Here is a 57,671-nt window from a genome sequence, read left to right as displayed (position 1 = left end):
CGCCCAATTGATCCACATCATCGATCCAGGGGAACATTTCCCTTATGCCCATCATGGCGTTGGTGACGCTCCACATGACGCGCACGACGGTCGTGTAGAAGCCGATTACATCCATGCGGCCGCGCTGGGCGAAGGCATTGAATTCCCGATGTTCGGCGAAACCGAAGGCGACGGAGCCCGGAGCCTCATATTCATCGGCCATGCTGGCGAGCCGGGCATAGCAGCGGTCCGATACGACCTGAAAGACGCTCACGAAACCAGTGGTTAAAATTTTGGCCGGGGGAATCTCGAAACGGCGCAAGCCAAGGCTCGCCAGCGCTTCATTCAGCGCCTCTTCCTGATGGGACATGGGATTTCGTGCCTTTTGATCGTGCGCCACTTCTATCTTTGGTCGGGCCGCTTGGCATCCGAAAAAGTTCAGCCAGCTGCGCTTTCTATCCCAAGCAACTGCAGTTCCAACAGGACCTTTCGAGGCTTCCTTATAAGAATTCGAGCTTAGAGAATTCGAGATAGTGCGCGACAGAGGGTCGCGTAGCGGCATTATTTTTTATGAAAATCATTTCCATTTTTATTCAAAAAATGCCTAGATAGCGAAAACCAGAAGCCTTGCGGGCGCAAAATCCTGCCGTAAAGCCTATGGTAAACAGCTTTTCCTCCCTCATATTGGGGGGTAGAGTAGAGAAAGGTGGACCGAACTCTATGCGGTCCAAAAGGGAGAAGAGAGATATGGTCGATTCAATACCCAACAATCTCGCCGCCAATGCTCTCCTCTATCATCGACTGCCACGGCCCGGGAAACTTGAAATCCAGGCGACGAAGCCACTCGCCACGCAGCGCGATCTGGCGCTTGCCTATTCGCCGGGCGTTGCCGCCGCCTCTTTGGAAATCGCCGATAATCCCGCCGCCGCGACCGAATTGACCATTCGCCAGAATCTCGTCGGCGTCATCTCGAATGGCACGGCGGTTTTGGGCCTTGGCAATATCGGCCCCTTGGCCTCTAAGCCTGTCATGGAAGGCAAGGCGGTTCTGTTCAAGAAATTCGCCGGCATTGACGTGTTCGATATCGAGGTCGCGGAGACCGATGTCGATAAGCTCGTCGAGGTGATCGCCGCGCTGGAGCCGACCTTCGGCGGCATCAATCTTGAGGATATCAAGGCGCCCGAATGTTTCGAGGTGGAGCGCCGGCTGCGCGAGCGCATGAATATTCCGGTGTTCCATGATGATCAGCATGGCACGGCCATCATCGTCGCCGCGGCGATCCTCAATGGCATGGAAATGGGCGGGAAATCCCTCGCCAATGCCAAGATCGTGACCTCTGGGGCGGGCGCGGCGGCGCTCGCCTGTCTTGATCTTCTGGTCGATCTCGGCGCCAAGCGGGACAATATTTTCGTCACCGATATTGCCGGCGTGGTCTACAAGGGCCGTCAGGAATTGATGGACCCGCGCAAGGAAGTCTATGCGCGCGAGACCAATGCCCGCACGCTGAGTGATGTCATCGGCGGCGCCGATGTCTTCCTCGGCCTTTCGGCGGGCGGCGTCCTGAAGCCCGAAATGCTGAAGGAAATGGAAGCCAAGCCCTTGATCATGGCGCTGGCCAATCCCTATCCCGAAATCGACCCGGAAGCTGCCTATGCAGCGCGTTCCGATGCGATGATCTGCACCGGCCGGTCGGATTATCCGAACCAGGTCAATAATGTTCTCTGCTTCCCCTTCATCTTCCGGGGGGCGTTGGATGTCGCCGCGACGACCATCAACGAGGAAATGAAGATCGCGGCGGTCAATGCCATCGCCCAATTGGCGCATGAGCCGCCTTCCGATGTCGTCGCCCGCGCTTATGGCGGCGAGGCCCGGCAATATGGCAAGGACAGCCTCATTCCTTCCCCCTTCGATCCCCGGCTGATCCTGCGCATCGCGCCGGCCGTCGCCAAGGCGGCCATGGCGACGGGCGTTGCGCGCAAGCCCATCGAGGATTTCGTGGCCTATGAGGAAGTGCTGTCGCGCTTCGTCTTCCGCTCGGGCTTCATCATGAAGCCGGTGATCCAGGCCGCCAAAGCCAATCCCAAACGGGTCATTTATGCCGAGGGCGAGGATGAACGCGTCCTGCGCGCCGTGCAATCGGTGGTCGAGGAGGGCATTGCCTATCCGATCCTCATCGGTCGTCCCGATGTCATCAATTCCCGTGTCGAGCGCTTTGGCCTCTCGATCCGCCAGGATCGCGATTTCGAGCTCATCAACCCGAATGATGATCCGCGCTATAAGGATTATGTCGCGACCTATCTCGAGGCCGCCGGCCGTCACGGCATTACACCCGATGCCGCGCGCACGCTCGTGCGCACCAATTCGACGGTGATTGCCGCGCTTGCCGTCAAACGCGGCGATGCCGATGCCATGCTGTGCGGCTTGGAAGGCCGTTTCCATAGCCGCCTGCGGCATATCAAGGACATTATCGGTCTGGTGCCGAATGCCACGGATTTTTCGGCGATGAGCTTGATGGTGACGAATCACGGCGCCTTCTTCCTCACCGATACGCATGTGCGGCGCGATCCGGCCGCTTTCGAGATCGCGGAAATGGCATTGATGTGCGCGAGCCACGTCAGGCGTTTCGGCCTGACCCCCAAGATCGCGCTCGTCTCGCATTCGGATTTCGGCTCGGATGACGCGCCTTCCGCCTTGAAGATGCGCAATGCGCTGGAAATTCTCCACCGTCGCGCGCCTGATCTCGAGGTCGATGGCGAAATGCAGGCTGATACGGCTCTGTCCCAGGCGATCCGCGATCGCGTCATGCCGAATTCGCGCCTTAGGGGCGAGGCCAATGTCCTGGTCATGCCCAACCTCGATTCAGCCAATATTGCTTTTGCCATGACCAAAATGATGGCGGATGCGCTGCCGGTCGGCCCGATCCTGATCGGCGCGGCCAAACCGGCCCATGTGCTCACGCCTTCGGTCACCTCGCGCGGTATCGTCAATATGACGGCGGTCTCCGTGGCCGAGGCGCAAAGTGATACGGCGATCGAGAGAGAGGAAGTGCTTTCGCGCGTCGGTCTCGTCTGAGGTCTGAGAAAACACGAAACCCAATCTAGGAAAAGCGGTGGCGGCGCCAAAAGCGTTGCCCCGCTTTTTTCTTTTTCTTTTTTCTCGCCAGCGCTCGGTGCGCCCTGAAAGCGGTTTCTGGTTTTGTCGCAAGGGCGGATGCGATAAAAGAAACAGCCAAGGTGGTCTCAGCCACCGGCGTCAGCGTTTTTTGAAGCGCTATCGGATCGCCATAAATCAGAACTCGTTTTTGGACCGATGCGGAGACTCAATCGGTTCACCCTCCAACCTTCGCCATTCTCGTCAATCTTCGGCAAGGACCTCACAATGCTTCGGACATCGACCTTTCTGCCGCGCGCGCGGTCTTCTCAAAAAATGACGGCCTTAGCATTTTTGCTGGCGGGCCTGAGCTGCTCTTCGGCCGCTCTGGCAGAAGGCCCCTTCACGAATCTGGCCGGCTATTGGGGCGGTGAAGGCACGATCAAGATGAATGATGGAACGAGCGAACGCATTCGCTGCAAGGGGAGCTATGCGGTGGCGACCGGCGGCGGCGCGATCGAACAGAAGCTTCGTTGTGCGAGCGATAGCTACAAGCTCGAAATCAGCAGCAATGTCATTGCGTCGGGAACCGCGATTTCTGGCTCGTGGACGGAAGCGACTCGTAACGCGAGCGGCGCCATTACGGGTACCGCGACGCCAAATCTCATCCACGCCCGTGTCGATGGTGCGGGCTTTTCGGCCGGCCTTGCTATTTCGACCAGCGGCCGGAAACAATCGGTCACCATCACGCCGCAGGGTTCGACGGATATCGCCGGCGTATCCATTACCTTGCACCGTAGTTAAGACCGATTTTTTCCTCCGATCTCTCAACCCGGGCCCTTTTCAGGGCCCGTTCGTTTATTTAGACGATGCAAGCTTGCTTTGCGGCGCGCTGCGCAGCTTCCGCGCGATCATGCGCAGGACGGTCACAGTCGGACGCAGGATGAACAGATCGGCTGTCAGCGCGGCGATCATCGCAAAGGCCGAAAGCCAGCCAAACAGCCGCAGCGAGGGCAGATCCGAAAAGACTGTGACGGCGAGGCCACAAGCCAGCACGATGGAGGTCAGGATCAGAGCCGGACCGACTAGGATCGTCGCCTTTTCCACCGCCAGGGCGGGATCGGCTTCCGAGTCATCCTCCAGACGCAAGCGATTGAGGAAATGGATCGTCGCGCTGAGGCCCAGGCCGAACGAGACCGTCAAAGCGACGACGCTGGAAAATTGCAAGCCGTCGCCGGTCAGGCGGAGCAGGGCGCCCGAGGCAACGACCGGAAAAATGCCGGGCAGAATACTCGCCAACATGACGACGAAGGACCGGAAGGCGAGGCCGATAAAGGCGGCGACGAAGAAGAACTCAATGGTCAGACCGCGATTCAACTTGTCGATCATGGCCGCGCTGTTGCGCGCGGCAATGGCCGAAAGACCGGTCACGGAAATACTATAGCCTGGATGCGCGACGCGCACCGCATCGAGGGTTTTATCGAGCTGTTTGACGACCGGGAGCAATTGGCTGGCGTCGATATCGGGAATACGGCCGGAAACAACGACCGCATCTTGTCCCGCGTCGATGAAACGATGTGTCAGATGCTCGGGCAGCATGTCGACATATTGCTTCAAGGTGGCGACATCGTTCTTGCCGGCTTTTTCGGCGAGCCAGCGCCGTAGCGTTTCGAGCGACCAGACATTGCCGACACCGGCCTGGCGTTCCAGGATTTCATGGACCGTGGCGATCGTATCCAGGGTGTTTGGATCGTAGAGCGAGGCGCCCTTCGGGAATTCAATGAGAACATCGATTGGATTGGCGCCCGTCAGCTTGGTGTCGAGGCGACTGGCAGCCGCGACCGCCTGTTCCCGGTCGGGCACCTGATCGGCGAGCCTGTAGCGTGGTTCAAGGCTCCCATAGACGAAAGCGAGCGAAACGACCACGATAATGCCAAGCAAGCTATAAAGGGCGGGGTGGCTGACCATGCGCGCGGCGATCCAGCCGCAAAAAGCGCGTAACGCCTGGACGCCGTGATCGCGCTTGCGGGCTTTGGCCGTGAAGACATCGTCCTTGCGCAAGAGCAGCAGGCCCAGCAGAGGCACGAGGGTCAGAACGGCGACGAGGGCGATGAAGGTGGCGAGCAGCCCGGCCTCGCCAAAGGTGCGGATGAGGTCGGAACTGGAAAATTGCAGCGCGATGAAGGACAGCGCCGCCGTCGCATGGGTGAGGACACAGGCCGGCCCCACAATGAGCAGGGCATGGCGCAAAGCTGTGCGTTTGGACTGGCCGGCGATCAGACGATCGCGGATCGCGAAGGTCAATTGCATGCTGTCCGAAAAGCTGATCACCATGATGAGCGGCGTCATCACGTTAAGGAACATGTTCAGCCGAAAATCGAGCCAGCCGAGAAAACCAAGCGCCAGCAAAATCGCGGTGAGCGGTGGCGCCGCGGCGACGATCATGAAGGAAACGCGGCGGAAGAAGAGGATGGCGATGAGGCAGCCGGCGACGAAGCCGATGGCATTATAGGTGAGCCTGTCGCGCTCCACGGCATTGCGGATTTCAAGCTGCATGACCGGCACGCCGGACAGTTCGGCGTTCAACTTGGTGCCATCGAGATCGTCATTCATGAGCTGACGGATCTCGTTCACCGTTTCGTTCAGGCCCTTGCTCGCGGCGACCTCTGGATCGAGCGCCAGCACGATCATCGTCAATTGGCCGTCCTCGGAGAGAAGCTTGCCGCGGATGATCTCATTGGTGCGGATCTTTTCGACCAATTGGTCGTAGGCCTCGCCGGTCGGCAGGGTTTCTGGAAAGAGCGGGGCGGGGATGTGGCCGTTCTCGGGCGGCTGGCGCGAGGAGAAGATCGAGATAATGCCGCGCGTTCCCTCGACCAATTGCAGATCGGTGACGAGGTCACGCAATTTTTCGAGCGATTTGCGCTGTAGCAGGGTCTTGCCCTCGATCACCACGAGGACGTCATATTCCGTGGACGGGAAATGCTTGGTCACTTCCTCATATTGGTGAAATTCCGGCGTGTCCGAGCGAAATAATTGGCTCAAGGAATCGTCGACCTTGAGCCGGTTGAGGCCCAACCCGGCAAAAGCCACCAAGGCCGCGACGATCAGGCTGATGATCAGGGGGAATTTGAGCGAGATCAGGCCGAATTTCTCAATTCCGAGAGCCAGTGGGGGCAGCTTTTGCTGGTCGGCATATTCGATATCCTCTTCACCGTCGCCGAGACCTGGTTGCGAAAGAGTGCTCATCAAGCCGTATCTCCGAAAGACCTGCGTGCCGCTCGACAGCGTGGAGCTACCTCGCGAATGGGCTCATGCGTCCCAGGATCAAAGGGGGCCGCCGCCCCACCATTGCTTATCGATCGAGGTTCTCGTGTCCTTGTCGACGCGCGCTTTCTCCCTGCGGCACACGGCATAGGACTCACTGCCGGGGGCCAGCCCATAGGAGCGGCAAACGGCATCGTCATTGGGGAAATGACCGAGAGAGGCGTCGCCACGCCAGCAATCCTCACGCGCGATGCCGAGCTGGCAACGGCCAGGAAAATCCGCGCAAGAACCAAGCGCGAGGGGCAAGGCGACCGCGCAGGCGGAAAAAAGGAAGATTCGGCGCAGGGAAGGCGGCAATGAAGGAGCTCCCAACCGCAATAGTATCAAACCCAAAAGTGTCCACAGAGTGTCAGGCAGGGATTCTCAGGCCGTGGCTTCCTGCTTAGCTTGCGAAAGATCGGACGACAAGTGACGGTTTGGTTAGGTAGGCAAGCAGACGAAGGTGGCTTGCTTGTCCAAAAAATATATAATATCTATAAAATAGATAATTTAAGATAGCCTCTGGACTTTGGAGACGTCCCTTACAAAGACCTCTGGAGGCGCCGCGAGAGTCCTGCCATGCGAATCGCCCCTCCATCTGCGCTTCTTCAACGCCGTCTCTTCCTCAAGGGAGCGGGGGCTCTAGGCCTGATCGCACCATTTGGTGCGACGATAGGAGATGTCGCCGCTGGACCCGAACTGATGTCTCCCCTGGGTCTTGATTGGCCGATGTGCCGTACCGCCGCCGAAGAGCCGGCGCATAACGCTGGACCCTTGCGGAAAATCAATTTTGCCTGGAACGCCACAGCCGCCTGCCTGCCGACGATCACTGCGGCTCTGGATAAAGGCTTTTTCGCCAAGCACGGGCTCGATGTCTCACTCGTCAATTATTCTGGTTCGACCGATCAATTGCTGGAGACGCTTGCCACCGGCAAAGCCGATGCGGCGGTTGGCATGGCCTTGCGCTGGCTGAAGCCCCTGGAACAAGGATTTGATGTCAAGATCGTCTCGGGTCTTCATGGTGGCTGTATGCGATTGATCGCCCCTAAATCCTTGGGTGTGTCTGATCTGAAAGGTCTCAAGGGCAAGACGATCGCCGTGAGCGATATGAATTCCCCGGCCAAGAATTTCTTCGCGATCCAGTTTAAGAAAAGCCGGGATCGATCCCGAACGCGATATCGATTATCGAATCTATCCGCAGCCTTTGCTGCGGGCGGCGGTGGAAAAGGGTGAGGCGCAAGCCTGCGCCGATGGCGATCCTTTTGTGTATTCCTTTCTGAAGGATGGCACCTTTGTCGAATTGGCCTCGAATATCGAGGGTGACTATGCCCATCTGACCTGCTGCATCGTCGGCGTGGGGGGCAGGCTGGTGCGGGAGGACCGCAAGGCCGCCGCCGGTATCGTCAGGGCGCTTCAGGAGGCTTCGGAATTCACCGCCCAACATCCTGAGGAATCCGTGGCGACGCTTGCGCCTTATGTCACTTCGATCAGTGTCGCGGAATTGGCGGCGCTTGCTCGTTATCACACACATCACGCGCATCCTGTTGGCGAGGCTCTCAAGCGTGAATTGGCCTTCTACGCGCAGGACTTGAAACTCATCCAGGTGTTGAAACCTGGAACCGATCCGGCTCGCTATGCCGATCGGATCGTCGCTGATGTGTCAGCCTGAGGGAGAGGGCTCATGTCGGCTTTAACCTCCCCGCGCGAGACGGAATCAGGTGCGGGTATCGAGACTGGCACAATCCCACTGTCCGTTGCGGCGCAGGCGGGTACAGCGAAAGGGCTTAGACAAGCTTTGCTGGCCTTGGTTGCAGCCACGGCCTGGGGACTTGCGGCGTTTTTGACCTGGGCTCTGCCGGATGTTGGCGATTGGGGCCGCGCGACGGAATTTGCCCTCGGGAGTGGCGTCATCGGTGGGGCTCTTTTGTTGTTGGGCCTCCTCTTTATCTTTTCACCGCGCGTTGTTTCGGGCGCTGATCGGTTTCTGCCGTGGAGCCTTGTCCTCGGATTGTTTTTCGCGGCATGGGAATGGCTCACCGCCAAGAGTGGCGTTCTGCCCATGCCCTTTTTTCCGCCACCGCAAGCCCTGCTCGAGGTTTTTCTCGATGAGGGCGGCAAATTGCTGGAAAGCGTTCTGGCCTCGCTGGAATTGCTGAGCTTCGGCATTTTCTTTGGTGCTCTCACGGGTTTCGCACTCGGGGTCGGGCTCGGCTGCTGGAAAGCGGTCGGCTATTGGTTTCATCCCGTGCTGCGTCTCATCGGCCCTCTGCCGCCCGTCGCCTGGTTGCCCATCGCCTTCTACGTCTTTCCCTCAAGCCATTCGGCGAGCATTTTTCTCATCGCGCTCGCGGTCGGTTTTCCGGTGACAATCCTGACGTGGTCGGGAGTGCGCGGTGTCGATCCCACATATTATGATGTTGCCCGGACCATGGGGGCTAGCCGTTGGTTCCTGATCGTCAAGGTGGCGATTCCGGCGGCTTTGCCCCATGTTTTCATCGGTCTGTTCATGGGGCTTGGCGCTTCCTTCGTCGTGCTGGTGACCGCCGAAATGATGGGCGTCAAGGCGGGGCTCGGCTTTTATATGCAATGGGCGCAAGGCTGGGCCGCTTATGCCAATATGTATGCCTGTCTGCTCGTCATGGCTTTAATGTGTTCGAGCCTCGTGACCTTGCTGTTCAAATTGCGTGACCGTGTGCTGTCCTATCAGAAGAGCTCATTGCAATGGTAGACACTGTATTGGAAGATGCGACTATCATCGATGCAGTCGCTCGGCGCACCAATACGGCGCCTGTTGAATCTGTTGGACCCAAAGGGCTGGCGCTGACTGTGCGTGACGTCAGTCATGGTTTCACCTTGCGCGGTGAAAATCTCCGTGTGCTCGACCATGTGGACTTCACGGTCGAGGCGGGAGAATTCATCGCCTTGCTTGGGCCGAGCGGTTGCGGAAAATCGACGCTTCTGCGCCTCGTCGCCGGCTTGGAACAACCGCTCACGGGCAGCATCGAAACGGGAAAGGGACCGATCCTCGGTCCGGATCCCTCGCGCATTCTGGTCTTTCAGGACCCGACCCTGTTTCCCTGGCGCAAGGTCTATGACAATATCGCGCTCGGCCTCGAGGCGCGAGGCCTGTTGCGCCAGAACCGTGAGCGTGTGACGGATGTCTTGCGTCTGGTGGGCCTGCAAAATTTCGCCAATGCCTATCCACATCAATTATCCGGCGGCATGGCACAGCGCGTCTCGCTGGCCCGCGCGCTTGTCAATGATCCGAGCTTGCTGCTTCTCGATGAACCACTCGGTAAACTCGATGCCTTGACCAGACTCTCGATGCAGGGTGAGATCGTACGGCTTTGGCGGCAGGCCGGGTTTACGGCGCTCCTTGTCACGCATGATATCGAGGAAGCCCTGCTGATGGCGACGCGCGTGATCGTTTTCAGTGATCGTCCGGCCCGGATCAAGGCCGATATCAGAGTGGACAAACCCTATCCCCGTCATCGTGATGATCCGGAACTGGTTGCTCGCCGCCATGAGATCCTGGGACTTCTCGGGTATGAAGCCGATTGGTGATTAGCTTCATACCCATTCATGCGAAATGACTATATAATACATACATTTTCTCAAGATTTACTTTTTCATTTGTTTTTTGACTCTAAGGATTTCCTTAGCGCAGCCGACGGTCAGGCTATCGGAATTTTTCTTCAAACATTCCTTGATTCTGCCACCGCCTGGTTGGACGCCTTGACAGAGCTGACGGATTTCTGGACCGCAAACGGCGCGCAGTTTTTTGAGTTCCGCCATTTGTTCCTGAGCCAAGGCGGAACCGGAGATTGCCGATAAGGCGAACACGATAACAAGACGTGAAAACATTTTTTCCTCCCCTTATTATGACGCATACGCTTAATCTTTTGTGGAGCGGCCAGAGAATATTAGATCCATAATAGTCTCAAGCATAGAGCGTATACAGTTCATAACGCCCAAGGGGCGGATATCATATCAAATCGTGATGACAGCCATGGCATAAGCATGACTGTTTCAAGAGCCACGCTGCGGGTGTTTTCCGTAACCTGGCACTTGATAGCGCAAGTGACATTTTCCACTGACAGGCGAGGCAAAGCGGAGGAAAGGCAATAGCTGCGGCTCAAAAGGTCCTCCACTCGCCTTTCTCTTTCGTTCGAGGTCTTGCAGAGCCGCTTAACTCGCCGAAATCGGCAAGGCGGTTTCCGTTTTGATGCCTTCAAGAGCGATGCGCGACGTGACTTTCTTCAAGGAAACAAGCCCGATCAGGCGTTTGTAGAAAGCATCGAAGGCAGCGGTATCCGGCACGACGACGCGCAGAAGATAATCGATATCACCGGCCATGCGGTAGAAATCCATGACTTCTTCCATTTGCGCCACTTCTTCGGCGAAATGGTCAAGACCTTGTTCGGAATGATCACCGACCTCGATCGACACGAAGACCGTCATCTGCAATCCGAGCTTCACCGGATCGAGCAAAGCGATCCGCCGCTTGATGACACCCGATGATTCGAGCTTCTGGAGCCGCTTCCAGCAAGGTGTCTGCGACAAACCGACCTGTGTGGCGATCTCGCTGATTGAAAGCGAAGCATCCTTCTGGACCAAGCGCAAGATACGCTTGTCGATCGTATCCATAAGTCTCGGTTCGCTCATCTGAATGGTCCTGCCAGCGGGGGATGGCCTCGATCGTCCGGGGGGAGAAGCCGACACTTTCTCTCCCGGGAGCGCTCGACAAGCCGGGTTAAAGTAGATAATATCTATGAACTATATGGTTATAGTGGTCGAAAGAGCGGGAGCGCAAGTGTTCTTTGCGCGGATCTTTCAAGAGGGATGTCGGGCTCGAAAATGAACCCGGCAGGAGCCGCGGCAGAAACGACCGGAGCTGATCCATTCTTTGATCAGCGCGGCCGGGCTTCGGCTTTGCTGGCGTCTGGATTGCCAATTGTTGAAAGCAGGTGAGAATGACGATTCGATCAGCTGGGCCTGAAACAGTGCAGGACGCCTTTCCGGCACGGGCCAAGATTCCTGAGCCGGCTCATATCCTGCGTGATGATGCGGAAGCTATTGCCATCGCCCATGCCCTGGCTGAGGATTTCGCCAAGGGAGCGGCGGAGCGCGATCGCGAGCGGCGTCTGCCTTTCGCCGAGCTCGATCGATTCTCGCAAAGTGGTCTGTGGGGCATGACTGTGCCGCGTGCCTATGGCGGGGCGGCGGTCTCTTATGTCACCGTCGCCAAGGTGTTTGCCATACTGGCCGCCGCCGATGCCTCAATCGCGCAGATCGCGCAAAATCATGTCAGCCTGGTCGATATTTTGCGCTTCGATCCGGTCGAAGCCCGTAAGAGTCGTTACTATCAGGCAGCGCTCGAGGGTGTGCGCTTTGGCAATGCTCTTTCGGAAAAGAGCGGCAAAACGATTTTTGATATGAAGACGCGCCTGATCAGGAAGGGCGATCGCTTCATCGTCACGGGCCAGAAATTCTACTGCACCGGTGCCCTTTTCGCGCATATCGTCCCGGTCCTTGCCATTGATGAGGCTGGCAAAGGCCATATGGTCATGGTGCCGCGCGATGCGCCGGGCCTCAGTGTGATTGATGATTGGAACGGCGTGGGCCAACGCACGACCGCCAGCGGCACGGTCATTTTGGCGGATGTCGACGTGACAGAGAGCCAGATCGTGCCATCCCATCTCGCATTCGATCAGGTATCGGTACATGGAGCGGTGGCGCAAATCATTCAGGCCGCTATTGATGCCGGGATCGCTCGGCGCGCCTTCGAGGAAACAGTGACTTTCGTGCGGCAATCCGCAAGGCCCTGGGTCGATAGCGGGCAGGATCGCGCCAGCGATGATGTCTATTCCATTCAGGCGATCGCCGATCTCCAGATCCGTCTGCATGCGGCGGAGGCCGTGTTGGAGCGCGGTGGCGAGGTGATCGATGCCGGTCTGCTCGAGGAGACGGCGGAAACGGTCGCGGAAGCCTCGATCGCCATCGCCGAGGCCAAGGTGCTGACCACTGAAATCTCGCTTCTGGCCGGCGAGAAACTTTTCGAACTTGGTGGCAGCCGTTCGGTTCTCTCCACATACAATTTCGATCGCCTGTGGCGTGATGCGCGTACGCATACATTACATGATCCGGTGCGGTGGAAATTCCATGCTATCGGCAATTACTATCTCAACGGCATCAAGCCGCCACGCCATTCATGGTTGTAATGTCCTCATGATTGTTCAATCTCGTGAAGGATATCCGGCGAAAGGAATTCATGCATGAATGCGCCGCAGAAAATCCAAGCTTTGTCTGTGACACCCCCTAGAGTGTCCAGCGACGCGCAGGCAGTTGCTGCTGCCGCGAATCTTGCCGAAATCTTCAATCAGGCCGCCGTCGAGCGCGATCGCAATCGCCGTTTGCCTTATCCCGAGATCGAGCAATTCTCGCAAACGGGCCTTGGTGGCATGACTGTTCCCAAGGACTATGGTGGCGCCGATGTCTCGGCGCTGACGGTTGCGGAAGTGACGGCGATCCTGGCCTCCGCCGATGGGAGCCTTGGGCAGATTCCGCAAAATCATTTTTATCTCGTGGAGGCGGTTCGGCTCAACGGGACGGATGCGCAGCGGCGCTTCTATTTCGAACGTGCTCTTTTGGGGGATCGTTTCGCCAATGCTTTGGCGGAAGCGGGTGGAAAATATGCCACCGACCAGACGACGACTGTTCTGCCCGATGGTGATGATTATGTCTTGAATGGCAGGAAGTTCTATTGTTCTGGATCGCTGTTTGGTCATTGGATCGTCGCGGCGGCGCAGAATGATCAAAACAAGCGTGTTCTTGTTTTCGTACCCAGGGATACACAGGGCCTGACCGTGATCGACGATTGGTCGGGCATGGGCCAGCGCACCACCGGCAGCGGCACGGTGATTTTCGACAATGTCCGCGTCTCCGCTTTCGCCATAATCCCGCATTATCTGGCCTTCGAGCAGCCGACGCAGATGGGCGCCTTCGCGCAGATCATTCATGCCGCGATCGATCTTGGTATTGCGCGCGGCGCCTTTGCGGCGACGGTCGATTTCGTACGGACCAAGGCACGGCCCTGGGTCGATAGCGGCCAGGAGCACGCCTACGAAGATCCTTATACGATTGCCGCCATCGGCGATTTGCGTGTTCGTATCGCTGCGGCGGAAGCCTTGGTGCGTCGCGCCGGGAAAATCATTGACAAGGCTCGGGTTGAGCCGGAAACCTATTCCGAACCCGCTTCGATCGCTGTGGCGGAAGCCCGTGTTGCCACCAATGATGTCTCGCTCCTCGTGACCAGTAAATTGTTCGAGCTCGGCGGTTCGCGCAGCGCTTTGGCCTCCCTCGATCTTGATCGCTATTGGCGCGACGCCCGCACGCATACATTGCACGATCCGGTGCGCTGGAAATATTTCTCTCTTGGCAATTATTGGCTGAATGGGGTCAAGCCCCCGCGCCGTGGCAATTTCTGAGGGAGGCTGGAATGAGCAAGGAAATCCGCCTCAACGCTTTTTCGATGAATTGCGTGGTGCACCAATCGCCCGGTCTCTGGCGTCATCCGCGTGATCGTTCGACGGATTATACAAAGCTCGATTATTGGATTGAACTGGCGCGGACGCTTGAACGCGGGAAGTTCGATGGTCTGTTTCTCGCCGATGTGCTCGGTGTCTATGATGTCTATGGCCAAAGTCCCGATGCGGCGCTGTCCGGCGCCATTCAGGTCCCCGTGAATGATCCCATGCTCCTGGTCCCGGCCATGGCGCAGGCGACGCATCATCTGGGCTTTGGCGTTACCTCCAATATTTCGTTTGAGCCGCCTTATCCTTTCGCGCGGCGCATGACGACGCTCGACCATTTGACGAACGGCCGCGCCGGCTGGAACGTTGTGACAGGCTATCTCGACAGCGCGGCGCGAGCCGCGGGCAATGAGCGGCAGACGGCGCATGATTCCCGCTACGACAAAGCGGAAGATTACATGGAGCTTCTCTACAAGCTCTGGGAAGGAAGCTGGGAGGATGATGCGGTCCTGCGCGATCGCACACGAGGGATTTACGCCGACCCCTCCAAGGTCCATCGTATCACCCATCGCGGGCCGCATTATTCCCTTGATGCCATTCATCTGAGCGAGCCTTCGCCGCAGCGCACGCCAGTGCTCTATCAAGCGGGCACTTCGCCCAAGGGGCGCGAATTTGCCGCGCGTCATGCCGAATGTGTCTTTGTCTCCGGTCCTTCGGCGAAGGTGATCGCGCCACGTGTTGCCGATCTGCGCCGTCTCGCGACCGCCTATGGTCGTGGGCCTGATGCGTTGAAGATTTTTGCCTTGATGACGGTCGTGCTCGGTGAGACAGAGACTCTGGCGCGGGCGAAATATGAGGACTATCGCAGCTATGTCAGCCATGAGGGCGCGCTTACGCTCATGTCCGGCTGGACAGGCGTCGATTTCTCAACCCTCGGCCTCGACGAAAAAGTGCGCCATGTGACAAATGATGCCGGGCGCAGCGCCATGGACAATATCACGCGCGCCGATCCCGATCGTATCTGGACTGTGCGCGAGGTCGCCGAACATGTGGCGATCGGCGGCATTGGTCCCGTTCTCGTTGGATCACCGGCGCAAGTTGCCGACGGGCTCGAAGCCTTCGTCGCCGAAACCGATGTCGATGGATTCAATCTCGCTTTCGCGGTAACACCAGAAACCTTTGTCGATGTTGTCGATCTGCTCGTGCCCGAATTGCAGGCGCGCGGTCGTTACAAGCAGGATTATGCGCAAGGCACCCTGCGCGAGAAACTTTTCGGCGCGAACCGGGCGAGGCTTTCAACCCCGCATCCGGCCGCGCTGGTCCGCCCGACGGCTTTTGCTACAGCGGCTGCCGAATAAACACTTCCGAAGGATAAACCTATGAATGATATTGCCGCCGAATCCGCTAATGTCCTGTGGTTTCTGCCAACCCATGGCGATGGACGTTATCTTGGCACCTCTCTCGGTGCGCGCGATGTCACCTTGCGGTATCTGTCACAGATCGCCGAGGCGGCGGATGAGCTCGGCTATTTTGGCGTTCTGCTGCCAACGGGCCGCTCGTGCGAGGATTCGTGGATTGTCGCCTCGGCGCTCGCGCCGCGTACGCGCCGGCTGCGTTTTCTCGTCGCCGTGCGGCCAGGTCTCCAGAGCCCAGCAGTGGCCGCCCGCATGACCGCGACGCTCGATCGCCTGTCGGAAGGCCGGTTGCTCATCAATGTCGTTACGGGTGGTGATCCGCTCGAAAACAAGGGCGATGGGGTTTTTCTGAGCCACGATGAGCGCTACGCCGAAACCGACGAGTTTTTGCAGGTTTATTCGCGTTTACTCGCGGGCGAAGAAGTCGATTTCAACGGCAAATATATTCAGATCGAAAAGGGCAAGCTGTTGTATCCGCCGCATCAGCAGCCGGCACCGCCGCTCTATTTCGGTGGCTCCTCCGAAATCGGCCAGGATATTGCCGCGCGTACTGTCCAGAAATATCTGACCTGGGGTGAGCCTCCGGCGCAGGTCGCGAGCAAGATCGCTGGTATGCGGGAGCGCGCCAAGGCTTACGGCCGTAAAATCAGCTTCGGGATCAGATTGCATGTCATCGTCCGCGAGACAGCGTCGGAGGCCTGGGACGCCGCCAATGATCTCATCAAATATGTCGATGAGAAGACCATCGCCGAAGCGCAGAAGGCTTTCGCGCGGATGGATTCCGTTGGTCAGCAACGCATGACGGTTCTCCATGGCGGTGAGCGCAGCAAGCTGGAAATTAGCCCTAATCTTTGGGCCGGAGTAGGCTTGGTGCGTGGCGGTGCGGGCACGGCTCTTGTCGGTGATCCTGATACGGTTGCTGAGCGTATGCGTGAATACATGCGCGCTGGCGTTGATACATTCATTCTCTCAGGCTACCCGCATCTTGAGGAGGCTTATCGCTTCGCCGAACTCGTGCTGCCACGCCTGCCGCTTTCGGCCGGTACGCATGCGCCGCATGCGGCAAGCGCCCATCGCGGCCCGTTTGGAGAAATGGTCGGCAATACATTTGCTCCGCAGGATCGCCGCGTCAGCGCGTCCTGATGTCTGTATATCTGCTATGGGTATGGGCCTGATTGGAGGCTTGTTCCCCTTGAAGAAAGCCCCTCGCTGACATAGGGTCCCTCGCGGCATGCAAGCCTCGCGAGGGAGACAGCCGCGGGATGGCTCTATTGGATATTATCGTGATTGGAGGCGGTTTCTCTGCCGCTTCCTTCACTCTCCATCTCCTTGACTTGGCGGCGCAACAAGGCGTGCAGCCAGGAACCTTTCGATTGCGGTTGATAGAACCGCGTCTCACGCTGGGCGCTGGCATCGCCTATTCGGCGCGAGACCCGAACCATCGCATCAATGTCGCCGCGACGCGGATGAATTGGAGCGGCGATGGATCGGATGATTTCGATCGCTGGACGCGCGAAACGGGGGCAGTCGCTGAAGATCCCGCAATGGTCTGGCAGGATGGGAGCCTCTATCCCGCCCGCGCCGTTTTTGGGCACTATATGCATACGAGGCTGATGGAACTGACCGCCTCGTCGCCTCAAATCGCTTTTGAACATGTGCGTCAGCGTGCCGAGGCGGTCGCCGCGTTCGAAGACCGCTATCGTGTGCGATTGGCCGATGGATCGTCTCTCGAGGCGGATCTCGTCGTGCTTGCGACTGGCCACCCGCCGCCCAATCTGCCGCGCGGTTTGGAGGTTCTGGCGGGTTCGGATCGTTTCATCGCTGATCCCTGGCGGCCGGGAGCCGTCGCCGACGTTCAAGCGGATGATCGTGTTCTTCTGGTCGGCACCGGTCTCACAATGGGTGATATGGTTGCCTCATTGCGCACACAAGGCTGTGGGGGACAAATGATGGCCCTTTCACGGCGCGGTCTCATCCCGCGTCCGCGTGCGTCAACCGTTGAAGCCTTCGGGGACTGTGATTTCTCGCATTTTGCCAGGGTTTCGCAGAGCCTGAAGGCCATGCGCTCCGAAATCCGTAAAGCGCGAGGCGAGAGCCGGCCCTGGTCCGATGTCCTCGAAAGGATCCGGCAGCAGAATATGGACATCTGGGCCGCTTGGCCGCAGGCGGAACGGCGGCGGTTTCTGCGCCACCTCAAGCCCTATTGGGATGTCCATCGTTTTCAGGCGGCACCGCAGATTGATTCCCTGGTCAAGGCAGTCTGCAACAGCAGACACCTGACGATCGAGGCGGGATCGATCGTTGGGGCCAGACCTCATGCTAAAAGTATCGAAGTGGACATCAAACCGCGCGGTTTGCCGGCGGAACGCGCCAAAACTCATGTCTTCGAGCGCGTCGTTAATTGCACTGGCGCCTCGGGCGCGCATATCACGCGCGATGATCCTATCTTTGCTTCGCTTGCTGAACAGAGGCTGGTGCGAAGCGATTCCCTGCGGATCGGTCTCGATCTCGATTCGAGAAGTCACCCTGTCTCATGCGAAGGCAAAAGTGTGACGGGGCTTTTCGTCATCGGTCCCGCAGCGCGCGGCTGCCTAGGCGAGGTCACGGGCGCGCCAGAACTGGCTCTTCAGGCAAGGCGCGTGGCCGAATGGGTGCTGGAAGCTGGAACGCTGAAAAATGGCGATCAGGTAAGGCAGAAACAATTATCGTGAGCCGATTAATAGGCTTGCTGAAGGCCTATTACTTTAATTTATTATAATCGCGTCAAGTTTAGCCCGGTGCCAATTTTTTGGCGTGATGCCGCAATAAAATGACACTTACGCCCTATTCTTGAAAAAGAAGCTTTTCTTGGGCATTGGTTCGAAAGACCACGTTTCTCTCGAACAGTTTGAAAGATTTTTTGTTGAGCCCTGAAGGTTTAATATACTCGTTATATGTGCAACCATAAGGTGCGAGGCATTTTACTTGGTCCACTCTTCAGATCGAAGACAGGCGTCTGGATATGAGCGAACAGAAATCGGTGCAGGAAATAATTATACCAGATTATGTAGCTCGACACGCCACGAGTTATCAGATCGATGAGTTTCGCAAATTTTTCAATCGTATCGATTTACGGGGTAAAAGAGTTCTTGAGATTGGTTGTGACTACAATCTTGTTACAGCCCGTTTGTTCGCCGCCAACGGTGCAGATTATGTAGCGACGACAATATCACAGATTGTATTTCCGATGAGCCTCTGCCGAAAAACGTTGAGTTTTTTGCAGGGGATGTTGGGGACATCGGATTTGACAAAAAGTGTTTTGATATTGTCTACGGCGTGGCCATTTTAGAACATATTCCGGATTTGGAAAAATGTGTCGCCAAGATCGATGATCTCCTTCGGCCAGACGGCGTCGCCTATTTGCAGGGTTGTCCCTTATGGGCAGGATCTCATGGCCATCATGTATGGGTGCTGAAGGAAGAAGGAGATTATGATTCCGAGCTTACGCCTGAGATTGAAAATCGGACAAACGGACCCCTTTTCAGCTTTGTCGAAAAAGACAAAAATCCGATACCTCATTGGGCGCATCTTGTTTTGACGCCGGATAGTCTCACTGAATTTCTGACAAAAGAAAATGTATCGGAGTCTCATGCACGGAGAATTATCAATTTTGTCTATAATGTCGATGGGACGATGATCGGATGCTGCTCGAACTTCAAATCGGCCAGTGAAATCATCAAGACATTTCAGACAAAATTTATCGTGGATGCAGAGCGTATTCCAAGTGCTCATCCCAATGAATATTTTACTGCCGCCAGAAAAAAATATTCGTATTGGGATTTGCAAACACATGGCCTGATGCTTTGGCTTAAGCCAAAATCATATATGCTGGAACGCGTCCGGGAACCTGATCCCAAAGTGTCTGTTATTGTGCCTTTCTACAAGGTTGAGGACTATCTGGGGGAGTGTATCGAAAGCATCATTCGCCAAGATTATAAAAACATCGAAATTATTTTGGTTGATGACGCTTCTCCCGATGGCTCCCGTGGGATTGCCCAACGTTTTGCGGCAAAGGATTCAAGGATCCGTGTTCTGACCCATGAGAAAAACGAAGGCCTCGGTCCGGCGAGAAATACGGGGGTCCATCATGCGACAGGCTTTTATGTTTTTTTCCTGGATTCGGATGATCTTCTGCATTCCTCTCAAGCAATTGGTAAACTTGTCTCTGCAGCACAAAGCCATAGCAACTGCCCGGTCGTCGTTGGTGGATGCGTCCGGTTGATGGCCAATGGCAAGATTCAGCCCGTCGATCATATTGATGATAGAGGCGGCTTAAATAAATCAGGCGGCGTGGTGCATGGCGTCGAAGCGTTTCTCGCAGGTGTGCGATTACCGAATGCCTATTATTTGCCACCAAGAGCCTGGGGAGCTCTGATCGAACGAACCTTTTATGAAAACCTGATGCTAGACTTCCCATCTGGCGAACATGAAGATCTTGTTCATACACCTTTCCTTTATTTTCTCGCTGACAATGTTCTCTATGTAAAAGATATTGTCGTGACTTATCGATACCGTGACTGCAGTATTTCCAATGCGCGATGGACACCGGAAATGGTTCGGCGCTACGGAGATCTTTGGCGCAATTTTAAATCAATTGCTTTGCGTCGTGGGCTTGAAAATTATTTGGGAGATTGCGCATTCAAATTTATTTATCATTTGATTTGGAGAATGCGGAACAATTCGTTCGATGATGACTCCAGGACAGAGGTCCTTAACTTAGTGGGAAATATGTTTCAGGATGTAGAGAATGTCACATACAAGCATGAGTTTTATCGCTCGATGAACTCTGTTCGTAAATTCGTTGGTGGCACCTTTCGTCGGGATAAATATTATGAATGGTTGACCAAATCGTTGCCGGAGGACTTAGTTCTGGATTATTATCGCAATCATAGTGTTTTAGGGCGTTTGTCGTTTGGTCAGTGGTTACGATGGTTTTGAAAAGGCGGCGAATACGGTGTAGAGGATTGCTCCCTTTGATTGGCGAGGTGTCGCGATAATTCGATGCTTGCCGTTAACACGGCCAGGCGTTGGTGAAATCCCGCCTCGATTTCCAACCAAAGGTTATGCTTAATCCCTTCATCATACAGAAGGTTCGATTAAGAACAGAATCTATTCGGATAGCGTTCTAGTCTTGATCCTACATGCAAATCTGTTCCAATTCCTCGAGCATGCCCAGGGTCTTTAAATCCCCCATATTCTCGAGCAATTCGCGAAGCGTTGGCAGATAATTGTGCAACACGCGCAGATCATCCAGCCCCTGGCTATGGGCGAGTTTTCTTTGGCGCGTGAAATAGGGCCAGAAGGGGCTATTGGCCTGGTCAATATGGGATTGCAGTCGGGCAAAAATCTCTCGAGATCTCCCGACCCAATCAATTCCCTTGAAACTAACATAGCGATCGACTTGCGCTGTCATTGTCAACTCCCTGGTTGCGAATGACAGGTTTAGTCCTGCGCTTTTTAACCGTCTGTCAGATGGCTGACGTTGGTTCCTCGCTGGCCCAGTTCAGGAGGCGCTCCGGAAGGCAGAGCTTGAAATGTTTGCGCCCCTGTCTGGCGATGGCGCCCGCATGGATCATGGCGTTGAGTTCGGTCGAGGCCGTTTGTCGTGTCGTGCCGAGAAGGGCGGCAAGTTCCTCGACATTGAGATCGAGACGAATGAGGCTGCCCGGCTCGATAGGCGCCTTTTGTGTCTTGGCGCAGCGCAAAAGATAGCGCGCGATGCGTCCACGCACCTGATGGAAGGTCAGGTCTTCAAGAAGGGTCATGGTTTGGTTGAGGACAGTGGCCAAGACACGGATCACGGCGGCCTGAAGGGCCGGATAGTGGCCAAGTTCACGCTCGATGATCTTGCGGGGGGCTAAAAGCAACAGACTCGGCCGTACCGCCTGAAGGTGTGCTCGCGTATGTGTGCTGAAGACGTCGCCTTCATTCAAATAGACCAATGTCAGTTCGCGCTCGGGATCAGCGAGATAGACACGCAGGCGTCCCTGTTTCACCAGAACAATTTGATCTGCGTCCTCTTCTTGCCGAAACAAAGCGCCATTGGCCAGCGCTCGCTCGTGGAAACTGGCCCGCAGTGCGGCGCCAGCTTCGCTGTCGAGAAAATCGGCGAGAGTGGAGGGATGCATAGATGGCTGGGACGCAAACGACGGGGTTCAACTGGCAGGCTTGAATTCGGCAATACCACCATGCGCTGCCGACCATTGCGCCGGGGATTTCAGAAATTCCTCGACCTTGTCGAGGGTCGCTGGATCGATCAGCGCAGTCTCGCGGGCGACCTTCAGCACGTCCCACCAGGTCACGAGATAATGCAGGGTAAGACCGAGATCGGCCATGACGGTCTGAGTATGGGGAAAAATATCATAATAGAAAAAAACAAACGCATGATCACAGCGCTGTCCGGCTTCGCGCAAGGCATTACAGAAATTGACTTTGCTGCGTCCGTCCGTCGCGAGATCTTCGACGAGGAGCGCGCGGCCGCCATCGTGAAGATTGCCCTCGATCTGCGCGTTGCGGCCGTATCCTTTCGGCTTCTTGCGGATATATTGCATGGGCAGCATCAAGCGGTCAGCGAGCCAGGCGGCATAGGGAATGCCCGCTGTCTCACCGCCAGCGATCACGTCAAGGCTTTCGTAACCGATTTCCTGTTCGATTGTGGTCGCCGCGAAATCGATGATCTTGCGACGCAGGCGGGGGTAGGAGATCAGCTTGCGCATATCGGTATAGACAGGGCTGGCCCAGCCGGAGGCGAAAATGAAGGGCGTCTCGGCATTGAACAAAATGGCCTTGACCTCAAGCAGCATTTTGGCTGTTTCGCGCGCGATGCTCTGGCTCTCGAACGATGGTTCGGTCATGAAATTCGGGTGTCCTTTCAGGCTGTGACACAAAGGCGCTTGTTTCAACGGTGCCTTTCAATTCTATTGTGCCTGCTTATAGACGATTTTTTACAAACGTGGAGCCGGGAGACGTGACGGAAATTTGATTCTTTGTCGCGGCAGAAATTTCAAAAATCTTGGCCGGCTCAACTTGTGTTTTTCGCGACAGGGAATTGAACAGCCTTCATTCCGACCTTGTTTTATAAAGCCGGGAAATCGCTGAAACGGAACGTTTCATGGGAGAGGATTGATTGCAGGCAATGTCAGCTTTTGCAACAAATGGCGTTCTGCCCTGGTACCTGCCCTTGTCCTTCGTGACCTGGACCGCGCAGATGATCGCTTATCACGGCATCGGCTTCGCGTTTGAATGGTGCGATCGGCGAAAGCTTCTGCGCTCCTGCAAGGTGCGTGACGTCGATCGCCTGAGCTATGCGCAATTGCTGCCGCGGGTCCTCGCCAATCAGGTGTTCATTCTGCTGCCGGCGATGATGGCAGCAGAATGGGCCGGCCTCGCCTTTGTCGGTGAGCCGCATTTAAGCCCATTGCGTTTCATCACCAATATCATCCTGATCGGCATCGGGCATGATATCGTGCAATATATTGCCCATCGCGTCGTATTGCACCGCCCCAGCCTGATGAAGCCGCTCGGCCATAGCCTGCACCATTCGACGGGCGCCAGCAAAAGCATCAGCGCCTGCTTTATGAGCGGTGCCGATTTTCTCCTCGAAATTGTCCTGCCGTATCTCGTGCCCCTGGCACTCATTGGTGGCGGCGGCAGTGACATTTTGTTCCATTGTCTCGTCGCGAGCCTCGGCGCTTTCGGTGGGCTTTATGAACATTCCGGGTATGATTTTGCAGCGCCTTTGCCCAAAAGCTGGCTGGGCCGGACCCTGCCGGGCGTCGCCGCTGTGGTCGCGACCTTGATCACCAGCAAGGCGCACGCCGAACATCATCGCCGTGGTTCGGTCAGTTTCAGCGATGGTTTCGGCAGCCCCGGCATTTGCGACACTTGGTTCGGAACGCGCTGGGACAAGGTCGGGGATGAAGGACGTACACTGGCGGGGAAACCGGCCTTGCGGAGCGATCCTTCCACAACGGCGTCTTGAACACGGCTCACGCGTGAAAGGCCACGTGTTCGCATCATTCGTTGGATCATCGCCTTCATGATGATCCAACGATTTTGTTTTTCCAAGGGTCGCGGAGTGCGAGCCTTGGTTTTTCTGTCCCGAGGACATCTTTATAAGCGATGGTCTCAGGCGGTGCCATGCGCTTTGAGGAACGGGATGAGGTGAGCATTGACCTTTGCCGGAGCCTCCCGTTGCGGGAAATGGCCTAACCCCTCCAAAATGACGCGCTCATAGAACCCGCTGAAAAGGGCCTCCTTGCCGGCAGAAGTCGTCGGATCATTGCAAGGATCAGCGCCGCCATGCAAAGTTAGCGTGGGAACCTTGATCAGCGGAGGATTTGCGAGGGGCTTCTCTAAATCGGCATAGTCGGAATCTTTCGGTGCGAGATCCCAGCGCACTCGATAGGAATGCAGGGTAATGTCCGCCCAATCTGGATTGTCGAAAGAGGCCGCGGTCGTCTTGAAGGCTTCTTCGTCCACGGGCACGTCAGGTGTCCAGATCTCCCAAATATAGTGGGTAAAGCGGTATCGTTCATCGCGAACGAGTGCGGCACCCCGGTCAAGCGCCATCAGCCAATGATACCAATAATTCTGAGCCTGTTTGAGGGAGAGTGCCTGAGCAGGCGTATTGGTGCCCCAGCCTACGGAGAGCGCCGTGCAAGCGATGATGCGCTCGGGCTTGAGAGCAGAGGCAATATAGGCCGCGCGTGCGCCCCAATCATGGCCGATGACAAGGAAACGGGTCAGACCAAGGGCATCGGCGAAATCGAGAAGATCCTGGGCAAGAGCGGCAAGCTGGCCGCTTCGAAAAGCTGCCGAATTTTGAAAGCGGGTCGGGCCGAAACCACGCAGATAGGGCCGAAAAGTTCGAAATCCCGCTTCATGCAGAGCGGGAACAACACTGTCCCAGGTCCGAATATCGTCAGGCCAGCCATGCAGCAGGATGACAGGAAGACCAGTGACCGGACCACCGGTCTCATAGCCGATGACAAGAAGCCGCGTTTCAACGGTTTGAAACGTCATGGGGAAGTTCCTGATGAGTGGATTTCACGAAATACTATAGACCGCCGATCAACATTGGTATGACGCTTATGCCGGGAGAGCGATCTTTAGGGACAAAGTGTGGAAAAGGGTTCCAGAGTCTTGCTTAACAGTCAAAGCGCAAAAGCTTCAGCCGTTACGCTCTTTCCGAAGCCTTGCCCAATAATCGAGACGCTTGTTAATCTCACGCTCGAAACCGCGCGATGTCGGCTCATAGATCGTTTGTGGCCCCAAGATCTCCGGCCAATAATCCTGCCCTGAAAAAGCGTCTGGTTCGTCGTGATCATAGCGATATCCCGAACCATAACCTTCGTTCTTCATGAGTTTCGTCGGCGCGTTGAGAATGATTTTGGGCGGCATCAAGGAACCATGTTCCTTGGCGAGTGCTGTCGCTTGTTTGAAGGCGCGATAGACGGCATTCGATTTCGGCGCGGTCGCCACATAGACCACGGCTTCGGCGATCGCCAGTTCGCCTTCTGGAGAACCGAGAAAATCATAGGCGTCTTTGGCGGCATTGGCGATGAGCAGGGCCTGCGGATCGGCAAGGCCGATATCTTCCACGGCCATGCGCACGACGCGTCGGGCGATAAACAGCCGATCCTCGCCGCCTTCGAACATCCGGGCAAGATAGTAAAGCGCGGCATTGGGATCGGAGCCGCGCACCGCTTTATGCAAGGCACTGATCAGATTGTAATGACCTTCCTGCGCCTTATCGTAGATGGGCGCACGCCGTTGCGCGACTTGAACCAGGGTTGCGGGGGAAAAGATCTCCCCCTCGCGCGCAGCGCGCCACACTTCCTCCGCGAGTGTCAGGGCGGCACGACCATCGCCGTCCGCCATGCGTCTCAATGTTATGCGCGCTTCTTCATCAAGGGGCAGGGGGCGACCTTCAATGGCTTCGGCGCGGGCCAGGAGCTTTTCGATCGCCTCTTCTGAGAGTGCGTGGAAGACGAGAACACGGGCGCGCGAAAGAAGCGCCGCATTGAGCTCGAAACTGGGATTTTCCGTCGTGGCTCCGATCAAGGTCACCGTGCCGTCTTCCATGACCGGCAAAAAACTATCCTGTTGCGCGCGATTGAACCGATGGATCTCATCGACGAAAAGCAGGCTGCCTTGGCCGAGTCGTCGCCGCGCCCTTGCTTCCTCAAACACTTTCTTGAGTTCGGCGACGCCGGAAAAAATCGCCGAGATCTGCACGAAGGCGAGCTTCGTCTCGTTCGCGAGCAAGCGGGCGACGGTCGTTTTGCCGGTTCCGGGTGGACCCCAAAAGATCAGGCTGCCGAGGCTGCCAGCCGCGACAAGTCGCGTCAGGGCGCCTTCGGGACCGAGCAAATGCTCCTGGCCCGCCACTTCGTCGAGCCGGCGCGGACGTAGCCGATCGGCGAGCGGACCCGGCACATCCTTTTCAAGACCGGCGGCACTGAAAAGATCGCTCATCGCGGCCGATCCGCCTCATGGAACAGCAATGAATTCGCCGGCGCTTTCGAGCTTTCAGCCGCCGAGCACCGTCGTCAAAATATCATGGCCACGACCGACCGTTACCTTCCAATAATAATGCTGTTCGCTCATCGCTTTTTCAAGCTGATGAGTCGAGGTGATCTTGGCACCGTTGACGGCGATGATCACATCGCCACGTTGAAAATTGACATTGGCCGCGGGAGAGTTTTCGTCAATGTCATTGATCACCACGCCTTCGAATGCGCCCTGAATTGAGAATTCCTCAGTGACGGCGGGAGAAAGATTGACGACACTCAAGCCGGTGAGGGGCGAATGGCCGTTGAGTTTGACCGGATCGCGCGGGGGTTGTTCCGGAGCGGCGGAAAGATTCAATGTCGCGTCGATCGGCTTGCCGTTGCGTAAGACCGTCAATTGGGCCTTGCCGCCAAGTGGGCGCGTCGCGAGACGATAGCCGAAAGATTCCGGGTCCTCCAGCGTCTGCCCGTCGATGCGTGTGATGAGATCACCCCGTTTGAGGCCCGCTTCCGCAGCAGGGCTCTGGCTCGCCACCTCGACGATGAGGGCACCCGAAGGGCGATCAAGGCCAAGGGAATCAGCGATTTCGCGGGAAACACCCTGGAGGCTTGCGCCGAGCCAGGGCCGATGCACCTGATGGCCGCCACTTTTGGCGGCGGCGACGACCACTTTCACCATATTGACCGGAATGGCGAAACCGATCCCAATCGAACTGCCGGTCTGGGAGAAGATGGCGGAATTGATGCCGACGAGGCGGGCCTTCATGTCGATCAAGGCGCCGCCGGAATTACCGGGATTGATCGCCGCATCCGTCTGAATGAAGAAACCATAATCGGAAATGCCCACCTGTGTCCGCGCAAGCGCCGACACAATGCCTTGGGTAACGGTCTGGCCGACGCCGAAGGGATTGCCGATGGCGAGCACGAGATCGCCGACCTGGAGCGTGTCCGAATCACCCACTTCCATGGATGGGAAGGCCCCATCGCCCCCCTTCAGACGCAAGACGGCCAGATCAGTGCGCTGATCCCGTAAAACGATCGTTGCCTCGAATTCCCGCTTGTCGGTCAAGGCAACCTTGACGTCGGTCATGCCTTCGATGACGTGAAAATTGGTGACGACAAGGCCTGACGGATCAACGAGCACGCCGGATCCGAGGGATTGCGCCGTGGGACCGCCAGGCCGGCGGCCATTGCCGTCGCCAAAGAAACGCCGGAAAACCGGATCGTCGAGGAGAACGTTGCGCGGCTGCCGCTCTGTTCGCGAGGCATAGACGTTGACAACGGCAGGCTGCGCCTTTTTCACCGGTCCGGCGAAGGAGAGCAGAACGTCATCATGAGAAACCGGGATTTCTCGCGTCTCGGCCGAGGCGGAAGGACCAAAGTCACAGAGCAGACCGGTGGCCAGACCGAGGGCAACGAGGAGGCGAAGGGGAGAAAAAGGGGAACGGCCGCAAGAGGTCATGGCGTCGGCACCCTTTCTGGGCATGAAGCAACTGGATCATCCGCTTGGAATGTTCCACTGCCTTGTCGAATGATCTGGAAAGAGGATCAAGGCCATCTGAGCCTTGATCCATTCACATTCCTTTTTACGGAGCACCGTCCCTCAGGCCAATGCCCCGGATCTTGTCATTTCGTCGATATTCTTGTCGGAAAAGTGATGCTGCTTTTCCAGGCAAGATTTTAGGCGGCTTCCTCTTCGCCTGCCGCATTCAGGACAGGACCCGAATCCTTACCCTTGGCCGTGACATCGCGATCGACGAACTCGATCACCGCCATGGGAGCATTGTCGCCATAACGGAAGCCGGCCTTCAGCACGCGAAGATAACCGCCGTGGCGATCCTTGTAGCGCGGTCCGAGAACCTCAAAGAGTTTGCCGACGAGAGCAACGTCCTTGATCTGCGCAATGGCTTGCCGGCGCGCGTGAAGATCGCCGCGCTTGCCGAGCGTTACGAGCTTTTCAACGATCGGCCGCAGATCCTTGGCCTTGGGGAGCGTGGTGACGATCTGCTCATGCTTGATGAGCGCTTGGCTCATATTGGCGAACATCGCCTTGCGATGCTCATGCGTGCGGCCGAACCGGCGTTTGGCGTGACCATGGTACATTTTGGCTTCTCCATTGATTATACGGCCGCCGTGCCAAGGGTCGGCCGTCTTTGCTTATCCGCGTTGTCCAATCAGTAACACGCAGAGCTTATGCGAGGCTTTCAATAATGTTCTTCGAACCGCTTGGCCAGTTCATCAATATTATCCGGCGGCCAACCGGTGACTTCCATGCCGAGATGCAAGCCCATTTGCGCCAGCACTTCCTTGATTTCGTTCAAGGACTTGCGGCCGAAGTTCGGAGTGCGGAGCATCTCCGCCTCGGTTTTCTGGATCAGATCGCCGATATAGACGATATTGTCGTTCTTGAGGCAATTGGCGGAGCGGACCGAAAGCTCCAATTCGTCGACTTTCTTGAGCAAGGCCGGATTGAAAGCAAGCTCGGGGATCGAGGGGGTTGCTTCCTCGCGGCGCGGCTCTTCGAAATTAACGAAGACATTCAACTGATCTTGCAGAATGCGCGCGGAAAAGGCGACAGCATCCTCTGGAGTCAGGGAACCGTTGGTCTCGATTTGCAGGGTCAGCTTGTCGTAATCGAGAATTTGGCCTTCGCGCGTATTCTCGACCTTGTAGCTGACCTTCTTGACCGGCGAATAGAGGCTATCGACCGGAATGAGCCCAATCGGCGCGTCCTCGGCGCGGTTGCGGTCGGCGGCGACATAGCCCTTGCCGGTATTGACGGTGAATTCCATGCGGATCTCGGCACCTTCGTCGAGGGTGCAGATCACCAGATTGGGGTTCAGGATCTGCACGTCTCCGACCGCGCCGATATCACCAGCGAGCACCTTGCCAGGTCCTTGCTTCTTCAGGACCATGCGCTTCGGGCCCTCGCCCTGCATTTTGATGGCGATATCCTTGATGTTGAGGATGATGTCCGTCACATCCTCACGCACGCCGGGAATTGAGGAGAATTCATGCAGGACTCCGTCAATATGGACGGAGGTGATCGCCGCGCCCTGAAGTGAGGACAACAGGATTCGGCGCAAGGCATTGCCGAGCGTCAGGCCAAAACCGCGTTCGAGAGGTTCGGCGATGATCGTCGCGAACCGCTTGGAGTCGTCGCCCGGCGTGACATCAAGCTTGCTTGGTTTGATGAGTTCCTGCCAATTCTTTTGAATCACGAATGGCACCTTTCTCTATGCGGAATACCTGGCAATGGCGCCGCAGCCTCTTCGATCTGATTGCGATCTCTAGTGCCGCTGAAGCTCAAGAGGGACTTTACCTTCCAGCTCACGCGAGATTAAAAAGCTTGAGGTTTTTATCACTTTACGCAAATTCACCGCGGAAGTGATCGCCACCGCCGCGTTGAGGAATTTTGGACTTTCGATCTCGAACGCCCGGATCGCCAGCGGCTTTTTCCGGGTGTTCGATGCGAAACAATCAGACCCGGCGCCTTTTGCGCGGGCGGCAGCCATTATGCGGAATAGGCGTCACGTCGCGGATCGAAGTCACCGTGAAGCCAGCAGCCTGCAAGGCGCGCAGCGCCGATTCGCGACCCGAACCGGGCCCGGAAACTTCCACTTCGAGAGTCCGCATGCCGTGTTCGACGGCTTTACGGGCGCAATCCTCGGCCGCCATCTGCGCTGCATAGGGCGTCGATTTACGTGAGCCCTTGAAGCCCATCATTCCTGCCGAAGACCAGGAGATCGTATTGCCCTGAGCATCGGTGATGGTGATCATCGTATTGTTGAAAGTGGAATTGACGTGAGCAACACCGGAAACGATGTTCTTGCGTTCACGACGGCGTACGCGGGTAGCTTCTTTTGCCATTCTATAGTCCTTGCGAACGCGCCCGTAATGCCAGGCGCTCGGGAGCGAGAGGTATTCAGAAGAGAGCAGCCTTATTGGGCGACCCTCTCAATGGATGACGAGTAAACGAGAATTCATCCCAGCCAGCAGAAACTAGCGGGCAGGGATCTCCTGCGTCAGGCTCCGCTCCAAGAAGGGGACGGACGAAGTCTCTTATTTCTTCTTGCCGGCGATGGGCTTTGCCTTGCCTTTGCGGGTGCGGGCATTGGTGTGCGTCCGCTGGCCACGAACGGGCAATTGGCGGCGATGCCGCAAACCCCGATAACAGCCAAGATCCATCAAGCGCTTGATGTTGATAGCGACTTCACGGCGAAGATCGCCTTCGACGATATAATCCCGGTCAATCGTCTCGCGGATCTGAAGAACCTCAGCATCAGTGAGGTCGACAACGCGGCGTTCAGGGGGAATGCTCACCTTTTCGCAGATTTCCTCGGCTTTCTTGGGGCCGATCCCATGAATATATTGCAGCGCGATAATGACGCGCTTGTTCGTCGGAATATTGACGCCAGCTATACGAGCCAAAACTTGATCTCCATGCGGCTTTCAGGGGCTGACCTGAAAACGTGATAGGAACGCGTCCGGTGGAGGCCGGCCCTTGCGATCCATTCGATTGAGAAGGGACTGAAACGCGAAAGGGAATATTGACGACCCTCAGCGATAAAGGAGTCCATTAGAGAACTCATCTCTCAACGTCAATAATTTTCTTCCAGTATCCCATTGCTGTCGAAAACTTTGGGACAAGCTTGGAAGATTAATCTGAATTACGACGTGGAACGCTTCACGATATGAAGGCTAGTATCGTGGCCTTTTTAAGGAATGCGGATCGGAACATCCGTTAATGGCGCCGATCCACTCGATCCAAGCATCTTCAGTCGCTGGCGATAATCACATTAGAAGTCTTGAAGATGGCCCAGACTTTTTTGCCGGGTTGAAAATCGCCGCCTTCCGTTTCCTCGCTGGAGACGACCGCGGTGATGGTTTTGCCGTCACCGATATCGACCAAGATCTCGGAATCGATGCCACCATTGATTTGGCTCAGGACAGTGCCGCGAATCTTGTTCCGGGCCGAAATTTTCGGAGGCTCCTCGGTCGGCGCGAGCATAACGGAGGAGGCGTTGACGAGAGCGACGGCGGGACGCCCCGGTGCAAGGTTGAGATCTTGGACGCTGGCATTAGTGAGAACGGCGGCGATCTCGCATTCCGGCGAGACTTGCAACACGACCTCGACATTGACGGGCGCCGGGATCACATTCTTCACCGTGCAATGAAAAGCATTGCGTGCACTGAGCCGCATCGCGACGCCCCAGAACAGGAGATCGCGATCGTTTTCGAGGCCTTCCTCGGCGATAGCGGCGGAAATCCGTCCGAGCTTTTCTTCAAGCCGGCGAAAGACCGTGATTAATCGCCTGCCTTCTTCCGTGACTTCGGCGCCGCCGCCACGCGGGCCACCAGTGCGTGTGATAAAGGCTGGGCGAGGCAGGAGATTATTGATGGCGTTGACGGCGTCCCAGGCCGTTTTGTAGCTGAAGCCGGCAATCTCAGCAGCCTTGGTGATGCTGCCGTGCTGGATGACGGCCTCGAGTAAGGTGATCCGTTCACGGCCAACGAGCAGCCTTCCGTCGGCCCGCAAAGCCAATAATGTATCTATTTTGCTGGAAATCATGCGAGCCAATTGTAATCTCCTGAGATTAAATAGCTAAAAATGTCCATGGATGAATAACTGGAGGGCAAACATTCATCAGTGATCTGTTCAAGTCTCGGTAATATATTTATTTCAAATAACGATATTCATTGCTTAAAATATTAGATGCCTGCTGTGTCACGCTTTGCCTTTGAAGGCGCCGCGCACTGGGCCGGCCGGAGTTTCAATCTATTTTATACGGTCGCGGAATAAAGCAATTTCCGTTAGCGCACTATGCTCAATCGAGCAAGTATCAAATCAAAAATTTAATGAACCGTTCCTCGTTCATCAATAACCGCCGACCATCTTTTTGTCAGAGCTTTTCGGGGGCCTTTTCGGGGAGGGCTGGCAAGATCAGGATTATGAAATCATAGAGAATAGAAGTTTTGATCGCTGCAGGATCGATTCGTCGGCTTGGTGTGATCGGAATTTGGGTCATGAGTTTACGGAATGACGGTGGCAGAGTTCACTGTCATAATATAGATTTATAGACGCTAAACTGACTTTACAATCCCTGTGTGATTGCGTTCGACTTGGTTGTAGGGCGCGATCAGCGGGGAAATCTGCCGCGATCTATGTTGAACTCGTCGAGCGAGCAGTTCTTTAGGTGGATTTTGTGTTTCTTCAATATTGAATAGCAGCAATGTAAGAATAATATTAATATTTTCACTTGATTACGAAGAACGGATATTCTTTAGGCAATATAAAAACTTTAATAAATTTAATATTTAAATTGAATTATGAATAGTGTGCGGGGCGAAAGCTTTTGATCCGTGAGCGATCTCGTCTCGATCATCGAAAAGAGGCGCTGATCCATCCCCTTTAGCAGCTTGAGCCGTAGTATCAGAAAATTTGAGGCTGCAAGGATAAAAAGGGCTTGACGTCAGTTTTCCACAAAACTCTTTCCTTCACCCTTCTTTAAGGCCTGGACAAATAGGTGAAGACGCCTTCTGATAGAGACGATTCGAAGAGATGCGGCACATAGCTTCGAATCGGTTTCGAGGGGGCCTGTGACATGGCGCGTGCAGACGCAGCCAATGTGTCCGTGCGAGCGGGGACATTGCTAGGACTTGCCTGTACGACGACGCATCGCGCGTTTTCACGGCTCATTGCGCATGAGGTCTGGATTCGCCGTGCGGTTCCAGTCATGGTCGCTTTTTTTGTTGCGGCTTTGGTGGCACTTGCCGTCGTTATTGGCCGTGAATCCTACGATCATGGCGTGGCCGAAGCCATGGAGAATCTCGATCTGGTCGGGACTCTCGTCGCCCACGATCTGTCGGCCCATCTGACCAAAAAAGGCGTGGTGCCGACGGATGACGGCTTGCGCCAGATGATCTCTCCTTCGCTGCTGGCGCGTGGGCAGGAAGTGCTCGTCGCTGATCCGAGCGGGCGCATCATTGGTGCCTATCCGGCGATTCCCGGGCTCAAAGGAACCCTTGCGGATTATTTAGGCCCTGCCCAGCCTCTGACGACATTTGCTGAAAAAGCGGGTGTGTTGCGCATCACCTTGGCCGATGCGACGGAAGCTCTGGCCACGGTTCGGACGCTCGGCCTTGCCTCAGCCGGTCAAGTGGCTTTGATCCACCCCATGACAGAGGTTTTGTCGGAGTGGCGTGCTAACAGTTGGCGCGCCGGTCTGCTTCTGTTCTCGACATCCTTTGTCCTTGTCGCATTGGCTTGCGCCTATTTCTGGCAGGCCACGCGTGCCAAGGAGGCTGGCGAAACCTGCGAGCGCATGCGCGAACGGATCGACACAGCGTTGAACCGGGGCCGCTGCGGCCTTTGGGATTGGGATCTTGCGCGCGGGCGCGTGTTCTGGTCGCAGTCCATGTATGAAATTCTCGGCATGTCGCCGAGCGAGCAGTTCATTTCCTTCGGCGATATTAATGCGCTGATGCATCCTCAGGATGGTGATCTCGCGGCCATCGCCGAAATGCTCGCTGCCTCGAAAACGGATGCCATCGATCACGCCTTCCGCATGCGCAATGTCGCGGGAGATTGGGTTTGGCTGCGCGCGCGCGCGGAGCTTGTCCGTGACCATCTCTCGAACACGCCGCATCTCGTTGGCATTTGTGTTGACATTACCGAGCATAAGGTTCTGGCGGAACGCACCGCCACGGCCGATATGCGGTTGCGTGATGCGATCGAGACTGTTTCTGAGGCCTTCGTGCTCTGGGACGCCGATAACCGGCTCGTCATGTGCAACGAGAAGTTCCAGCGTTTCCATAATCTCGCGAATGATATCCTGGTACCGGGCACGCCCTATATGCAGGTGATGGCGAAAGGCACGCCACCTCTGATCCAGTCGCAGATTGCTTTGGGTGAAAGACCGCAGGCGGGCGCGCGCACCTATGAAGCGCGGCTGGGCGATGGCCGCTGGCTACAGATTAACGAAAGGCGCACCAAGGACGGCGGTTATGTCTCCGTTGGCACGGATATTACCACGCTCAAACGTCATGAAGAGCAATTGATGGAATCCGAGCGCCGGCTGATGGCAACCATCGCCGACCTGCGCAAATCCCGCCAGACCTTGGAACTGCAGGCGCAACAGCTTGCCGATCTCGCCGAAAAATATCTTGAGCAGAAGGCGGAGGCCGAAACGGCGAACCGCGCGAAATCTGAATTCCTCACCAATATGAGCCATGAATTGCGGACCCCGCTCAACGCGATTATCGGCTTTTCCGAATTGATGGGCCAGGAGCCCTATGGCCCCCTCGGCTCACCGCGTTATCTCGATTATTGCAATGATATCCGCCAAAGCGGGCAATATTTGCTTGGCGTGATTTCCGACGTTCTCGACATGTCACGTCTTGAGGCGGGTCGCGTCCGGCTCGAAAAGACCGATTTCGAGATCGACACGGTGGTTTCCAAGGCGATTGCGGGCGTCAAGGCCACGGCGGAGGAAAAGGAAATCACCCTTCTGGCCGAGACGACGCCGCAAACAAGCGTCCACGCCGATCGAGGAGCGATCGAGAAAATCCTGCTTATCCTGCTTCGCAACGCAATCAAATTCACGCCCGCGCAAGGCCGGGTAACTGTGCGTACGCGCATGATCCAGGGGGCCTTGAATATTTATGTCGAGGATACCGGCATGGGTATTCCGCCGGCTCCCTTGGCGCGTCTTGGGCGCCCCTTCGAGCAATTGCACGGGTCGATGGCCAATGGCATGAAGGGATCGGGCCTGGGTCTCGCAATCGCCCGCTCACTTGTTGATCTGCATGGAGGTTCCATGCGTATCCGTTCGACGGTGGGCTCCGGCACGATCGTCCTCGTGCGTATTCCCGAGCCCAATGATATCTCCCGTCAGAAGATCCTGCTTGCGTCCGCCGTTGCTTCATCCGCCAACGCCAACCGGTTGGCAGCCCAAAAACAAGATGTTTCGGTGATACGGGCTTCGACGCGGCGATAAGCTTTATTGGCTACAAAGTGGACGGCCACACGCTTGTTTCGAACAGCGAGTGGACATCGATAGCGTGCTCGAAGACATTTTCGCGCGTGAAGACGTCGGCGACTTGCTGAAGACTTGCGATGCTTGCCTCATCCACAGGCTGGAGCTGACGTAACTCCCGAGTGACGACCCTATGCACCACATCGGCAGGCAAGTTGGTCAAGCTGGCGAAGATTTGTTCGTAATTGTCCTGGTGCGCGTTCGTCCATATTTCGGCGCGCCGCAAGCGGTCGAGGAGATTGGCGATGGCGAGCCTTTTGGCCGGGTCGGCGAGGGCCTTGTCCGAGGCGGTGATGAAGCCGAGACCGGAATGGATACCCTGGCCATCACGAATAATGCGTCCGCCGTCATGTTCGGCCATGGCGAGGTAAGTGCCGAAAGTCGCCCAGATGCCGATATGGCCGGCTTGGAAGGCCGAGAGGGCATCGACGGGCAGCATGAACGAGATTTTCACGTCGGCGGCTGTCAAACCGACCTCGGCGAGGGCACCAAATAATTGATATTGTGAAATGCTGCCGCGCGCCGAAGACACGATAATGTGCTGGCCCTTGAAATCCGCTACTGTCTGGATCGGAGAATGGGCTGGCACGACAATGCCGACGCTGGAGCCCGCTCGGGTTCCCACACTCACGGCGACGATTTTCATCGGCACGCCGGCGAAAGCTGCAAAGAGAACCGGGCTGTCGCCGGCCGGTGCGGTGTCAACGGCGCCAGCGCGCAACGCTTCAAACAGCGGCGCCGCACCTTGAAAATTGACCCATTCATAATCGAAAGGAGCGTCATCGAAGACGCTCGCCGCCTCGACCTTGGCTCGTGTGAAACGGGCCTGATCGCCCAGGAAGAGTTTGATTTTGGTGCGTTCTGATTGGGCACCGTCTCGAGGCCCCGGAGGCGTAGAAAAATCGCAAGCGCTGAGCAGGGCGTTCGAGCCGAGGGCCGTAAGTGTTTGCCGTCTCGTGAGAAGACGGCATGCGTTTGATGCCGACGCAAAGGCTTTGCTCATGAGCATTGTCGCGTTACAAAAATGAACACAGTCTCGGCCCTGCCTGATCGTATTCTAAAAATCATAAGCGAGCCGGGTATAATAAAATCCGCCGGCCGGTGAGAAAGGCGAATTCCCGTAAGCGAAGCCGGATGCGCCGGTATTCGCATCGATAATTCCGTTTGCGCTCGGACGGATATTGAAGAGATTGGTGGCGCCAGCCGAAATTCGTAAACCTCCCGCGATTTTGTAGGTCACATCGAGATCGGTGATCCATTTCGCGCCGAAGGAACGGTCCTGCGATGGGAGCTGGCTTTGAATATATTGATAGGAGCCATAACGTGTCGTCGTGGCACTGACGATGAAATCGCCGATCGACCAATTGACGGCAAACATCAATTTGGTGCGAGGTTGGTTGACCGTTAGATCGGCGGCGGTCGCGCGGCCGAACCAGATCAGGCTGCCGCCCTTGTTCGCGGAAGCAAGCGCGGTCAAAGCAGCTGGGGTTTGAGCGACGCTGTCGATGACATTTAGATTCCAGTTGAATCCGAGTGTGTAGCGAACGGAGCCGTAATCTCCGTAGTCCTCTGTATCCTCGCCGACGAGATCGATACCCGTTGTGCTCGTATTGACACCATTGGCGAAATATTGAATCCATGTGCCGGCGCTGCCGCCATTGGCGACGATAAGAGGGTCGACGGCGGAACCATAGATGTAATTGGTCCGGAAGATCCGGTTACGCAAGTCGATGCGATAACCATCGAGCGTGATATTTCTATTTTCCTGTAGTTTCCACACGAAACCAAGTCCGAAATTCGTTGACTTCTCCGGTGTCAAGGTCTGGGCACCAAGCGCTCGTGCCAGCGCCGATGTATTACGGGCGAGGGTGGAAAGACTCGGAACGATCAGACCCGTCACGGGATCGATATTGGTGCGGCTGTCGGTCTGCGCGTAGCCGATCTGGGTCAGGGAAGGGGCGCGTTGTCCGGTGCCGAGCGAGCCGCGTATCGCGAAGTCCGGTGCGATATCCCAGCGTGCGGTGAGCTTGGTGCTGTAAATGAAATTCGGCAAATCATCGTAACCCTCGCCACGCAGCGAGCCGTTGATGTAGAAATTATCAACTGGATAGATCCCGAGCGAGCCATAGCCGGCGACGACATTTCGGAGGATCGACGTTGCATTCGCTGGGTTGATGGTAACGGCGCCTTGTGCGCCGACTGCGGCATAGCTGCCGAGATTGGGATCATGCGAAAGGGCCTGATCGCCGGGTTGGTATCGGTAGCCACCATTCATATAGCCGAGTGGATCGCCCGGAAGAGTCGAAAACCGTTCGATGCGATGTTCAAAGCCGAGACCGAGTTCAATCGGTTTGGGTAGGGTCGAGGTTGCGAAGGCGTGGTTGAGGTCGAGGTGCGTGACCTGCTGCGAAAACTGATAAGTGGCGAGATCCTTGAACTGAGTCGGTCCCGTGGGGCCGAGTGACGGATTGATCGTGAAGTCGCTATATTGTTTGTTGTGGTTGATGCCGTAGGATGTGCCGAGATTGTAGTCCCAATCGTAAAGTCTTCCTTTGAACCCGGCGTTGAATTGCAAATCATATTCATGCGTATTGTTCAAAGGATAATAGCCCCCGGGAAATAAAGCATCGAAATCGGCATTTGTGTTAGGACGCCGGAAATTATTGCCGATGACTGTGTCTCTGACACCAAATGTCGCGAAGGAATAAGCATTGATATTGGGTGTCAGGGGGACTTCGGCATTATAGGCGAGATTATACGCCCTGATTTCGGGGTCCCCATTGTGGGCGCCGTCACCAGTCCACGTGGCGTTGAGCGGATTTGAAGCGGGTGAGTAGGGCAGGTTTTTCGCGTAGAAATTCCACCAGTCCATGCCGCGTTTGCGCACATCGGCGCTGATATGGACGAAACCTCCTTCGTCGCCGAGTTTGAAGCCGGCATCGGCCTCGCCCTTGGCGGTTGAACGGTCGCTTCCCGGATTGCCCTGATAAAGATTACCGGCCAATGCTGCGGCATGACCTCCATGGTCGCTCGATTTCAGGATGATGTTGATGGCTCCGGCGACGGCATCGGAGCCATAAGGCGCGGCGGAGGCATCGCGCAGCACTTCGATATGATCGACCGCGCTCAAGGGGATCATGTCGATATCGACCGGATTGACGCCGCTGGTGTCGCCACCGCCATTGGTCAGAAGCGCGCTATTGTGTCGCCTCTGGCCATTGACGAGCACCAATGTATAGGCGGGCCCGAGACCATGGTTGGTGACAGGCCGCACGATCGAATTGACACCAGCTGTTGTATTGCCAAAATTGAAAGCGGGCAGAAGTTTTGTGATGGCCTCGCTGAGTTCGGCGCGCCCCGTCTGGTGCAATTGCTGAGCGCTGATCACATCGATGGGCGACGGGCTGTCGAGAATGACGCGTTGGTCGCTCCGTGGCCGTTCCCAGCCGCCACCGGTGACGACGACATCCTGGACCACCGCCGAAGCTTGAACTTGATCACTTGTCGGTGACTCTTGGGCCTCAAGGGAATGTCCGGACGCGCCCAGGATCAGTGTGAAAACCGAAAAAGTGTGAGCGCTCCCCATGAGCAGCTTTTGCTTCGCCATGGCACTGTCCTTATGGATGTTTAGGCGCGCTCGTCCGTTGTCCTCCGGCCTGTCCGGTGAACCGCTATTTCAGGGATGTGCGCCTTGGATATCGAAGGGGGAGACGTTCTTGACGCCGCATGGCTTCGCTCGTCAGGGGGCGTCCATTTCAAGCACGATGCTGTCAGAAGCCAATGACCCTGGGAGGCTCGGTGGTTTTCTGTTGGTCCAGCATCAGTCTATCCAGTTCAATTAAGTCGATAGAAAATATATAAATTAATATTTTCCCTCGCGATATTCAGAATTTCCAACGCGATTAATTTGCAAAGCTTATGATAAAGCGCGCTTGGCCTCGCGTTGGCGGCAAGCAATTTGATAAATCCTACGTGCCCGAAGCGGTAAAACGCCGGCATGCCCTTGTGCGAGCTCGTATGTTGTGATTTCCAGCATCGGCTACCGTTCCCGACACTCTGATCCGATCGATTCCCGCCCTTGTCCATCTCTCCCTTCGACGATATCCGTGCCCTTCTGCCTCTCATGCCTGCAGCCTCCGAGGCAGCCGTTACTGCTGTGCGCGAACGCCAGGCCCGTCTCACCAAGCCCGAAGGTTCGCTCGGGCGGCTTGAGGAGATCGTCGCTTTTCTGGCAGCGTGGCAGGACAAGCCACAGCCACAAATGGAACGTCCACTGGTCGCGATCTTCGCTGCTAATCATGGCGTGGCGGCCCGTGGTGTATCCGCTTATCCGCCCTCAGTGACCCGGGCGATGATGGAGAATTTCGGTAACGGGGGAGCGGCGGTCAATCAGATCTGCGCCAGTTTCGGCACGGGCCTCAAAATTTTCGAACTGGCCCTCGATCTGCCGACCGAGGATATTACCCAGAAACCAGCCATGGACGAGGCCGCCGCTGCCGCTACCTTCGCTTTCGGCATGGAGGCGATTGCTGGCGGCATCGACCTCCTGTGCCTGGGAGAGATGGGGATCGGCAATACGACCGTGGCGGCCGCCGTTTATCATGGGCTTTATGGCGGCAAGCCGGAGGATTGGGTGGGGCAGGGGACCGGCGTCGATGCCGAGGGCCTGCGCCGCAAGATCGACGCGGTTGGGACGGCGGTCGCGCTGCACAAGGACAATCTCACCGATCCCTTGCAAGTCATGCGTTGCCTTGGCGGACGTGAAATCGCCGCCATGGCGGGCGCGATCCTGGCTGCCCGCATCGAGCATATTCCCGTGATTCTCGATGGTTATGTGGCCTGCGCCTCGGCGGCCATTCTCCAGGCCTTGCATCCCGGTGCCATTGATCATTGCCTTGCGGGGCATGTTTCCGCCGAGAAGCCTCACGCCAATGTGCTCGCGCGGCTCGGCAAGGCGCCGCTTCTCGATCTTGGTCTGCGCCTCGGTGAAGGCTCCGGCGCTGCGCTCGCCATCGGCATTGTCAAGGCGGCCTTGGCTTGCCATGATGGCATGGCGACCTTCGATGAAGCCAAGGTCCCGGGCCAAGTTTAAGTTTTGCCAGTTTAATCCTTCAGAGTCTGTGGACTGTCATCGCGAAGCGCCTTGGCGAGTAGGCGCCAATCCGCCCATGCGCGTTTTTTCTCCGCCGGCTGACGCAGCAGATAGGCTGGATGCAGCATCGGCAGGACGTGAATGGTCTTGCCGCCGCAGGACCAATCGCGCCAGCGGCCGCGCAGCCGGGTGATGGCCTCCTTGGTGCCGAGGAGCGTTTGTGCGGAGGGCGCGCCGAGGCAGACAATGAAACGTGGCGAAACCAATTCGATCTGACGGCGGATGAAGGGCAGGCAGGCCGCGATTTCGAGCGGGGTCGGCGTGCGATTGCCCGGCGGGCGCCAGGGCACGATATTGGCGATATAGACCTGGGTGCGGTCGAGATCCACGGCTGCCAGCATGCGATCGAGCAATTGCCCGGCGCGGCCGACAAAGGGGCGGCCCTGGCGGTCCTCGTCGGCACCAGGCGCCTCGCCGATGATCATGACGGAACTGTTTGGATTGCCATCGGCGAAGACGAGTTGTGTCGCCGTGTTTTTCAGGCCGCAACCTTGAAAGGCATCGAGTTTCTCGCGCAATTCATCGAGTGTCTTGGCCGAAGCGGCGGCTTCCTCGGCATTTTGGGACAGAGCCTCTTGGGAGAGAGCCTCTTGCGCGAAGCCTGGGAGCTGCCGAGGAGCGGGGGCCTGTTGCCGAGATGGCGAGACGCTGGATGGTGGTGGATGATCTGCCCGCGCCTGCCGGTCGTCTTGGGGGACGGAGGGGGCTCGCCGGCTGGCCATGGCGGCGGATTCCGCGAACCGGTCGTGTGGTGCTTCGTCGAGAGCGATATCGACGCCCATCGCCGCATACCAGCGCAAAAGAGCGGTGAGGGAATCCGACATTTGGCTTTAGACTTATCCTGAAAATCGGGGCTCGTGTTGCTTAAGGTCGGCCGTAACGTGCGAGGAACATCGCGACCGCCTCGTCCACATACATTTTCTTCTCCTCCTCGCCGATGATTTCCACACCGGGGATCGCCAGTTCCCGCATCTGATGCGAGGAGCTGACGGCACCAAGGAATAATTTGGCGGCAAGCACGGGTTGGGGGCAGTTGAGTTTGCCCGCGGCAGTCATGGATTTGAGATAATCGCTGACCTGAGCGAGAAGCCGGTTCGGACCAAGGTTGAAAAAAATATGGCCGAGTTCCGGGGTACGCACCGTTTCAGTGACGACGATCCGATACATTGCGAGACCGTTGGGGCTGAGGATCAGGTCGAGCAAAGCGCTGCCAATGGCTGCCAGAACGGTTGCCGGATCATTCTCATGAGCGCAAACCTCGGCCGCACCGGTCATGAAGCGTTGGCAACGTGCGTTCATGACTTCGGAAAACAGTTCCGCCTTACAGCCGAAATGCCGGTACAGCGTCTCCTTGGAGGCGCCAGCGCGGGTCGCGACGATCTGCATCGTCGTCTCGGCAAAACCTAATTCCAGGAAAATCTGTTCCGCGATCGCGGCGATTTCTTCCCGGCGTTTCTGGCCACGCGGCACACGATGTTCAAGCGGTCTCACCTTGACGTCTCGACCTTTCCATTTTATACGAACTCATCAGTTCGGATATGTGACATTGCCTTTGGACGGAGGCTAAAACAAGTCCGAATTGGATCCTTTTACCCCGAAACGCCTTATGTCTTTCAGGATAAAATGATCCAAAATCAAACAAAGCGAAACACGATTGGCTATTTGGGCCAATGCCATCTCGATGAGCGTTCCTCTGGCTGGATGGCCGCCACTGAAGATAGGAATTGCGATGGACGAAGCTTATCACAGTGGTGAGACCGCGGATTTGGTGAAAACCTCGTCCCCGGAGGATCGGTTGCATGCCCGTGTCAAAAGCGAAGGTCTTGCGCCCGAACGTGACAAGCCGCTGATCGAGGACAACGGCAATGGCGGTTCGCCGCAAAACGACAAGGCCCGCCAGAAACGGGGTGGCACGGTCAAGCTGGTGGGCTTTCTTGTCGTTGCCGCCTTGGCCTTGGGCGGCGGCTATTATTGGTTCACTTCGCGTAATCTCGAATCCACCGACGATGCCTTTACGGATGGCCGGGCGATCAGTGTCGCGCCGCGTGTGGCGGGGCAGGTCGTGGCCCTCGATGTCACGGATAATCAGTTCGTGCGCAAGGGTGATCCGCTGATCCATATTGATCCGAGCCAGTTTACGGTCAGCCGTGATTCCGCCCAAGGCAATCTGGATATGGCCAAGGCGCAATTTGCTGGCGAGCAATATGGCGCCGAGATCGCCCGCAAGAATTATCCGGCTGTGTTGCAACAGTCACAGGCGCAATTGGCGGTCGCGCAGGCCAATCTGTTCAGGGCGACAGCGGATAATAAACGTCAGAAAAGCCTGCCGAAACAAGCAACGACCCAACAGGAGGTCGATGCCGCCGAGGCTGCCTACCGCCAGGCCGAGGCTCAAGTGCAATTGGCGCAGGCCCAGGTTTTCCAAAATTCGCCGGTCCCGCAGCGGATTGGTGTCGCCGACAGCACGGTCGGCCAATTGAAGGGCCAGGTTGAACAGGCACAAGCGCAGCTCGATCAAGCCAATTTGAACCTCGACTGGACTGTGGTGCGGGCCCCGCAGGACGGCTGGATCACCAAGCGCAACGTCGAGGTCGGCACTTATGTATCGCCCGGCCAGCAGATTTTCTCGATTGTGTCGCCGGAAGTCTGGGTCACCGCCAATTTCAAGGAGAACCAGCTTGATCGGATGCGTGCTGGCCAGCCCGTCAAGATCGAGGTTGATGCCTATCCTCATCTCGACCTTCATGGCCATGTCGATAGCATTCAACTCGGTTCCGGTTCGAAATTCACGGCTTTCCCGCCGGAAAATGCGACGGGTAATTATGTGAAGATCGTCCAGCGTGTCCCGGTCAAGATCCTAATCGATAAGGGGCTTGATCCGGAGCAGCCTTTGCCGCTGGGTCTTTCGGTCGTGCCGACGGTCACTTTGAAATGAGTGCGGTGGTGGATTCAAACGACCACGCGGACTGGAGGCCATCGCATAATCCGTGGCTGATCGCGGTCGTCGTCACGCTCGCCGCCTTCATGGAAATTCTCGACACGACGATCGTCAATGTCGCGCTTCCGCATATTGCCGGAGCCTTGTCCTCGTCGAACGATGAAGCGACCTGGGCTTTGACCTCTTATCTCGTCGCCAATGGCATTGTGCTGACGATTTCCGGCTGGCTCAGCGATGTCATTGGCCGCAAGCGTTATTTTGTTATCTGCATCATCATGTTCACGGTCTGCTCGTTTCTCTGCGGGGTCGCGACGAGCCTTGGACAACTCATCGTCTTTCGTCTTTTGCAGGGCTTCTTCGGCGGTGGTTTACAGCCGAACCAGCAATCGATCATCCTCGATACCTTCCCACCAGCAAAGCGTGGTGCGGCGTTCGGTGTTACCGCGATCGCGACGATCGTCGCGCCGGTGCTGGGGCCGACGCTTGGCGGTTGGCTGACCGATACTTACAATTGGCGCTGGGTCTTTCTCGTCAATATACCGTTCGGCATTATCGCGGTCTTTCTCGTCTCTGTCCTCGTCGAAGACCCGCCGTGGGTAAAGGCGCGGCGGAGCAAGGGTATTGATTATATCGGCTTGACTTTGATCACCGTCGGTCTCGGCTGCCTGCAGGTGATGATGGATCGCGGCGAAGATGAAGATTGGTTCAGTTCCCATTTTATTGTCATCATGGCTCTGTTCGCGGGACTTGGCATCCTCGGCGCCATAGGTTGGCTGCTCGTCGCGAAAAAACCGATTGTCAGTCTGGAGGTCTTCAAGGACCGTAATTATGCGGTGGGCAGTATCTGCATCGCGGCGGTTGGTGGAGTGCTTTATGCTGGCGCGGTCATCATTCCGCAATTTTCACAGACCGTCATCGGGTACGATGCGACCTGGTCGGGCCTCATCCTGTCGCCAGGCGGCGTTGCTATTATCATCCTTATCCCGCTTGTCGGGCGGTTGATGAGCTTCGTCCAGACGCGTTATCTTATCATTGTCGGCTTTATGATCATGGGGGCCGCCTTTCTTTATTCCAGCACGCTCGTTCCGACGATCGATTTCAAGACTCTTGTGCTGATGCGGTCGTTTCAGACCATGGGGCTCGGTTTTCTCTTTGTGCCGATCAGCACAATCGCTTATTCGACCCTGCCGCGTGACTTGAATGGTGATGGGACAGCGCTCTTCACCATGTTGCGGAATGTCTTCGGCTCGATCGGTATTTCGCTGGCGACGGCAATGATTACCGAACGGACACAGGTCCGCCAATCCTATCTATCGCAATGGATGACGCCGTTTTATCAGCCTTTCAACGATCTCGTTGCTCAATATGAGCGGACCTTGATCTCGATGGGTCACGCCGCTGGAGCTGTGCATGATATTGCCTTGGGACGTGTCTATCAGACGTTTCGCACGCAAGCACAAGTCTTGGCCTATTCGGATGTTTTTCTCTACATTGCCGTTATCGCTTTTGCCGTCATCCCGTTCTGTTTCCTGTTTTCAAACGCGAAGGGCGGCGGCGGCGGTCCCGTGCATTAGAGCATGAGACATGGGATAAAAGTCAGATATCATGCGTCGGATCATGGTGCCGATACATAAAACTGATAATATCGGTGATCTATACTCTGTTTCTCGATTGGTTGCGGACTGACATGGCGGATAGAAAAAGCCTCACTCCGGCAATATTTGCCATTGTCTCTCTCAGCACTGGCCTCGGTGGTTGTCTCTCTGTCGGTCCCGATTATGTGGGGCCGGACCCGATGCTTCCCGCGAAGTCCTTTTACGGGCCACCGGAACCGGCAGCGGCGGTCGCGGCCTTGCCATCGCAAGGACCGGCCAAGGGGCCGGTGTCGCCAGTCGATCCTCTCTGGTGGCGCACGTTCCGAGACCCCACTTTGACGTCGCTTGTACAAAGAGCAGCGGGTGCCAATCTGGACGTTCGTACAGCCTCGATGCGCTTGGCACAGAGTCGCTTTGAACGTGGTGTTACGGCTGCGGCCGCATTGCCGACCGGCAATGGCAATGCAAGTTATAATCGTCAGCAAATCAGTAATCAGGGTGTTGTCACTCTGGTTAATCCGCTCGTCCAACAACTCGGCGTCGGTGCGTTTACCGTGCCGCCAATCAATGTCTGGTCGCCGACATTCGATGCATCCTGGGAACTCGATATCTGGGGCCATGTACGCCGGCAGATTGAAGCAGCAGATGCGCAAATGGATGCCGCCGAAGAACAACGCCGCGCCATGCTTGTCTCGACCATGGCGGAACTCGCGCGTGACTACATTCAATTGCGCGGGGTTCAGGCGCAGATTGGCATCCTCAAAGACAATATCGTGAGTTCCGAGGATATTCTGAAACTGACCCGGACCCGGGCCGAGAAAGGCATGACAACAGGCCTTGATGTCGAGAATGCTGCCGCACAGGTCGAAAGCGAGAAAGCGCAATTGCCGAGCCTTGAGGATCAGCAAATAGAGCTCATCAATGCTCTAAGCCTATTGCTGGATAGCCCCCCTGGGGCCCTCAATGATGAGCTCATCAAATCGAAGCCCATCCCTCCCGTGCCCCCACAGGTTCCGCTGGGCATTCCTTCCGAACTCGCTCGCCGGCGCCCGGATATTCGGCAGGCCGAAGCGCAACTCCATTCAGCGACCGCCAATATTGGCGTCGCGGTGGCGGAATTCTATCCAACTGTCAAACTGAATGGCAGCGTGGGTGCCAATGCCCTCGATTTCAAGAATTTGTGGAAGCCGAGTGCATTGCAATATAATTTTGGGCCGAGCTTTGCTGTTCCGCTCTTCGACGGCGGCCGGTTGAAAGCGACTCTGCACTTGCGTGAGGCTCAGCAGCAGGAAGCGGCGATCGCCTACCATAAGACCGTGCTCGGTGCCTGGCATGAGGTGGTCAATACATTGACTGCTTATCAGAAAGAGCAGCAAAGGCGGGCGAGGCTCAACGCGCAGGTCGATCATGCGCGCCAAGTGCTTTCGCTCTCACGCACACGCTATAATACAGGCGTCACCGATTTCATTACCGTGCTCGACGCGGAACGCACGCTTCTTGGAGCGCAGCAGCAATATGCGCAGAGCACGACCAATGTCTCGACCGATCTCGTTGCCCTTTACAAAGCACTCGGGGGTGGCTGGGAAATGGTGTTTCCCGACAAGGATGCACCAACTCTGGCTACGCCCGAGATGACCGCTTCGGTGGCGCCGGCTCCAGCGGCCCAATAGGCTTATGATGCTGGATGTCTTGGCGCGGCGGCGCGGCGCAGCCGGTCGTTGATCGCCTCGCCGAGACCGGTTTCGGGGATGGGCGCCACCGCGATCGTCTCTAATCCCAAAGCGTCGAGATGGCGGAGATAGGTGAAGAGATGTGCCGCAGCCTCGGTGAGATCGCCGCTCGGCGACAGATCGAGAGTGTGGGCCGCCTTCGCGAAGTGACCGCCGAAATCCAGTCCTGCTTCTCCTTTTTGTAAGTCTGTGGCGTCGAGCCGGACCTTGGCGCGCGGCGCATAATGAGAGGCCAGGAGTCCAGGCCCGCGCAAGGGAGAAGTGGCAGTAAGACGCGGTGGTGCCTCAAGGATGCGGCCGAGACAGGTTTCGATGGCCTCGCGGGGAATGCCGCCCGGCCGCAAGAGGCGAGGTTGTGCTTCGAGACAGTCGATAATGGTCGATTCCACGCCGACAGGGCAGCGACCGCCATCGAGGATCAGGTCGACACGATCGCCAAGGTCCTCGCGGACATGCTCGGCGCTGACCGGGCTCACCCGGCCAGAGCGATTGGCGGAAGGCGCCGCGAGCGGCAGACCCGTCGCTTCGATCAAGGCACGCGCGATCGGATGCGCCGGGACGCGCAGGGCCACGCTGTCGAGTCCAGCCCGCGCCAGGGCGCAAATCTTGCTTTCCGGTGAAACGGGCACCACGAGCGTGAGAGGGCCAGGCCAAAAGCAGGCGGCGAGCCGCAAGGCCATATCGGAGAAAATCCCGTGACACTGGGCTTCTGCGAGGCTCGCAACATGGGCGATCAGCGGGTTGAAGGAGGGCCGTTCCTTGGCCGCATAGATTTTGGCGACAGCTTCATCGCGCGTCGCGTCGGCGCCGAGCCCATAAACCGTCTCGGTCGGGAAAGCGACGAGGCCGCCTTGGCGAAGGATCGAAGCCGCCTTCGTGATTTCAGACGTGAGATCATCCTGTGAAACAGGGGGAACAGACAAAGGATTGGCCTTTCGATTTGCTGCCGACCGCGCCAAAGATAAGGCTGATGGATAGGGATGGATGAGATGGGGGAGAAGCAGCCATGTGCGGGCGTTTTGCCATAAATTCGAGCCCCGACGCCATGCGCGAGTTCTTTGGCTATGATGAAGCGTTGGATTTCCCGCCACGCTATAATATTGCGCCGAGCTTGCCCGTGCCAGTCATCAGGGCCGAACGTCGGGGTCGCGCCGCGCCCACGCGGCATGTTTTGCTGATGCGTTGGGGATTCCTACCGGGTTTCGTCAAGGATCCGAAACAATATCCATTGGTTTTTAACGCCCGTAGCGAAAGCCTGTTCAGCAAGGCAAGTTTCAAAAATGCCATGCGAAGGCGGCGTTGCCTCTTCATGGCCGATGCTTTTTACGAATGGCGTCATGAGGTGAAAGGCAAGCCAGGCCGGCCCTATTTGTTGCATCGGCGCGATAGAGAACCTCTTGCCTTTGCCGGTCTTTGGGAAACTTGGATGGGACCGCATGGCGAGGAATTGGATACCGCCTGTATTGTAACCACGGCGGCGAATGGAGCGACCGCCGCTTTGCATCCGCGGCTTCCTGCGATCATCGAGAAAAAGCATTTCGATCTTTGGCTCGATCTGGATGAGACCAGCACCGAGAAAGCCTATGGCCTGTTGCACCCGCCCGAAAACGATGTTCTCGATTTTTATGAAATCGGGCTCGCCGTGAACAAAGCGGGACATGACGCGGCTGATATTCAGGTCAGGGTCACGCCGGAAGAGCGCCGCGCGCGCGAACAATCCGTTTCCGAGCTGCCGAACGAGCCCGTGCAGGGAAGCCTCTTTTGAGGCTCCAGCCCAGGGCTTGTTTAAAATAGCGAGGAAGGGATCCTCCGGCCCCAGACGTGTTACGCACGAGGCCCGTGGTGATCCCCACCTCTTAATCAAGCGGCTTATAGGTCTGTTCGCTCTCCTTGATCGCTAGAGGATCATGAGAACCATCAGAGCCATGCCGCCTCAGCGATCGGCCTTACTGGCCGTTCGTGACACCATGGCCATTACCTTGGCCAAGCGCGGGAAGATTGGCCGGGATGTCGCCATAGCCACCCAATCCGGCATTGCCATAGGTCCTGTCGAGGATGGTAGAAGTTCTGTTGATGTTGATCTTCACCGTCGGAGCCAGCGCGCCACCGCGACGAGTGCCGATGGCATCGATAAACGATTCAACGAGGCCGCCCGGCATGACATAATGCGAATAGGACTGGAACGTCCGAGGATTTTGATTTGGATTCAAGGCGTAAGGAGCGCCGGCCGGCTGATAGAGATCGGTCGGGTTGCCGAGCGTGAGGCCGCTGAGGCCATTCAGGGGAATGAAGTCGCTGCGAATGCCATCACCGACGAAGCCATAGACGCCGTCCGGCCCATCGACGCCCGCCGCATAGGTCGTGCGGTGGCTGATCGTGAACAGGTAATATTTTCCATCCTTCAGATAGATCTGAGGACGTTCGGTCTGATCGTTCACGCAATTACCGGACAGGATCGGCGGCAGGAACTTCCACTGCGTCAGTTCATCGTTCGTCGCCACGGCAAGACCGACATTGGCCATTTGGTAAATGGCTCCGGAGTCCATGACCGCATTCAGGTCTTCTTTGTTCGGGTCATTGGGAGAATATCCGAGATCTGCCTCGGTGCAGGAGCGGGAGCCGCGCTGCACGGCGGTATTGCCTTCGAAGACCATGAAGGTCTTGCCCGGATGAGCGGGGTCAAGGAAGACATAGGGATCGCGGAAGGAGAAGAACTCGTTCTGCTGACCGGTCTGATAATATTTGCCGTCGGGTGCGAGCAGCGGGAGATGTTGATCGAATCCCGTGAACCACACATGCTTATCATCTGCTTGAATTTGTCCATCCGCGCGCGAGATGATGGCGATCGGCGGTGTGATGTTACCGCCCTGAGCATTACGGTTGAACGATGTCGCCGTGTAATAGAGGCTGACGTTGTTGTTCTTCAGGTAGGCGTGTTGCGGGCCATCAGCATAAGGGCCGCCCACGAAGCGGGCGCCGCCGGACCATTCCGCGTTTTGCGTCATGGGGACGTTACCGAAGACTTTGACGCTGCTACCATCCGGGAACAAATGCCCGCCATAGATCCAGCCGCCATCAATCGGGCGCTGGTTCGCGGGAATTCCGGCCTTGCGATAAAAGAAGCCGATACGTGCGTGAACGTGGCGATCATCGAAAACATAACCGGCATGCGGATCAGCGGTCAGCGAGAAAATGACCTCCCACCCCTGGAAGCTCAGCTGATTGCCATGCACATCGGCGAGAGGCCACGTATCCCACACCCACACGTCCGGGTTGGTTTGCGGGAAATCGGCAGGGATATCGGGCATCGTCAGATTGAGCGGCAGCGAATTCTGATCGGGTGACACCGGGACATGTGATTGCGCCTTGATTTGACGGGCATTGGCGCGCGTCCATTTGGCGGTAAAATCCGCAAATGGATCATAGGCTTGTCCCGAATGCGGAGTCGGTATCGGGTAACCCGATTGAGCCTGAGCGGACAGTGCTGTGGCAGTCAGAAGCGAGCCCGCGATGAGGCTACGTATACAAACATTAAACGATCGACTTGCCATAAATATGTCCTCTGAATGAATCGAGCAGCATGATTGCTGCTCGATTCTAGCCGTATTGTAGAGAAATGACATATTTAAGGCAAAATGAATTAATAAGTTGGCCTTTAGGCTGTTGATGAGCATGATGAGGCCGTATGGCAAATATATCCGTAAAATTGTAATTTTACATAAAAGCAATTATGGCGTTTATTATTTGTATATATGAAACTCTCTATATAACGTATTTAATTCCATAAAATCAACACATTAAATTTTTAGATCGAGCTTATCGTATGAAATTCATTTGATGAAATGGGGTTGTGGTGCCATGTGCCATGATCGTGTGACGGAGGCTATTCTTCAGTAAAATGAGAGAAAATGACGAGATGCTGTATAAATATCCTCATCTAACGACTGGATTAGGGGGCTTACTGGCCCGCTTATTCGCCACATTCGTGATTTCATCTGCGATAGAGCTTGGTTCGTTCGGTCTGTTGCATGCCGAGGAGACAGGCACGGTCCAGTGGCGTCCGGCCTTGCATTACACGCCCGAACGGAACTGGATGAACGATCCAAACGGATTGGTATTCAATAACGGCCTTTATCATTTGTTCTACCAATATAACCCCAAAGGAAATGTCTGGGGTAATATGTCATGGGGACATGCAACCAGCCCTGATCTGATTCATTGGAATGAACATGATGTGGCGATGTCGGCAAACGAGACCGAAGAGATTTTCTCCGGCTCAATCGTCGTCGACGAACACAATACATCCAGATTAGGCTCGGCGAATTCATCCCCTCTCATCGCACTTTATACGAGTGCGTATAAGGCTGGGTCGGGTCACCCCGCAGGAACTCAGGCACAATCGCTTGCCTACAGCCAAGACGAAGCGCAAACGTGGCATCCGTATGATCATAATCCCGTATTGACTCTTAGCCCGGAGTCAAAAAACTTTCGAGATCCAAAAATTTCCTGGTATCCGAAAGGAGGTTATTGGCTGCTGACAACTGTTGTCGCGGATGCGCAAGTCGTTAAAATCTATCGCTCCAATAATCTGCTCAACTGGGAATTCCTCAGTGATTTCAGTCTCCCTGGTATCCCTCATCAGGGTGCGCTTTGGGAAATGTCCGATCTTTTCCCTCTTCCTCTTGACGGCGATAAAAACGATCAAAAGTGGGTTATGATTGTCAATGTCAACCCTTGGTCAATCGCGGGAGGATCCGGCGCGCTTTATTTCGTCGGAGGTTTCGATGGCAAGGTGTTTGTTCCTGAGCATCTTCCTCCGGCAGGCTCGGACCCTTCCCAATATTTGTGGCTCGACCACGGCGCCGACTTTTATGCGGCTGGAACATTTGCCCATGAGCCCCATGGCAAAGCGGTGATCATGGGCTGGATGAGCAATTGGGATTATGCGGAGCATGTCCCGACGGCACCATGGAAAGGGGCAATGGCCCTGCCGCGTGTGCTCGCGTTGAAAACAATCGATGGTATCCCGCAACTCGTCTTTTCTCCCGTCGATCAATATACATCCCTAGTCCAGGGACAGCCGGCGGCGAGAATTGAGACTCTGACCGTCTCCTCGTCAATCAAGGAACTTGACCCGTCCACGCAAGGAACCGTGCAGAATATCGCGGTTACCATCCATCCCGGCGCCGCTCAACGTGCTGGGCTCATCATACGCGGTTCAGCAAAGGGTGATGTGGGGACGCGGATTTTTTATGACACATCCAACCACACATTGACACTCGATCGTTCCCAATCTGGCGAAACGAACTTTTCAAGTGCATTCAGTAAACAACATATTGTCAACTTGCCGCTAGAGAATGGGGAACTGCGTCTCACAATCATTGTGGATAGGAATTCGGTCGAGGTTTTCGCCAACAATGGCCGCGCAGTCATCACGGATCTCATTTTTCCGACTCTTGATGACAATCGCATCTCTGTCTTCGCGGAGCATGGCGATGCGACATTCAATGACCTCGCCATTACCAATCTCTCCGATCTGACTAATATAAAGCAGTAAACTTCATTCAGAGCCCGTTCCGCGTCGATTAGCGTGGAGCTGGCTCTTTCTTTGTCCAAGACATGACTTTTGTCGCAAAAGTGAAGCCCCCTTTTGGATTTGATGCTGTGGCGTGACCTCCCGTTTTCCTATCGAAAGTCAGGGCGCGGCCATGCGGTTTCGGATAGTAAGAGAAGGAATCAAGAATTTCGCTCTTTCTCCGAAAACCCCGACCGAACGGCTGGGGTCTCGGACCCAGCAAGGACGCCGCGATGAAATCAACGATCGATGATGAAGATCCGGAGGCGCCGAGCCCCGTCATCGGTCCCAGCCGGCCTCGTCTCTTCAAGATTCTCGGACCTGGCCTCATTACCGGGGCGTCGGATGATGATCCGAGCGGGATCGCTACATATTCGCAGGCGGGTGCGCAATTCGGCTACCTGCTTGGCTGGACGATGCTGTTCACCTTTCCGCTGATGGTGGCGATACAGATGATCAGCGCCCGCATCGGACGCACGACGGGGCATGGCATCGCTGGTGTTTTGCGGATGTATTATCCGTCCTGGCTGTTGAGCTTTGTCGTGCTGTTGCTGCTGGTCGCCAATATCATCAATCTCGGCGCCGATCTTGGTGCCATGGCGGATGCGCTGACCTTGCTGTTGCCAGCGCCACGCGTGCTTTATGTCTTGTTGCTCGCCGCTATCTGCATTTCCATGCAGCTATTTCTGCAATATACGCGCTATGTCGCCGTGCTCAAATGGCTGACCTTGGCCTTGTTTGCTTATTTCGGCGCCGTCATGATCGTGGATGTCGATTGGGCGGATCTTGCTTTGCACCTCGTCTGGCCCAAAATTCTCTGGGACAAGGACTATTTGACGACGCTAGTCGCCATTTTGGGAACAACGATCAGCCCCTATCTCTTCTTCTGGCAGGCTTCGGAGGAAGTTGAGGATTTGCATGTCTATCCTCGCCGCGTGGATCTCGTCGATGCGCCAAGTCAGGCTCCGGCTGCTTTGTATCGCATCGAGATCGATACTATGGTCGGTATGGGTTTTTCAAATCTGGTCGCGCTCGCCATTATCGTGACGGCCGCGGCCACTTTGCATCCACATGGTATTACCAATATCGAGACATCCGCCCAAGCTGCTGAGGCATTAAGGCCCATCGCCGGTTCCTTTGCCGCGACGATTTTCACGCTCGGCATTATCGGAACCGGCTTGTTGGCGGTGCCGGTGCTGGGCGGTTCCGCAGCCTATGCAATCGGTGAAATGCGGCAATGGCCGATGGGACTCGCGCGCCGCCCCAAGGAAGCGCAGGCTTTTTATGCGACGCTTGTCATCGCGACCTTGATCGGCATGATCCTGAATTTCACGCCGATCAATCCAATCCAGGCGCTTTATTGGAGCGCCGTTATCAATGGTGTCGCCGCCGCACCGGTTATGGTGGTGATGATGGTCCTCACCGCCCGTTCCGACATTATGGGGCCCTTTGTCGTCACCGGCTGGCTTAAAAGGCTTGGTTGGGCTTCCACAATCTTGATGGGAGTGGTGGTCATTGCCATGCTGGTGACGTCATTTTGACTGCTTAAGCATATTGGGCAAGGCCGAGACCAAAGGACCAGTTTTCCTTGGCGACTTCCACGAGACTGATCAAGACATTCTCCGGCTTAATGCCGGGCTTGTCTTTCAGTAATTCGGCAATGCGTGCGTAAAGCGCCTTTTTCTGCTCCGTTGTGCGGGTATTATTGGCGAAGATCTGGATCATGACCAGATCATCGTCGCGATTGATGCCGAGATAATCCGCACCATAGACGAAATCGTTTTTCTCATGTTCGGTCAGGATCATGAAACGATCTTCTTCCGGTACGCCAAAGGCTTCGCGCATGGCCAGATAGACTTGGTCGAGAATGGCGCGGCGATATTCGGGTGATTTCCCTTTGATAAGGGAAACGCGGGTGAGGGGCATGTCGGGACCTTTCCTCGGGAATCGGGAATAGCCCTCTTTTATAGAGGGTTCGGTTGTTTCCCAACAGGCGAGCGGATTTTAGGGCCTACGATCGCATCATGGGCGATAGCCATCATACTGCTCTCCAAGCCCGAGAGCCTGGAACGGGGCCATAGGACCCTACTATGATATCGGCTGAAACGCGGTCAGCATGATCGACGGGCTTATGTGAAGCTTTGCCGTAAAGAGACAGAGTATATCCGATATCCCATCCGCAGTTATTTCACTGTGAGGTTATAGTCTAATAATATCTATTATATTCAATAAGTTATTGATCATGATGGGGCAATGTCTGGTTGTTCGAAAGAGATTGAACTTCCGTTGCCTCTTACGCGTTGTCACTCCAAATTTACTGTCTGAAAATGTATTTCAGACAACATCTTTCAGGTTCTGAAATGATTAAAAATTTCACGACCTTTGTTTCAGAAAATATTAAAACGGGTGACCTTGTCATCATCGAAGCCAATGGATGTCAACATCATTTTGGCGATGGGACAGGCAAACGTGTCACCATCCGTTTTACTGATAATAATATTCTCTTGGCGATCCTTCTGAAACCAGAACTTGCGGCGGGCGAGGCGTTTATGGATGGACGTCTGCTTATGGTAGAGGGGGATATTTATGATTTTCTCGCCTTGATATTCAGAAATACTTATACATTAAAAACTTCTAGACCAATAAAGCTTATTCGTCAGTTAATTAATTTCACCAAACGATTCAACGCGAACAATAAGCTCGGTAACGCGCAAAAGAACATCGCCTATCATTATGATCTTGATCAGTCTTTCTATCGCCTATTTTTGGATGAGGATTGTCAATATTCCTGTGCTTATTTTGAGTATCCGGGGGAAACATTGGATGCGGCACAATCGGCAAAAAAGAGACATATCGCCGCTAAACTGTTACTGAAGTCAAACCAGCATGTTCTCGACATTGGATCCGGGTGGGGTGGGCTTGGCCTTTATCTGGCTCGTCTGTCAGGGGTCGAGGTTACAGGAGTGACGCTTTCCAAGGAACAATATATCAGTTCGAATAAAGAAGCCGAACGGCTGAACCTTGCTCACCACGTACGATTTTTCTTAAAAGACTACCGCCTTCTGGATGAAACATTCGATCGCATCGTCTCCGTTGGCATGTTGGAGCACGTCGGAATTGGATCCTATGAAGAATATTTTGCTAAAGTGAAATCCCTGCTGAAGCCCGACGGCGTGATGCTTTTGCATGCGATTGGCCAATTTGATAGTCCCACTTACACCAATCCATGGATTCAAAAATATATTTTCCCGGGTGGCTATATTCCTGCCCTTTCCGAAGTTCTTCCCGCTATCGAACGACATGGCCTTGTCGTTTGTGACATTGAGATCCTGCGATTACACTATGCGGAGACACTCAGGGCGTGGCGTGAGCGTTTTCTAGCGCGTCGTGAGGAAGCAGTCGCTCTTTATGGGGAACGGTTTGCGCGGATGTGGGAGTTTTATCTTGCTGCATCCGAGACAGCGTTTCGTTACCAGGGTTTGATGGTGTTCCAGATCCAGCTTGCGCGTGATCAAACGGTCGTGCCCCTAACGCGCAATTATATTGCCAAAAACGAGGAGGCTCTGAAGACGCTGGAGAATGCCAAGCTTTTCTCTGTCCTCACTCCAGAATATTCGTCCGCGAAAAGCTCAGATGTGGATATCAATTCGGATATTGATATATTTTGATATCAAATATTTGATCTTGAGATCCGAATGTGTTTGCGACGAAGCCCCTATAAAACTTTACCGGGATTGAGGAGGTTTTGGGGATCAAGCGCTGTTTTCACGGCGCGCATCACATCAAGGGCCACGGGATCCTTCACCTGCGGTAGCAGCTTGCGTTTCAATTGCCCGATGCCGTGCTCGGCCGAAATCGAGCCGTGATATTTGGCGACGAGCCCATGAACCAGCGTGTTCACCTCGTCCCAGCGGTCAAGAAAAGCCTGTTTGTCGGCACCGATCGGTTGTGAAATATTGCAATGAATATTGCCATCACCGAGATGCCCGAAGGGCACGGGACGCGAGCCGGGCAGGGCTTTGGCGAGAGTGTTTGCGACATCATCCAGGAAATCCGGCACGGCGGCGATGGGTACGGACACATCATGTTTGATCGAGCCGCCTTCGCGGCCCTGCACTTCGGACAGAAGTTCACGCAACCGCCAGAAGGCTTCGTGCTGAGCCAGCGAGGCGGCAATGGCGGCATCCTCGATCAAGCCTTTTTCCATCCCGGCTTCAAGCACATGCAGTAGAATGGTATCGAGCCCTTGCTTTTGTGGGCTGGCCAATTCGAGAAGAACATACCAGGCGTGTTGCTTGTTGAAGGGATCACGATTGCCCTCGCTATGCGCGAGGACGAAATCGATTCCGATGCGAGGGATCAATTCGAAGGCCACGATATTCGGGCCCGCCTCGGCGCGAGCCAGCGTCAGAAAATCGACAGCCGCGCGTGGGCTGGAAAGGCCAATGAAAGCCGTTTCGCGTGAGCGGGGTTTCGGGAACAATTTCAGGACAGCGGCCGTGATGATGCCAAGCGTTCCTTCCGAGCCGATGAACAGGTCTTTCAAATCATAACCCGTATTATCCTTCTTGAGCTTGGAGAGATCGTGAAGAATCCGGCCATCGGCGAGAACGACTTCGAGACCCAGCACCAGTGCTCGCGCATTGCCATAAGCGATGACATTGGTACCCCCGGCATTGGTCGCGAGATTGCCACCGATTGTGCAGGACCCTTCAGAGGCGAGCGAGAGAGGGAATAATCTTTCGACCGTATCCGCAGCGGCTTGAACGGCCGCGAGTGTCATTCCCGCCTCGACAGTCATCGTTTCCGATGGCAGATCGATTTCACGTAACTGATTCAGACGGGTGAGGGAGAGCACGATCGGCTTGGTGCCGGCGAGGGGGATTTGGCCACCCACAAGACCGGTATTGCCTCCTTGCGTGACCACATTGGTCTGTGCCTCGGCGCACAAGGTCATCACGCTCGCGACCTCTTGCGTCGATCCCGGCCGGACAACGGCGAGCGCGTGGCCATGATAAAGGCCCCGCGGTTCCTCAAGGAAGGCGGCCATATCCACGCCCTCCGTCAAAACATGTTTTTCGCCAAGCACAAGGCGCAGACGTGACAGGAGATCTTCGCCGGAGAAAGATTGTGTGTCCATGGCAAAATCAGCCTGTTCGGGCAAGCATCATGGGTGGAAGACGCGTTTGATATCTGCCCAATTAATGATCAATCGCGGAATGGATAAATGGAGAACGGCAGGAAGTCCGCCGAGGACCAGAATAAGACGGCCCGCTGCGGAGAGAACAGCCGCGATCGCAACGCCATTGATACCATAAAAGGGTATTAATATCACCATGCTTGTCGCGGCGATGACGAAACCGATGGCTTCAAAAACAGTCACGATTTCCGGCCGACCTGAGCCGCTGTACATTTGGTAGAAAGTCCCTACGGCATTGCTGACGAGAGCTGACAACAGGAGAATGCGGAAAGGAACGATCGCTTCCGCAAATTTTGGCCCATACAAAAGCAACAGAAAATAAGGGGCAAAGATTCCGAGAAAAACAGCGGCGCTGGTCGTTACAATGCTTGTCAAACGGGCGGTAATCCCGACAATTTCGCGAATATCATCCTTCGAGCGGCCGGCAACGGAGGGAAATGTCACCGTGAGGATGGAGGCGGGGATGATGCCCAGCACGCGTTCAGCGGTCGTTGCAACGGAATAGAGACCGAGATCCTGTGCATTGAGAAACAAGACCATGAGGAATTGATCAAGATAACCGCTGACG

Annotated in this window: 46 protein-coding genes and 1 pseudogene (2 of these 47 cut by a window edge); 22 read left to right on the top strand and 25 right to left on the bottom strand. The window is 56.0% G+C overall.

From position 1 onward, the window contains the following. Nucleotides 1–349, bottom strand: partial view of a hypothetical protein gene (locus BIND_RS10420; RefSeq protein ID WP_012385041.1) — the 5' end (the start) only. The gene continues 788 nt to the left of window position 1, outside the view; the window shows 349 of its 1,137 coding nt (coding positions 1–349); the start codon lies at nucleotides 347–349; its stop codon lies off the left edge, out of view. Between the two features lie 377 nt (nucleotides 350–726). Between BIND_RS10420 and BIND_RS10415 the strand changes: the two genes are divergently transcribed. Together BIND_RS10415 and BIND_RS10410 are read left to right on the top strand one after the other, a co-directional pair. After that, nucleotides 727–3,051, top strand: coding sequence for an NADP-dependent malic enzyme (locus BIND_RS10415; RefSeq protein WP_041778034.1), 2,325 nt, complete (start codon nucleotides 727–729; stop codon nucleotides 3,049–3,051). 306 nt (nucleotides 3,052–3,357) lie between these two features. Beyond that, a complete protein-coding gene (locus BIND_RS10410) occupies nucleotides 3,358–3,873 on the top strand; it encodes a hypothetical protein (protein ID WP_012385039.1) in 516 nt (171 codons plus the stop codon). Between the two features lie 54 nt (nucleotides 3,874–3,927). Here the strand turns inward: BIND_RS10410 and BIND_RS10405 are convergent, their stop codons facing one another. Beyond that, on the bottom strand, nucleotides 3,928–6,318 hold the full coding sequence (locus BIND_RS10405) for an efflux RND transporter permease subunit (protein ID WP_012385038.1): 2,391 nt from the start codon (nucleotides 6,316–6,318) through the stop codon (nucleotides 3,928–3,930). 78 nt (nucleotides 6,319–6,396) lie between these two features. Continuing rightward, the gene (locus BIND_RS10400) at nucleotides 6,397–6,693 is read right to left on the bottom strand and encodes a hypothetical protein (RefSeq protein WP_012385037.1); all 297 of its coding nucleotides are present in this window, start codon (nucleotides 6,691–6,693) and stop codon (nucleotides 6,397–6,399) included. Nucleotides 6,694–6,954: 261 nt separating this feature from the next. Here BIND_RS10400 and BIND_RS22325 point away from each other — a divergent pair. From BIND_RS22325 to BIND_RS10385, 3 genes and pseudogenes are all read left to right on the top strand, one after another. Further along, nucleotides 6,955–8,044 (top strand): annotated as a pseudogene (locus BIND_RS22325) (ABC transporter substrate-binding protein). Between the two features lie 12 nt (nucleotides 8,045–8,056). Beyond that, the gene (locus BIND_RS10390) at nucleotides 8,057–9,103 is read left to right on the top strand and encodes an ABC transporter permease (RefSeq protein ID WP_012385036.1); all 1,047 of its coding nucleotides are present in this window, start codon (nucleotides 8,057–8,059) and stop codon (nucleotides 9,101–9,103) included. Further along, complete coding sequence (locus BIND_RS10385; RefSeq protein WP_012385035.1) at nucleotides 9,097–9,939, top strand: ABC transporter ATP-binding protein; 843 nt, start codon at nucleotides 9,097–9,099, stop codon at nucleotides 9,937–9,939. The genes BIND_RS10390 and BIND_RS10385 overlap by 7 nt, the downstream gene beginning before the upstream one ends. Nucleotides 9,940–9,996: 57 nt before the next feature. On the opposite strand, the gene BIND_RS10380 is transcribed toward BIND_RS10385, so the two are convergent. Beyond that, a complete protein-coding gene (locus BIND_RS10380; RefSeq protein WP_012385034.1) occupies nucleotides 9,997–10,239 on the bottom strand; it encodes a cysteine rich repeat-containing protein in 243 nt (80 codons plus the stop codon). A 324-nt stretch (nucleotides 10,240–10,563) separates the two neighbouring features. Next, nucleotides 10,564–11,022 (bottom strand): Lrp/AsnC family transcriptional regulator, encoded by a 459-nt coding sequence (locus BIND_RS10375; RefSeq protein ID WP_041778032.1) that lies wholly within the window; start codon nucleotides 11,020–11,022, stop codon nucleotides 10,564–10,566. 326 nt (nucleotides 11,023–11,348) lie between these two features. Between BIND_RS10375 and BIND_RS10370 the strand changes: the two genes are divergently transcribed. The 7 genes from BIND_RS10370 (at nucleotide 11,349) to BIND_RS20145 (ending at nucleotide 20,299) form a co-directional block, all read left to right on the top strand. Continuing rightward, nucleotides 11,349–12,596, top strand: coding sequence for an SfnB family sulfur acquisition oxidoreductase (locus tag BIND_RS10370; RefSeq protein WP_012385032.1), 1,248 nt, complete (start codon nucleotides 11,349–11,351; stop codon nucleotides 12,594–12,596). Between the two features lie 54 nt (nucleotides 12,597–12,650). Further along, nucleotides 12,651–13,862 carry an SfnB family sulfur acquisition oxidoreductase gene (locus BIND_RS10365; protein WP_012385031.1) on the top strand — a complete coding sequence of 404 codons (1,212 nt, stop codon included), beginning with the start codon at nucleotides 12,651–12,653 and terminating at the stop codon, nucleotides 13,860–13,862. Nucleotides 13,863–13,873: 11 nt separating this feature from the next. Then, nucleotides 13,874–15,265 (top strand): LLM class flavin-dependent oxidoreductase, encoded by a 1,392-nt coding sequence (locus BIND_RS10360; RefSeq protein WP_012385030.1) that lies wholly within the window; start codon nucleotides 13,874–13,876, stop codon nucleotides 15,263–15,265. Nucleotides 15,266–15,286: 21 nt separating this feature from the next. Continuing rightward, on the top strand, nucleotides 15,287–16,465 hold the full coding sequence (gene ssuD, locus BIND_RS10355; protein ID WP_012385029.1) for an FMNH2-dependent alkanesulfonate monooxygenase: 1,179 nt from the start codon (nucleotides 15,287–15,289) through the stop codon (nucleotides 16,463–16,465). A gap of 119 nt (nucleotides 16,466–16,584) precedes the next feature. Then, the gene (locus BIND_RS10350; protein ID WP_012385028.1) at nucleotides 16,585–18,033 is read left to right on the top strand and encodes an FAD/NAD(P)-binding protein; all 1,449 of its coding nucleotides are present in this window, start codon (nucleotides 16,585–16,587) and stop codon (nucleotides 18,031–18,033) included. A gap of 290 nt (nucleotides 18,034–18,323) precedes the next feature. Continuing rightward, nucleotides 18,324–18,650 carry a class I SAM-dependent methyltransferase gene (locus BIND_RS10345; RefSeq protein ID WP_012385027.1) on the top strand — a complete coding sequence of 109 codons (327 nt, stop codon included), beginning with the start codon at nucleotides 18,324–18,326 and terminating at the stop codon, nucleotides 18,648–18,650. Then, nucleotides 18,542–20,299: a glycosyltransferase gene (locus BIND_RS20145; RefSeq protein WP_341872323.1), complete on the top strand. Its 1,758-nt coding sequence runs from the start codon at nucleotides 18,542–18,544 to the stop codon at nucleotides 20,297–20,299. The genes BIND_RS10345 and BIND_RS20145 overlap by 109 nt, the downstream gene beginning before the upstream one ends. Before the next feature lie 199 nt (nucleotides 20,300–20,498). Here the strand turns inward: BIND_RS20145 and cowN are convergent, their stop codons facing one another. From cowN to BIND_RS10325, 3 genes are read right to left on the bottom strand one after another with little or no spacing between them, the layout of a single operon-like run. Next, the gene (gene cowN / locus BIND_RS10335; RefSeq protein WP_012385025.1) at nucleotides 20,499–20,774 is read right to left on the bottom strand and encodes a N(2)-fixation sustaining protein CowN; all 276 of its coding nucleotides are present in this window, start codon (nucleotides 20,772–20,774) and stop codon (nucleotides 20,499–20,501) included. A gap of 55 nt (nucleotides 20,775–20,829) precedes the next feature. Then, nucleotides 20,830–21,489: a Crp/Fnr family transcriptional regulator gene (locus tag BIND_RS10330; RefSeq protein ID WP_012385024.1), complete on the bottom strand. Its 660-nt coding sequence runs from the start codon at nucleotides 21,487–21,489 to the stop codon at nucleotides 20,830–20,832. A gap of 27 nt (nucleotides 21,490–21,516) precedes the next feature. Next, nucleotides 21,517–22,215: an orotate phosphoribosyltransferase gene (locus BIND_RS10325; protein WP_012385023.1), complete on the bottom strand. Its 699-nt coding sequence runs from the start codon at nucleotides 22,213–22,215 to the stop codon at nucleotides 21,517–21,519. Nucleotides 22,216–22,496: 281 nt separating this feature from the next. Here BIND_RS10325 and BIND_RS10320 point away from each other — a divergent pair, with 281 nt between their 5' ends. Next, the gene (locus tag BIND_RS10320) at nucleotides 22,497–23,342 is read left to right on the top strand and encodes a sterol desaturase family protein (protein WP_012385022.1); all 846 of its coding nucleotides are present in this window, start codon (nucleotides 22,497–22,499) and stop codon (nucleotides 23,340–23,342) included. A gap of 146 nt (nucleotides 23,343–23,488) precedes the next feature. Here the strand turns inward: BIND_RS10320 and BIND_RS10315 are convergent, their stop codons facing one another. The 8 genes from BIND_RS10315 to BIND_RS10280 form a co-directional block, all read right to left on the bottom strand. After that, the gene (locus BIND_RS10315) at nucleotides 23,489–24,385 is read right to left on the bottom strand and encodes an alpha/beta fold hydrolase (protein ID WP_012385021.1); all 897 of its coding nucleotides are present in this window, start codon (nucleotides 24,383–24,385) and stop codon (nucleotides 23,489–23,491) included. A 147-nt stretch (nucleotides 24,386–24,532) separates the two neighbouring features. After that, nucleotides 24,533–25,840 carry a replication-associated recombination protein A gene (locus tag BIND_RS10310; RefSeq protein ID WP_012385020.1) on the bottom strand — a complete coding sequence of 436 codons (1,308 nt, stop codon included), beginning with the start codon at nucleotides 25,838–25,840 and terminating at the stop codon, nucleotides 24,533–24,535. A gap of 54 nt (nucleotides 25,841–25,894) precedes the next feature. Further along, nucleotides 25,895–27,337, bottom strand: a complete 1,443-nt coding sequence (locus tag BIND_RS10305) for a DegQ family serine endoprotease (RefSeq protein WP_012385019.1) — start codon at nucleotides 27,335–27,337, stop codon at nucleotides 25,895–25,897. Nucleotides 27,338–27,555: 218 nt separating this feature from the next. Then, entirely contained in the window at nucleotides 27,556–27,978 is a 423-nt protein-coding gene (gene rplQ / locus BIND_RS10300; protein ID WP_012385018.1) for a 50S ribosomal protein L17, read from the bottom strand. 101 nt (nucleotides 27,979–28,079) lie between these two features. Next, the gene (locus tag BIND_RS10295) at nucleotides 28,080–29,096 is read right to left on the bottom strand and encodes a DNA-directed RNA polymerase subunit alpha (RefSeq protein WP_012385017.1); all 1,017 of its coding nucleotides are present in this window, start codon (nucleotides 29,094–29,096) and stop codon (nucleotides 28,080–28,082) included. Nucleotides 29,097–29,355: 259 nt separating this feature from the next. Next, entirely contained in the window at nucleotides 29,356–29,745 is a 390-nt protein-coding gene (gene rpsK / locus BIND_RS10290) for a 30S ribosomal protein S11 (protein ID WP_012385015.1), read from the bottom strand. Nucleotides 29,746–29,937: 192 nt separating this feature from the next. Further along, a complete protein-coding gene (gene rpsM, locus BIND_RS10285; protein WP_012385014.1) occupies nucleotides 29,938–30,306 on the bottom strand; it encodes a 30S ribosomal protein S13 in 369 nt (122 codons plus the stop codon). 346 nt (nucleotides 30,307–30,652) lie between these two features. Beyond that, nucleotides 30,653–31,447: a TOBE domain-containing protein gene (locus tag BIND_RS10280; protein ID WP_041778031.1), complete on the bottom strand. Its 795-nt coding sequence runs from the start codon at nucleotides 31,445–31,447 to the stop codon at nucleotides 30,653–30,655. 1,033 nt (nucleotides 31,448–32,480) lie between these two features. Here BIND_RS10280 and BIND_RS10275 point away from each other — a divergent pair. Next, nucleotides 32,481–34,874 carry a PAS domain-containing sensor histidine kinase gene (locus BIND_RS10275; protein WP_012385011.1) on the top strand — a complete coding sequence of 798 codons (2,394 nt, stop codon included), beginning with the start codon at nucleotides 32,481–32,483 and terminating at the stop codon, nucleotides 34,872–34,874. A gap of 10 nt (nucleotides 34,875–34,884) precedes the next feature. Here the strand turns inward: BIND_RS10275 and BIND_RS10270 are convergent, their stop codons facing one another. Both BIND_RS10270 and BIND_RS10265 read right to left on the bottom strand, forming a co-directional pair. Further along, nucleotides 34,885–35,916, bottom strand: a complete 1,032-nt coding sequence (locus BIND_RS10270) for an ABC transporter substrate-binding protein (protein WP_148210610.1) — start codon at nucleotides 35,914–35,916, stop codon at nucleotides 34,885–34,887. Between the two features lie 54 nt (nucleotides 35,917–35,970). After that, entirely contained in the window at nucleotides 35,971–38,520 is a 2,550-nt protein-coding gene (locus BIND_RS10265) for a TonB-dependent receptor plug domain-containing protein (RefSeq protein WP_012385009.1), read from the bottom strand. Nucleotides 38,521–38,991: 471 nt separating this feature from the next. Between BIND_RS10265 and cobT the strand changes: the two genes are divergently transcribed. Next, the gene (gene cobT / locus BIND_RS10255) at nucleotides 38,992–40,005 is read left to right on the top strand and encodes a nicotinate-nucleotide--dimethylbenzimidazole phosphoribosyltransferase (protein ID WP_041778029.1); all 1,014 of its coding nucleotides are present in this window, start codon (nucleotides 38,992–38,994) and stop codon (nucleotides 40,003–40,005) included. 11 nt (nucleotides 40,006–40,016) lie between these two features. Here the strand turns inward: cobT and BIND_RS10250 are convergent, their stop codons facing one another. After that, nucleotides 40,017–40,889 (bottom strand): uracil-DNA glycosylase, encoded by an 873-nt coding sequence (locus BIND_RS10250; RefSeq protein ID WP_012385006.1) that lies wholly within the window; start codon nucleotides 40,887–40,889, stop codon nucleotides 40,017–40,019. Between the two features lie 40 nt (nucleotides 40,890–40,929). Next, the gene (locus tag BIND_RS10245) at nucleotides 40,930–41,556 is read right to left on the bottom strand and encodes a TetR/AcrR family transcriptional regulator (RefSeq protein ID WP_012385005.1); all 627 of its coding nucleotides are present in this window, start codon (nucleotides 41,554–41,556) and stop codon (nucleotides 40,930–40,932) included. Between the two features lie 238 nt (nucleotides 41,557–41,794). On the opposite strand from BIND_RS10245, the gene BIND_RS10240 reads away from it, so the two are divergent. The 3 genes from BIND_RS10240 to BIND_RS10230 all read left to right on the top strand — a co-directional run bounded on the left by BIND_RS10240 (nucleotide 41,795) and on the right by BIND_RS10230 (nucleotide 46,268). After that, nucleotides 41,795–43,000: an HlyD family secretion protein gene (locus BIND_RS10240; RefSeq protein ID WP_012385004.1), complete on the top strand. Its 1,206-nt coding sequence runs from the start codon at nucleotides 41,795–41,797 to the stop codon at nucleotides 42,998–43,000. 8 nt (nucleotides 43,001–43,008) lie between these two features. Next, nucleotides 43,009–44,577, top strand: a complete 1,569-nt coding sequence (locus tag BIND_RS10235) for a DHA2 family efflux MFS transporter permease subunit (RefSeq protein ID WP_244395863.1) — start codon at nucleotides 43,009–43,011, stop codon at nucleotides 44,575–44,577. A gap of 113 nt (nucleotides 44,578–44,690) precedes the next feature. Then, a complete protein-coding gene (locus BIND_RS10230; protein ID WP_012385002.1) occupies nucleotides 44,691–46,268 on the top strand; it encodes an efflux transporter outer membrane subunit in 1,578 nt (525 codons plus the stop codon). Between the two features lie 2 nt (nucleotides 46,269–46,270). Here BIND_RS10230 and BIND_RS10225 read toward each other — a convergent pair whose 3' ends face one another. Next, the gene (locus tag BIND_RS10225) at nucleotides 46,271–47,251 is read right to left on the bottom strand and encodes an L-threonylcarbamoyladenylate synthase (RefSeq protein WP_012385001.1); all 981 of its coding nucleotides are present in this window, start codon (nucleotides 47,249–47,251) and stop codon (nucleotides 46,271–46,273) included. A gap of 83 nt (nucleotides 47,252–47,334) precedes the next feature. Here BIND_RS10225 and BIND_RS10220 point away from each other — a divergent pair, with 83 nt between their 5' ends. Continuing rightward, nucleotides 47,335–48,093: an SOS response-associated peptidase gene (locus tag BIND_RS10220; RefSeq protein ID WP_012385000.1), complete on the top strand. Its 759-nt coding sequence runs from the start codon at nucleotides 47,335–47,337 to the stop codon at nucleotides 48,091–48,093. 181 nt (nucleotides 48,094–48,274) lie between these two features. On the opposite strand, the gene BIND_RS10215 is transcribed toward BIND_RS10220, so the two are convergent. Then, nucleotides 48,275–50,002: a glycoside hydrolase family 68 protein gene (locus BIND_RS10215; protein ID WP_202944745.1), complete on the bottom strand. Its 1,728-nt coding sequence runs from the start codon at nucleotides 50,000–50,002 to the stop codon at nucleotides 48,275–48,277. A 311-nt stretch (nucleotides 50,003–50,313) separates the two neighbouring features. Between BIND_RS10215 and BIND_RS10210 the strand changes: the two genes are divergently transcribed. Both BIND_RS10210 and BIND_RS10205 read left to right on the top strand, forming a co-directional pair. Further along, nucleotides 50,314–51,885 (top strand): glycoside hydrolase family 32 protein, encoded by a 1,572-nt coding sequence (locus BIND_RS10210; protein WP_202944744.1) that lies wholly within the window; start codon nucleotides 50,314–50,316, stop codon nucleotides 51,883–51,885. 251 nt (nucleotides 51,886–52,136) lie between these two features. Next, entirely contained in the window at nucleotides 52,137–53,444 is a 1,308-nt protein-coding gene (locus BIND_RS10205; protein ID WP_012384997.1) for an NRAMP family divalent metal transporter, read from the top strand. 4 nt (nucleotides 53,445–53,448) lie between these two features. Here BIND_RS10205 and BIND_RS10200 read toward each other — a convergent pair whose 3' ends face one another. Then, the gene (locus BIND_RS10200) at nucleotides 53,449–53,829 is read right to left on the bottom strand and encodes a tautomerase family protein (protein WP_012384996.1); all 381 of its coding nucleotides are present in this window, start codon (nucleotides 53,827–53,829) and stop codon (nucleotides 53,449–53,451) included. Nucleotides 53,830–54,263: 434 nt separating this feature from the next. Between BIND_RS10200 and BIND_RS10195 the strand changes: the two genes are divergently transcribed. Further along, nucleotides 54,264–55,571 carry a cyclopropane fatty acid synthase gene (locus tag BIND_RS10195; RefSeq protein ID WP_012384995.1) on the top strand — a complete coding sequence of 436 codons (1,308 nt, stop codon included), beginning with the start codon at nucleotides 54,264–54,266 and terminating at the stop codon, nucleotides 55,569–55,571. Between the two features lie 47 nt (nucleotides 55,572–55,618). Here BIND_RS10195 and BIND_RS10190 read toward each other — a convergent pair whose 3' ends face one another. Both BIND_RS10190 and BIND_RS10185 read right to left on the bottom strand, forming a co-directional pair. Further along, the gene (locus tag BIND_RS10190; RefSeq protein WP_012384994.1) at nucleotides 55,619–57,043 is read right to left on the bottom strand and encodes an FAD-binding oxidoreductase; all 1,425 of its coding nucleotides are present in this window, start codon (nucleotides 57,041–57,043) and stop codon (nucleotides 55,619–55,621) included. A gap of 27 nt (nucleotides 57,044–57,070) precedes the next feature. Then, on the bottom strand, nucleotides 57,071–57,671 hold the 3' end of the coding sequence (locus tag BIND_RS10185; RefSeq protein ID WP_158304374.1) for an oligosaccharide flippase family protein. It continues 653 nt past the right edge of the window; the window shows 601 of its 1,254 coding nt (coding positions 654–1,254); its start codon lies off the right edge, out of view — the gene reads right to left on this strand; the stop codon is at nucleotides 57,071–57,073.

The sequence above is a fragment of the Beijerinckia indica subsp. indica ATCC 9039 genome, from assembly GCF_000019845.1.
Taxonomy (GTDB): domain Bacteria; phylum Pseudomonadota; class Alphaproteobacteria; order Rhizobiales; family Beijerinckiaceae; genus Beijerinckia; species Beijerinckia indica.
The sequence above is the reverse complement of the archived record's forward strand: the minus strand, read 5'-3'. Positions and strand labels throughout refer to the sequence as shown.

Bases quoted from the DNA above. Each gene is read 5' to 3' on its own strand.
- BIND_RS10315 (WP_012385021.1), bottom strand. From the start codon at position 24,385: ATGACGTTTCAAACCGTTGAAACGCGGCTTCTTGTCATCGGCTATGAG.
- BIND_RS10380 (WP_012385034.1), bottom strand. From the start codon at position 10,239: ATGTTTTCACGTCTTGTTATCGTGTTCGCCTTATCGGCAATCTCCGGT.
- BIND_RS10310 (WP_012385020.1), bottom strand. From the start codon at position 25,840: ATGAGCGATCTTTTCAGTGCCGCCGGTCTTGAAAAGGATGTGCCGGGT.
- BIND_RS10275 (WP_012385011.1), top strand. From the start codon at position 32,481: ATGGCGCGTGCAGACGCAGCCAATGTGTCCGTGCGAGCGGGGACATTG.
- BIND_RS10345 (WP_012385027.1), top strand. From the start codon at position 18,324: ATGAGCGAACAGAAATCGGTGCAGGAAATAATTATACCAGATTATGTA.
- BIND_RS10415 (WP_041778034.1), top strand. From the start codon at position 727: ATGGTCGATTCAATACCCAACAATCTCGCCGCCAATGCTCTCCTCTAT.
- BIND_RS10405 (WP_012385038.1), bottom strand. From the start codon at position 6,318: ATGAGCACTCTTTCGCAACCAGGTCTCGGCGACGGTGAAGAGGATATC.
- BIND_RS10325 (WP_012385023.1), bottom strand. From the start codon at position 22,215: ATGACCGAACCATCGTTCGAGAGCCAGAGCATCGCGCGCGAAACAGCC.
- BIND_RS10370 (WP_012385032.1), top strand. From the start codon at position 11,349: ATGACGATTCGATCAGCTGGGCCTGAAACAGTGCAGGACGCCTTTCCG.
- rpsK (WP_012385015.1), bottom strand. From the start codon at position 29,745: ATGGCAAAAGAAGCTACCCGCGTACGCCGTCGTGAACGCAAGAACATC.
- rplQ (WP_012385018.1), bottom strand. From the start codon at position 27,978: ATGTACCATGGTCACGCCAAACGCCGGTTCGGCCGCACGCATGAGCAT.
- BIND_RS10220 (WP_012385000.1), top strand. From the start codon at position 47,335: ATGTGCGGGCGTTTTGCCATAAATTCGAGCCCCGACGCCATGCGCGAG.
- BIND_RS10190 (WP_012384994.1), bottom strand. From the start codon at position 57,043: ATGGACACACAATCTTTCTCCGGCGAAGATCTCCTGTCACGTCTGCGC.
- cowN (WP_012385025.1), bottom strand. From the start codon at position 20,774: ATGACAGCGCAAGTCGATCGCTATGTTAGTTTCAAGGGAATTGATTGG.
- BIND_RS10305 (WP_012385019.1), bottom strand. From the start codon at position 27,337: ATGACCTCTTGCGGCCGTTCCCCTTTTTCTCCCCTTCGCCTCCTCGTT.
- BIND_RS10330 (WP_012385024.1), bottom strand. From the start codon at position 21,489: ATGCATCCCTCCACTCTCGCCGATTTTCTCGACAGCGAAGCTGGCGCC.
- BIND_RS10250 (WP_012385006.1), bottom strand. From the start codon at position 40,889: ATGTCGGATTCCCTCACCGCTCTTTTGCGCTGGTATGCGGCGATGGGC.
- BIND_RS10410 (WP_012385039.1), top strand. From the start codon at position 3,358: ATGCTTCGGACATCGACCTTTCTGCCGCGCGCGCGGTCTTCTCAAAAA.
- BIND_RS10350 (WP_012385028.1), top strand. From the start codon at position 16,585: ATGGCTCTATTGGATATTATCGTGATTGGAGGCGGTTTCTCTGCCGCT.
- BIND_RS10240 (WP_012385004.1), top strand. From the start codon at position 41,795: ATGGACGAAGCTTATCACAGTGGTGAGACCGCGGATTTGGTGAAAACC.
- BIND_RS10385 (WP_012385035.1), top strand. From the start codon at position 9,097: ATGGTAGACACTGTATTGGAAGATGCGACTATCATCGATGCAGTCGCT.
- BIND_RS10215 (WP_202944745.1), bottom strand. From the start codon at position 50,002: ATGCTCATCAACAGCCTAAAGGCCAACTTATTAATTCATTTTGCCTTA.
- BIND_RS10205 (WP_012384997.1), top strand. From the start codon at position 52,137: ATGAAATCAACGATCGATGATGAAGATCCGGAGGCGCCGAGCCCCGTC.
- BIND_RS10200 (WP_012384996.1), bottom strand. From the start codon at position 53,829: ATGCCCCTCACCCGCGTTTCCCTTATCAAAGGGAAATCACCCGAATAT.
- BIND_RS10280 (WP_041778031.1), bottom strand. From the start codon at position 31,447: ATGATTTCCAGCAAAATAGATACATTATTGGCTTTGCGGGCCGACGGA.
- BIND_RS10375 (WP_041778032.1), bottom strand. From the start codon at position 11,022: ATGGATACGATCGACAAGCGTATCTTGCGCTTGGTCCAGAAGGATGCT.
- BIND_RS10365 (WP_012385031.1), top strand. From the start codon at position 12,651: ATGAATGCGCCGCAGAAAATCCAAGCTTTGTCTGTGACACCCCCTAGA.
- BIND_RS10270 (WP_148210610.1), bottom strand. From the start codon at position 35,916: ATGAGCAAAGCCTTTGCGTCGGCATCAAACGCATGCCGTCTTCTCACG.
- BIND_RS10390 (WP_012385036.1), top strand. From the start codon at position 8,057: ATGTCGGCTTTAACCTCCCCGCGCGAGACGGAATCAGGTGCGGGTATC.
- BIND_RS10360 (WP_012385030.1), top strand. From the start codon at position 13,874: ATGAGCAAGGAAATCCGCCTCAACGCTTTTTCGATGAATTGCGTGGTG.
- BIND_RS10230 (WP_012385002.1), top strand. From the start codon at position 44,691: ATGGCGGATAGAAAAAGCCTCACTCCGGCAATATTTGCCATTGTCTCT.
- BIND_RS10265 (WP_012385009.1), bottom strand. From the start codon at position 38,520: ATGGCGAAGCAAAAGCTGCTCATGGGGAGCGCTCACACTTTTTCGGTT.
- BIND_RS10320 (WP_012385022.1), top strand. From the start codon at position 22,497: ATGTCAGCTTTTGCAACAAATGGCGTTCTGCCCTGGTACCTGCCCTTG.
- BIND_RS10195 (WP_012384995.1), top strand. From the start codon at position 54,264: ATGATTAAAAATTTCACGACCTTTGTTTCAGAAAATATTAAAACGGGT.
- ssuD (WP_012385029.1), top strand. From the start codon at position 15,287: ATGAATGATATTGCCGCCGAATCCGCTAATGTCCTGTGGTTTCTGCCA.